Source organism: Peptostreptococcus stomatis DSM 17678 (assembly GCF_000147675.1).
In the GTDB taxonomy this organism is placed as follows: domain Bacteria; phylum Bacillota; class Clostridia; order Peptostreptococcales; family Peptostreptococcaceae; genus Peptostreptococcus; species Peptostreptococcus stomatis.
Map to the genome: position 1 here is coordinate 115344 of NZ_ADGQ01000060.1, position 57671 is coordinate 173014.

Genomic DNA, 57671 nt, shown 5'->3' on the forward strand with positions numbered 1-57671 from the left:
TTAAAAGTAGGTGCTTCACTTCAACACTATAACCCAGTGATTGATGAAAGGGTAAAGGAACTTTTCGATATACCTAGCCAATATAAGCTAGTTGCCCAGATGCCTTTTGGAGGAATAGTTAGTGAGCCAGATCCAAAAGATAAAGAAGACATTGAGCAAAGGGTAAGTATAGTTAGGTAGCCTAAATAAGAATTATACAGAATAATAAGTATAAAAACTAAAAGAAAAAGGTCATCTAATTTTAGTAGAAAATCAAAAATATATAACTTAGCAGATCTTTTAAAAAATCATAGACTTTAAATGTGTAAATATTTAGAGTATCTGATATAATAAATAATAATTAAGGAGGAATATAATTATGGATAAAAGAGTTGATAATATAATTATCGGATTTGGTAAAGCAGGAAAAACATTGGCTAATTACTTAACTAGTAAGGGAGAAAAGACTATATTAATAGAAAAATCTCCTAAAATGTATGGAGGTACTTGCATTAATGTTGGTTGTATTCCATCTAAGTTCCTAGCAACAAGGGCTGATAGGAGACCTTTTAGTAACATAAATAATCGAGACTATTATAAAAAGTCTGTAGAAGATAAGAAGGGCCTAATAGCCAAGTTAAATAAGGTTAACTATGATAAGGTCGCAAACAATGAAAATGTTGAGGTTATTGATGGACTTGGATCTTTCGTAGATGACCATACCATTAGTATAAAGACTGATAAGGGAGACTACCAGGTTTATGGAGAAAGAATTTTTATTAATACTGGAGCAAGGCCTTTTGTACCTAAGGTAGAAGGTTTAGAAATAAAGAAGAGGATCCACTCTAGTGAGACCCTAATGGACTTAGAAGAATTCCCTGAAACTCTAGCAATATTGGGAAGTGGATTTATAGGACTTGAATTTGCTGCCACATATGCGAAATTTGGGACTAAGGTAACTATCATAGATATGGGGGTCAAAATCTTACCAAGAGAAGACGAAGATGTGGCTCAGGAAGTATTTGAATCATACAAGTCATTGGGAGTAGACTTTATCTTTAATGCAGCATTAGAAAAAGTTGACCAGGATGAAGAAACTGTTAAAATTAAATATTCAGTTAATGGTCAAAAGCAGGAACTTACAACAGAGGCACTTTTAGTTGCAACTGGTAGAAGGGCAAATACTGAAGAACTTAATTTAGAAAAGGCAGGAGTAAAGGTCTCAGAAAGAGGCTTTATCGAAGTAAACAAACACCTACAGACTAATAAGGACCACATATTTGCTATGGGAGATATCAATGGTGGACCTCAGTTCACATATGTATCTTTAGATGACTACCGTATTGTGAAAAGCTACCTAGATGGCAAGGGTGAATATACAAGGGATGACAGACAGCCAATAGCTTTTTCAGCATTCCTTCATCCTACATTCTCAAAAGTAGGTCTAAGTGAAAATGATGCGATAAAGGCAGGATATAAGGTTAAGATAGCAAAGCTGCCAGTAACTGCAATTCCAAAGGCAAAGATACTTGGAAACCAGACAGGTATTTACAAGGCCGTTGTAGATGCTGATACAGACCAGATTTTAGGTGTTGTCTTATTCGGAGAGGAATCTCATGAAGTGATAAATATTGTGGTATTGGCTATGATTATGAAACAGCCATATACAGTGTTGGCAAATCAGATTTTTACTCATCCTACTATGGCAGAGGCATTGAATGACTTGTTTGGGATGATTAAGTAGTGAGTTCGGATAAGCAAATTATGAATAGGTAATTAAGTAGAATTAAGTTAGGAGGTGTGACTTTGTAGGGGTTAGATTGATGAGGGACTTAATTCTACTAAATTCATATGCTGTTTATTAAGTTCAAAATATTTAATAAAAAGAAGGAGATTAAAAATATATGTCAAATCAAGTATAGTATGCACATCAACGCAGCGTTAAATGGTTAAAACATCTGCCAAGGACACAGTTCTCACAAGGGGCTTTATATGAGATTGGTTCACTATTGACATTCTTTATGGTAAAAAACTACGCTGATGAATATATTGATATACTTAGAACTGGCACTAAACAAAAAATTGGTATTAGTGATAGTGAAGATAATGATAGTTTAGGAGTAATTGCTGAACAGATTTCTGATACGACAAAAGATTATATTTTAAAAGAACTTAGCAAAAATTTGAAAGGGTATGCATTAGAAGATTTTGTAGAAGATTTATTAAAAGCTATGGGATATCATACCAGATTATCAAAACAAGGCGGTGATAGCGGTATTGACATAATAGCTTATAAAGATGAGCTACCTCCTAGAATTCTCGTCCAAGTTAAGAGTCAAGATAGTGATATAAAAGAATCTGTTATACAGTCATTGAAAGGTGCAATGCGTGAAGGTGATTATGGCCTTTTTGTAACATTATCAAACTATACAAAAAATGCACAGAAATATTTGGATAATACGCCAATAATTAGGGGCATTAATGGAACAGAACTAGTTGAATTAATATTAAAATATTATCATGACTTAAGTGATAAATATAAAAAGATGATTCCACTGAAGATGGTATATATTCCAGTTCCAAAAGAAGACTAATTTAATTGCTGGTTAAATTTTGTTAAGACTGGAAATCCAAATGACAATGGTCTTCCTAAGTGGGAACCATACACAAGTAGTAAGGTGATCGAATTTGTCGACAGGGTGGAGATGATTTTAGATCCTAACGAAAGTCTCTATAAGATTTTTGAAAAGGATTAGCCTTTATAAAATTCTTATCTGGGTAAGAAAGTTCAAAAAGTAAATAGAATTAGTAGTTTTAAAAAATAATCTTAGATAAATAATTATACTACAAATATATATTTAAAATATAAACTAGTGAATATAAAACATTTACTGCTTTTTTCTTGCTTATAACTAATAATATATAATTTAATGTAATTTTATTTATAAAAATTAAATTTAACATGTATTTACACATATATAGACATATAGACAGATTTTTAAAAAAATAAATAAATACATTATTGAAATAGAATATAAACCATGCTATAATTGATATCAGTTGAGGACTTTAATATTGCGAAAATGGTAGTAATATTAAATTAAAAACATCTGTATAAGGTAGGAATGCAGATAGGATATAGTCATATTTGACTATATCTAGTGAGGGTGTATATAGAGGAAAAACTGCGGTTTTATCTTTGTATATAAATAATTCAAGGGGGTACTTTATGAAAAAAGTAGTAAATGTACTGCTTGCGACAACATTGGCGACAAGCAGTATAGCAGTATTACCAAATGCTGCACTTGCAGATTCAGCTGGATCGACAGTTGAAAGGATTGGTGGGATCAATAGGTATGAGACTTGTGTCAATATCTCTAAAAAATCATTTGATAATTCAGATGTAGCAATATTGGCGTCAGGTCAAAAAGTTCATGATGCTTTGACAAGTGGAGGTATAGCTGCAAAGTTAAAGGCACCATTATTACTTACAAAAAAGGATACTTTACCGAACGTAGTAATGGATGAATTAAAGAGACTTAAGGTTAAAAGAGTCATTTTTGTTGGTGGCGAACAAAGTATATCTAAGTCATTAGAAAACCAGCTAGCTAAAACTTTCAAGGTTCAAAGAGTGAGTGGAAAAGATAGATATGAGACTTCCATCAAGTTAGCAGAAGAATTAAACAAGGGTTCTAAGCAGGAAAATATTATCGTAAATGCTAATACTGTAGATGCCTTGTCAGCAGGACCAGTAGCAGCTAAATTAAATAGGTCAATAATATTGACTGATGGAAAAAATTTACCAGAAGGATCTAAATCTGTTGTAGATATTAATTCATCTAGTAATATCATGATAGGTGGAACAGATTCTATGAATATCAAAGGCTTAAAGGGAGATAGGATATCTGGTATAAACAGATATGAAACATCTACAAAAATAGCTGAAAAGTATTACCAGGGTAACAATGACAAGGTTGTGTTAGCTAACGGAACAAATTATATAGATGCCCTATCTGCAATTAACCTAGTACTTAGCAAAAAGGCACCAGTACTATTGGCTAAAACAGATGCCTTAGATGCCAGTGTATCTAAGTACCTAGAAAAGAATGCAAAGGGTGCATACCTTCTAGGTGGGGAAGATTCTATTTCAGCTAGTCTTTCTAAAAACATTGAGAAAACTATAAAAGATGCTCAGTCTAAGGGTTCAAAGAGAACAGACGATAGGAAAAATGAAAATAAGAAGCCGGATAACAATAAACCAGACAATAAAAAACCTGACAGCCCTGTAGAATATGATGAAGTTAAGGTTTTAAAAGATGGTAAGTATGAAGTAGAAGCAGAAGGTTTCTCTAAACTATATGCTAAGTCTAAAAATAATAAATTAGTTGCAACTGTTGAAAATGGCAAGATAAAAGATATTGACTTTGAATACAATGATACCGATTCAGAAGTATACAAAAAACCTTTTGGACAGAATAAAGATAAATTATTTAAAAAACTAAAGGATAATAATTATTTCTTAGACAAGGACAAGGCAGAAAGTTTAAAAGAACTGAATACTATTGCTGATAAACTATATAAACTTGTTAAAGAAGATCCTAATGTTTTAAGAACAAACACTGAAGGTATCAAAAAGATAAACGATGAACACAAGGTTGATATAGTAACATCTGCAACATATACAACAGCAAGTTTATATAAGGGTAGTCATGACCTTATAAAGAAGATCAACGATGCTGCTGAAATCAAGAAGGTTCCTAGACCTAAAAAAACTGATAAGCTTAATCTTTTAGCAAAAGAAGATTTTACTAAGCTAGATTTAAATAAAAACTATCCGGATGGAGTTTATTATGGAGACGGATTCGGTTATATAGACAGTAAGCCAATACCACTAAAAGTTACTGTAGAGGCTGGTAAGATAAAGAGTGTAGAATTCGTAAAGGATGAAGTTTTAAAAGTAAAGCCTAATGATGAATATCCAGATCTACCAGATGATGGTAAAACTTTTATCAAGGGATATGAAGGAGCTATTGCTCTAGCTAAATCAGGCGAGACTAATAGACTTAACTATTTTTTGAAATCTGCAAGAGATACAGAAAGAAAGGTAATTAGTGAGGTTAAAAAATCAACTAGTGATGCTACTGTAGAAGCATATAACAAGGTATTAGATGAATTGTTCTCAAAGCATGAATTTGGTACACAAAAATTAAGACTTGATAAGAGTCACTTCGATAAGAACGTGCCACATGTATTAGAGTCAAGATTAAATTATTTAACAAGAACATACATGAATGAAGATCTTGATTACAGATACAAGGTGGATACTATAAGTGGAGCTACTTATACTGCCACAGGAACTATTGAAGCTATAGCAAATGCACTTAAAAAATCGGATTCTGATGTTAATTTCACTAACCTAACAATTCCAGAAAATAAAGGTTTGAAAGCTAGTTACAACGGAGGAAGTGAAATCGACTTTAATCAGATAGGATTCAAGGCAGAAATGCTTAAAAAGGGTGAAAATAAGCCAGTAGAAATAGCATTTAAGGACTTTGAAAAACATGGTATAAAGTTATGCTATGTAGATCATGCAACTGGAGAACTTAAAGAAATAAAGGGCAAGTTAAAATTAACTAAAGAAAACCTAGGATATGACACAAAGAAGGGTCTAGCTCTTAGATTAGTTCATGAAAAGACTAACACTGTTAAACTAATAAAGTCTATACAGATTTTTGATAATACAAAAATTCAGTGCACAGTTAAAAAAGTGCAGGTAAGTGAAGTTGGTAAAGAGGATTGGAAGGATGTAGAAGGATTTAACAGTACTCTTGATCCAAAGACTAAGCAGTTAGATTTCAATCAGAAACTTACTATATCTGAAGAAGTATCAAAAGCTTTGAAGGGTAAGAAGATAAAGTTTAGACTTGTTACAACAAGAGAAGACAACAATGGAGAAAAGATCTTTAATCTAAAGGGCGGAGACATAGTATGGCCAATATTTGATGATAGTGGCTATTACTCATTCACTATTGCTAATGAAGACTTTACTTCAGGTAGTGAACAGTACAAGTTAGATCAGGCAGGTATAAATAACTTCAGATTTGCTTTCAATGGAATAAAGTCAGGAGACTTTAGAGATGCCGTTGATGAACTTGCTCGTAAAAAGTATGAGATTAGAACTCAGACTATCAATTTAAATAAAGAAGATACTAATAAGAGCATAGAAGATTTAAAAGCCTTAGCCAAAGAAAAAGTTGATACTAAGTTAATTAAAGATGCATTCCAAAGAGGATTAATGAGTCAGAAGGGACAAGCATTATTAGATTCAGCAAAAGCAGTAGTAGATTACGATGAGATAGCTAATGCTATAAAGACCGCTGCAACAAAGGCACAAACAAAGTTTGATGTTAAATTTGAATTTGATGATGGTTCTATATATAAATTTAGACTTCCTGTATATTTTGAAATAAAGAAAGAGAAAAAGCACCTTCAACTTAAATTTGAGGAAGCTATAAAAGAAAAAAATGTACAGCTTTTACAAGCAGTACCAGATAGCTTTAAAGCCAATGACGAGGCAGCAAAGAAGAATCTAGAAGCTTTATCAAATACATATGGTAAGTTAGATAGAGATAAAATTGCTGAAAATGTTAAAACAACATATGGTAGCGCATCTAATAATATGTTTGTTGAGAAGGTAGAAATAGCTGATAGTGAATTAGAGAAAATAAACACAAGTAAGACTGGTGTATATAGTGTGAAAGCTACAGTGAAACTAATTGATTCTAACCAGGAAGAAACTAGAGGTGTGTTTGATATTCCGTTCGAAGTAGTACCATATCAGTCTGTAGGTTTCCATCCAAGTTTAAATAAATATAGTAAAACTACTAAATTGGAATACGGACCTGAAGAAAATATTGATATTACTCGTGATAAGGGCAATCAATCATTCTTAGGTTATTGGTTAAACTACTCTAAGAGATTAAATGCTGATGGAAATTGGGATACTACAGATTTTGAAAAAATAAGAGTAAATACATTAGAAGATCTTAAATTATTCACAATAGATGTTGTAAAGGGTGAGAAGGATACATATACTAAAGATGATATTGTAGACTTGACAAAGCCTGCAAAAGAGATTTTGGATCCTAATGGTCCAACTAAATTATACCTATATAACTTTGCAAAATCTGTAAATGGTGAACAACCACAAAAGGTATTAATAGGAGAATTTACTTTAAAGAAGTAATAAAGCAACAATAAATATTTGTTGAAATACTAAAGCAAATCAATACATATTCAGCAACATCATAAAAATTAACTTATGATGTTGCTGTTTTTAATAATGCACTTAGTTTATGATTTATAATTTAGATAAAATTATAATGCTGAACTGTGTTTTAATTATGAAAACTATCGGGTCAATGTTAACACTATAGTTGACCGACATTAACTTGGGGATATAAAGTTCTAAACAACCTAAAATTTGGGGAAGGAAGTGATAAGATTGGTTATTGAAATATGCATCTTTTTTATCGTAGCTTTAGCCTATTATTTCGCTGACTATATAAAAAAGTTTTGCAAAGAAATATACATTGTAACTTCAGTTATTTCTTTGATGTCTATTATCCATACAATCTATCTCTTGAATGGATATAGCATTAGTTATTTGGTAGGACTAAAACAATTTATGAGGGCTATAGATTCTGGTGCAATGGGAGGAGCATTCTTTATCCTAGTCATGTATATGGGTGTTTTTGATATGAAGTATAAAGTATCAAAAAGATTGAGGATGAACAGGGGAGAATTATCAATTATTGCATGTATTTTTACTATACCTCATAACACACATTACTTTTTTGCATTTTTATTAAATAGCAAAAATATTGTTAAAATGAGTGGGATTCCACTGTGGACAAATCTAATGATGTTCAGTGCTGGCGTATTTGCAATAGGGATAATGTTGCCACTATTTGTAACATCATTTAGATTAATAAGGAAAAAAATGACAGGCAAGAAATGGAAAAGCTTGCAAGAATTTGCATATATTTTTTATGCCATGGTTTTTGTACAGGTTATAATGGTTTATATATCTAAACCATCATCATTGGTAAGAAATATAAATTTAGCTTTCTATTGTCTTGTTTTCATTTCATACACTTTCTTCAAGGTTAAGATAATTATGGAAAAGAAGTTTGCGGCCAAAAAGGCAAGTTTGGCTGTAAAGTAGAATATATGAATATATATCTAACCAGATTATATTCCTAATATAATTGTGGTAAAGAGGGAGTCAAATTAATTTATACTTGGAGGTGTGTAATGGAAAAGAAAAATATGATAATAACTGCTGCAATATCTTTCTTGTTAGTCGTTGCAATAGTAATGGGGACAAGTATAAGTAAAAATAAGGTGGCAAGAAACGATAGTTCACCATCAAATAGAGTGCAAAGTGAGGATAATAAAGGTGATACATCTAATTCACCTTCAAATGATGATAGCAGTAACAGTGATATAAATTCAGAAAAGAAACCTAGTTCAAATAATGATTCAAGTTCTAATTCTAATTCATCTAGTTCAAAATACAAGGATGGAGAATATACAGGAAGTGCTCCTGGCTATCATGGGGATGTTAAGGTAAGTGTCAGGGTAGAAGGAGGACAAATTAAAGATATCCGTATTGTTGAGAATTCTGATGATGCAGAATACTTTGAAAAGGCTAGATCGTTGATATCCGACATAGTAAGTAAACAAAGTACAGATGTATCAGTTGTTAGTGGTGCGACTTATAGTTCCAATGGGATTATAGGTGCAGTTAATAACGCATTGGCTAGTGGAGGAAATTAATGAGTAAAAATATCAATAAGTTTATACTTATAAGTATAATAATGTCAGTATTTATTGGTGTTACCGGCTATAGCCTAGGGATGAGTTTAGGCAAAAATTCCATAGTAAAACAGCCATTGCCAATTGATAATAACGTGGCAGATAATAAAGAATCGAATGATAATGATGAAGATAAAAATACCAGTGGTGAAAGTTCTAGTTCAGATACTGGTAAAACTTCGAAAAATGATAATAAAAACAGTAAAAACAAAAATTCAAGTAGTGGCTCAAGCAGTGGTAGGAGTTCAAGGGGTGGAAGTAGTAGTTCTGCCAGTTCTGCCAACACAAGCATACCTAGTAAGTTAAAAGATGGAGTCTACTATGGTTCAGCAAAAGGCTATGGTGGTGACATAAAGGTCAAGGTTACAGTTTCTAATGGTAAGATATCTGATATAAAGGTAGAAAACCATTCAGAAACACCTGAATACTATGATAGGTGTTCAGGCATAATACCAAATATTATTTCTTCACAATCAACCAATGTAGATGGGGTAAGTGGTGCTACATTTACAAGTAATGGTATAAAATCAGCTGTTGCAAATGCACTAAAAAATGCTGGGGCAAGTACAGGTTCAGCTTCTGGTGGAGGAAGTGGTGCAGGAAATGAACAATCTGCAGAGAAGCCTAACCAGTCAGCTGATAAGGAAGAAATAAAGAAATTAAAGAAGCAAATCGAAGAATTACAAAATTCTAATGATGTAAGTGGAAAGTTAAAAGATGGAAAATATGAAGGTACAGGTACTGGATTTAAAAGCACTATAAAAGTAGAGGTAGTAGTAAAGGGTGGTAAAATTGAATCAATTAAGGTAGTAGAAAATGGAGATGACCATGATTATTTCGAAAAAGCTAAGGCCTTGATATCATCAATAATTTCTAAACAAACTACTAAGGTAGACTCGGTTTCTGGAGCAACCTTCTCTTCTAATGGTATAAAATCGGCAGTCAGGGCAGCCCTAAAAAAGGCGGGTTCATCCTCTGAAGGTGATAATAATGAAGAACTTAATAAGGAACTTTCAAAGATACGAGAAGAAAATAGGAATTTAAGTGAATTATTAAAGTCTTTGAATAATAAGATAGAAGAACTACAGAATTCTAATGATACAACTGGAAAACTCAAAGATGGAAAATATGAGGGTTCTGGAGTTGGATTTAAGAGTACTATAAAGGTAGAGGTAGAAATAAAGGGTGGTAAAATCGAATCAATTAAGGTAATCGAAAATGGAGATGACCATGATTATTTCGAAAAGGCTAAGGCCTTGATACAATCAATAATTTCTACTCAAAGTACAAAAGTAGATTCAATTTCCGGTGCTACACGTTCTTCTGATGGTATAAAATCGGCAGTTAGAGATGCCTTAAAAAAGGCTACAACTTCTAATGGTAATAGCGGAGAACTTGGCCAAGAACTTTCTAAGTTGCAAGAAGAAAATAAAAAGTTAAATGAATTAATTAAGACTTTGAAAGAAAAGATAGAAAAGCTTGAAAAAGATCCACAAAATCCTGGACATAAGGCATATAATGACGGCAACTACACAGGTGTAAATACTTATATACTAGATGCAGATAAAATAGAAAGAAATATAAGTGTAGACGTTCAAATATTAGAAGGGAAAATTAAAAATGTAAGTGTTATTTCTATAGAACCTGTAACTGAAGCCGATAAACGATTTATAGACGATGCTAAGAAGGGTGTAATTCCAAAGATAATAGAGAAGAATACTACAAGTGTTGATGCTGTATCTGGAGCTACATACACATCCAATGGAATAAAGGATGCAGTTAATGATGCCTTGAAGAAGGCAGCAAATCCATCTGTCAATCCTACTAGTGATGATTTAAAAAATCAATTAAAGCAAGCAATAGAAGAAAAAGAAAAAGTAGAAAAAGAAAAGGAAGCACTTGAGGCTCAAAATACTAATTTGAGAGAAGAAAATACTTCATTAAAGTCTGCTGTTGAAGAGTTAAAAAAGAAGATTAATGAGACGCCTTCTAGTTTACCTTCAGCGACTAAGGCCATGCATGAAAATATTATGTCAACTTTAAATGGAGCAATGGGGGTTGAAAAGGTAAAAACTAATTAAAAAAGATTTTCATTGACTTTTTCTCATATCAGGATTATAATAGCTATGAATATAATAAAAATATTCATAGCTATTTTTTTATTTATAAAAGGGGGGATAAAAATGACAAGAGCATTTACCGAGGAAGAGAAATTAGAAATAAAGAAAAAAATTATGGAAACAGCCCTTGATTTATTCCATGATAAGGGAACAAAATCCCTAAGTATAGCAGAGCTTACAAGGAGGGTAGGGATAGGTCAAGGAACTTTTTATAATTTTTGGCAAGACAAAGAATCCTTAATTATTGACCTGGTTGCCTACAGGTCGATTCAGAAGTTAAGTATAATAGAAAATGATTTTTCACAATCACTGGCAAATCCAGTAGAATTTTTATCTCAAGTAATTTATAAGTACTCCTTAGATCTTATGATTAAGATAAAAACCCAAGCTATATATAATAATGCCTTTAAGATATTGAAAAAGGATAAACTTAGTGAGGTAAGCAGGATAGAAAAGTTATATGGGGGATTTTTGCATAGATTAGTAGACTATTGGAGGGAGAATTCTGCTATAAAAAGTGCGGATGAAGTCGGCTTGGCAAATGCCTTTATTGGTAGCTTTTTACTCTGTTCAGAGTATTACCACTTTGATGAAGTCTATTTTGAAGAAGTGTTGGAAACCTTCATCATATCTGTAGTCACAAGATATATTGACCTATAGATTTATAGTGAAAGGAGTAAAAAATGGTATTAGATTTTATTGAATTAAAAAAAGAAGACATATTAATCGCAGGTGGAAAAGGGGCAAATTTGGGTGAAATGACTGCAGCAAGTATAAATGTTCCGAGGGGATTTGTAATTACTGCCAATACATACAGGGCCTTCCTCAAGTATAATAATATTGAGGACCTCATCAAGGATAAACTACTTGAAGCAGGAAATGATGAAAATAAATTGCTAGATGTAGCTACTTATTTCCGTCAAATTATTAAAAGTGGAAGATTTTCAGAGGATATAGAAAAAGAAATTACAAATAAGTACTCCCAACTGGGGGAAGATGTAAGGGTGGCAGTCCGCTCTTCTGCTACTGCAGAGGACCTGCCTGATGCAAGTTTTGCAGGTCAACAGGAAACATATTTAAATGTCAGAGGTGTTGATGACCTCCTAGACAAGGTCCGTAATTGTTATGCTTCCCTGTGGGGAAATAGGGCTGTAAGTTATAGACTTCATCAGGGCTATGACCAATTGGCTGTTTCCATTGCGGTAGTAATTCAGGAAATGGTAGAAAGTCAAAAGGCAGGAGTTCTCTTTACAGTAAATCCGGTCAGTAAAAAAGATACCGAGATGCAGATAAATGCCAGTTATGGTCTAGGAGAGAGTGTAGTAAGTGGCAGAGTGACTCCTGATACCTATATAGTAGACAAGAGTGGCGAGATTCTGGATATAAGCATAGGCAGTAAGGCGAGACAAATTGTATATGGTGAAAAGGATATCATAGAAGTTCAGGTTGAGGAAGATAAGAGGAATGTAAGAGCCCTAAGTGATGATGAAATAGTTGATCTTGTAAAGACTGGCTTGAGCATCCAAGACCACTATGGTAGACCTATGGATATAGAGTGGGCTATTAGGGATGGTCAAATATATATTTTACAGGCTAGGGCTATAACTACCCTTAAAAATAATGAAATTGATGAGGATAAGGTTAAGGCCTACCTAAAGGATATGAAGCTAAGTAAGGGAATACGTGAAAATCTGGGCTTCCTTTTAGAGAAAATGCCTTTTGCCTATAGGCCCCTAGACTATGATTTCATGATTGCTATAAATGATCAAAAGAGTAAGATCTTTGCTGAGGGTGGCATAGTAATAAATTCCAATCCACAAATGGATCAAGATGGTATTCAGACCCTACCAGATGGTTCTAAGTCTATAAATAAAAATATTTTTAAAGTTTTAAAAATTATAAAGAAGATAAAAGACTTTGATTATTGTTCAAGTAAGTGTGAGGAATTTATGACTCAATATAGGGATGAACTTGATGGGATTAAGAATATTGACTTTAACAAGATGAACTTGGAAGAGAGTAAGAATTTTTTGAAATATAGCTATTTACTTACTAAAAAGCTAGCCTATGACAGGTTTAAGTATGCCATGTTTCCTACTATGATAGTCTTTGATAAGTATAGCAAGATAATAAAGAAGGTTAATCCTAGCTATACAGCCTTTGATTTCTACTGGGGACTAGACAATAAGACAGCCTTAGTTAATAATGAAATTTCACTGATAGGACAAAAAGTACTAGATGATTCCAAGTTAAAGGAGTCAATTTTATCGGGTGCAAGTTTTGAGGACCTTTGTGCTAGATTTGGAAATTTTAAAGAAATGACGGATGAATTTATGAAAAAGAACGGTTTTAAATCCGACTATAACTGTTATTGTTTAGAGGCAAAGACCTTTATTGAAGAACCTGACAGGATAGTCAATATTATCAAACCTATGTTAAATTTGGATAGTAAAGATGACCTAAATAGTGGCGAAAAAGACTTTGATGACTTGATGGAAAAGTTAAAGGATATTTATGGAAATAAGTACAAGCGTCTTGAAAAGGACATTAAACACTTTAGGTACTTCCATATAGTTCGTGAAGAAAGTCAATACTTATGGGAAAGTTTATTCTATTACGTAAGAAAGTGTGTTTCCAGGATAAATATGATATTGCTTGATAGTGAAGACTATAAGACAGGAGTTGCCAACCTATTTTTAAAGGACCTGGTCAAGGCCATGGATAGGGGTTATTTAAGTGAGGAAGACAAGGCAAATATTAGGCGAAGACAAGAAAAATTCCCTCTAGCAACAAGGGTATGGGAGGCATCTAAATTACTGGTTTTTGATGCTAAAGGGGACCTTTTAAAAGGAGTAAGTGGAAGCGCCGGTAGTGTTGTTGGTAGGGTTTGTATTATCCGTAATACAGACGAATTCTACAAGATGCAAAAGGGTGATATCCTGGTTTGCCACCTAACTGACCCTGAGTGGACACCACTATTTAAGTTGGCAAGTGGTGTAGTGGCGGATACGGGAGCAGCCCTAAGTCATGCTGCCATAATTGCAAGGGAATTTAATATTCCGGCAGTTCTCGGAGTAGGATTTGCAACTAGTAGGTTTAAGGACGGAGATATGATACAGGTCGATGGAGATAAGGGTATAGTAAGAGGTTTGTAATATGGTTTCAGGTTATGACAAAAAAGAAGAGAGGAGAAGGGCAATTTTAAATGATCCGATTCTTCCCCTCCTGGTAAAAACTTCCATACCGACTATCATAGGTATGTTGGTAATGGTAATTTACAATTTGACAGATACATTCTTTGTTGGAATTTTGAATAATAAGTCTATGACTGCTGCAATAGGTATAGTATTCAGTTTTATGAGCTTTATCCAGGCTATAGGATTTTGGTTTGGTTATGGTAGTGGTAATATCATGTCAAAAAGAATTGGGCAAGGAAATGAATATGAGGCAGAGAAAATATCGTCTATCGGTATCTTATTTGCCCTTGGTTTTGGCATACTTATAGCCTTTATATCTTGGATATTTATTTCACCCCTAGCAAGATTTATAGGTGGTAGTGCCTCTGAAAGCCTTATGAGATTTACAGTTGATTACATGAGGGTAATAGTTCTAAGCATCCCCTTTGCCCTATATTCTATGACCCTGTATAATCAGTTAAGGCTTTGTGGCAATGTCAAAGATGGTATGAGGGGCCTGCTTTCCGGTATGTTAGTCAATATGGCCCTAGACCCTATACTTATGTTTGGATTAGGATTAGGGTTTATAGGGGCTGGATATGCAACTTTGATAGGTCAAATTGTAGGAACTATATTGCTCACAAGACTATCCCGGAAAAATGGGAATATAGGTGTAGATTTAAAAAAGGTCAGGATAAATAAGGAGAGGGTATATCATATTTTGGCTGGTGGAATGCCTAACTTTCTGCGCCAATCTATTACAAGTATAGCCCTGATTCTCCTAAATATTTCAGCCGCAAGATACGGTGATGGCCTATTGGCAGCCCTGACAATCAGTTCAAGGATACTAGCTTTGGCCTATTTGATAATGATAGGTTGGGGTCAGGGATTTCAACCGATTTGCGCCATGAATTATGGGGCTAGCCAATATGATAGGGTGAAAACAGCCTTTAAACTGGCAGTGCTGGGGGCAACAGCCTTTTTAATTTTATCAGCCTTTGGCCTACATATTTTTGCAAAAGAGCTAATTATGACTATGACGAAAGATAGCCAGGTTATAGCATACACTATGAAGTTACTAAACCTCCAGTGCTTAACACTACCACTTTTAGGATATTTTGCCCTGTCTAGTATGCTAATGCAAAATATAGGTCAATATTTTTGGTCATCAATTATTTCAATTTCACGCCAGGGTATTTTTTATATTCCACTTTTATATATCCTGACAGGGGCATTTGGTCAGGTCGGGATTTACTTGTTACAACCGATGGCAGACCTAATGTCCTTTATCTTAGCCATTTTCGTAGTTTGGAAAATAGGGCTGGGGACTAGAAGGAATCGTAAGTAATGTGATAAAATTAAATATAGCCAGTATCATAGCTGGTGAATATTTGAAGGGAATCAGACTTGGATATGAAAGGTAGAATTAAATTCCATAGTATTTATTATAGATATCCACTATTTATAATCTTACTGGTTATAGCAGGAGCGAAATTTATATCTAATGGTAAGGATATAAGTATGACTTATTTTGGCGATGTACTAACTATTGGACAGGACCAGCTAACCTATATTACGATTGGCCTTATCCTAGTCATGGTGGTGATTTTTTCTCTTGTAAGCTATAAAATTAATATAAGCCAGGAGGGGATATATCTAAGGAAAATAGACCTTATGGTAGACTGGAGTGAAGTAGAGGGGATTAGCCATGTCTGGATTAATGAGTTTAGGTCTAGAACAGGTAATGCCAACTTTTACAACAGAAAAACCCTGGTTATATATAGGAAAGACTACAAACCAATTTGTGTATATAATATTTCTCTATTGTCTCTTTTTGTGGCAAAATTATATAGTCCTAAGATTAAAACTAATATTGTGTTTGCCAGCCTAGCTACTATGATTAATGTGGGCCTTAATGGCTGGGTATTTTATCAATTGTTTTTTGCCGGCCTAGAGAGTATGAGTATTGGAATATTCTTTTCTTGGATGGGATTGTTTTTTCTCAAGACATTGATACTACCGGTCATAATGACAAGTCTAGAGAATAGGACCCACGGAGACAATCTATTCCATGATACGGCCTATGAGAAAAATCGTTCAAAGGTAGTTCACCTATAGGTGGTTGAAAATGTACAAGAATATTGCTATTGCTGGTAAGGCTTGTTTATATCCAATAGCTGATATAAATGTATAGAACATAAAGTACAAAGCGTAATATAGAAGTGAAAAATAAAATTTTAGTGAGGAACTTTATGGAAAATTTAGACTTATATCCTTGGGCAATTAGCCTAGATAAGGAAAAAACTATTGAATACTATATAAATAATGATCTTTCAGAAGATAAGAGCCTAAACCTAGCTTTAAAGAAGCAATTAGATTCTGAGACTCTTAACTTTATAGAACGCTTTGGTGTAGATATAAAGAAGGCTAGTGTACGCTTTATTCCAAGTATATTTGATGAAGATGATGTAGGAATATTGTACTGCTATATTTAGTATCGGATAACAATTGCAATAAAAAATTTAATAATTGATCATAAGAAAAACTGTCTGTGAAATCAAATATTCAAGAAAAGAATTTCACTTTTTTATATGGTTTATTTCTAAAAGGCATTTATTATTGCAGCTTATAATATGGCTATTGTATAATTGTGTTATAAAAAATGAACTTGTGGGGGTGGAAGTATGAAAACTATATGGAATGATTGGTTAAAGCAGGCAGTTTTTATTTATTCTGTTTTATACACGATTGCAACTATTTTTAATAGCGTGCTATATCTTTTAAACGGACATTATGAAGATCCTAATGGAAATTGGCATGAATTGGACAGGGCTATTATCGTCTTTATTATTGTTCTAGCCTATATTCTGGTTAAAAATTTAAAAATTAGCAATTATTGGGTCAAGGCTATAGTAGTATACATTCCGACACTCATACTGGTATTTGTTTATATTTGGTTGACAGGATTTAGAGAAGCCTTGGCGAGTTCTGCCTATAGGGATATATTCATAAATTATACTATAGGTTATCTAGCCGTTTCAATAATAGGATGGATTAAAAATCGCATTAAAAATAGGTCTTTAGATAGAAAATAAGTATTGGGGGAGTTAGTAAAATGGAAAATAATCTGACTGATAAATATAAAATATTAAATCGTGATTTGATTAAGTATATAGCTATGTTTTTGATGTTATTGAATCATATTTCAATAATATTTATGGAGCCAGGTACATTCTTATCAGAATTTTTCCTAGACTTGGGTTATTTCACTGCTATTACCATGTGTTATTTTTTGGTTGAAGGATATAGGTACACGCATTCTAAAAAGAAATATGCTAGGAGGCTGTTTATATTTGCCCTAATTTCTGAGATACCGTTTTGTTTGGCCTTTACCGAGGAGGGTGTCCTAGAGTTTCATGGGCTTAATATGATATTCACCTTGCTGATTTGTTTTGGGATTTTAGTTGTGGTTGAAAGAGTAGGAAATAAAATTTTAAGGTTTGTATGTATTTTGGGGCTTATTATACCATCCTTAATATCAGATTGGGCCTTATTAGCACCAATATTTACCCTATTGTTTGTATGGAGTTATGGGTCAAAGGTTAAAACTAAGTATGCCTTTATTATATCGATGATTTTGTTTGGAATATTAGAATTTTTAGCCCGAGTCAATATGCTTCCGGTAAAAGAAAATTTGATATTTTCCCTAGGAAGTATGTTGGGTATTGTTCTTGCTGGAATTACCATTATATATTTGTATAATGGTAAACGAATGGATAGGGGAAGGGAATTTTCTAAGTGGTTCTTTTATATTTTCTATCCAGGACATTTATTGATCTTGGGTTTGATTAGGCTTTTTATCTAATGAAAAAACTAATTATTATAAAAACAGACAGGATGATTTAAACATTTTTATAAAAATTTCAAAAAATATTCGATTTCTTCTTTTTAAATTGCTACTTTTGTAGTATTATATATAGGGTACTTGGTATAAGTAAAAAAACTTTAGGACAGGAGAGTCTCTGGTAAAGGATTATCCATACAGCCTATAAGTAAATTTGAATTAAATTGAAAGAGGAAGATAGTATGACAAGAAATGTTGGTACAGTAGCACGTGGAGTACGTTGCCCTATAATTCGTCAGGGTGACAATTTATCAGATATAGTAGTTGATTCAGTAATTGAAGCAGCTAAAACAGATGGCTTTGAGTTAGGTGATAGGGATGTAATTGGTATTACAGAGTCTATCGTTGCAAGAAGCCAAGGCAACTACGCTTCTATAGATGCAATAGGCAAGGATGTTAAGGCTAAGTTTGGTGGAGAAACAATAGGTATAATCTTCCCAATCCTTTCTCGTAACAGATTTGCCATCTGTCTAAAGGGTATGGCAATGGGAGCTAAAAAGGTTGTATTGATGCTTTCATATCCAAGAGATGAAGTTGGTAACCAGTTATTGACAGAAGACCAGTTAGATGACAAGGGAATAGATCCATATTCAACAGTATTGACACTTGAAAAATATAGAGAATTATTTGGTCAGAATATCCACCCATTTACAGGTGTGGATTATGTTGACTACTATAGTGAAGTAATCAGGTCAGCTGGAGCAGATGTAGAAATAGTATTTGCTAACCATGCTACTGAAATCTTAAACTACACTAAGAATGTAATAAACTGTGATATCCATACTAGAAAGAGAACAAGCAGGATATTAAAGGCTGCAGGAGCTACAGTTTATGGTATGGACGAAATATTGACAGAATCAATAGACGGAAGTGGTTACAACACTTTGTATGGTCTATTGGGATCAAATAAGTCGACAGAGGATAGCGTAAAGTTATTCCCTAATGAGTGTACTGACCTTGTATATGATATCCAGGACAAGCTATTGAAGAAGACTGGTAAGCATATAGAAGTAATGGTATATGGAGATGGAGCTTTCAAGGATCCAGTAGGGCAGATTTGGGAACTTGCTGACCCAGTAGTATCACCAGCCTATACAGCAGGCTTGGAAGGTACACCAAACGAATTGAAGTTAAAGTACCTAGCAGACAATGACTTTAATGATTTATCAGGTGAAGCTCTTAGGGAAGCTATATCTGAAAGAATAAAGTCAAAAGATGCTTCATTGGTAGGTAAGATGGAGTCTGAAGGTACTACACCAAGAAGGCTTACTGACCTAATAGGTTCATTGTGTGACCTTACAAGTGGTTCAGGTGACAAGGGTACACCGATAGTACTTGTACAGGGATACTTTGATAATTATACAAATAATTAATCGATAAGTTAAATATATTGATAGGGGCTGGTATTTTGGGCAGATGTACAGAATACTAGCCCCTATTTTTTGCTAATTTCTTGGGAATCATTCCTAAATATATAGATTATAAAGAAGTAGTGTGCGAAATCAAATATCAAAAATTTAACAAAATGACCTTGTTAATTTATTTGAATTGTGCTAATATTAAGTTAATTACTTTTTTAGGAGGGGATAAAATGGCAAAAATATTAATTAGTCCAAGTAAGTATATTCAGGGGCCAGGCGAGCTAAAAAAGCTAGGTCAGTATGTTGAAAATCTAGGAAAAAAGGCCCTAGTCTTGATAACGGAATCGGGTTATAAGAGGGTTGGTTCAGCCATAGAGGCAGGATTCAATGATTCTCAAGCTGTCATGGATGTTTGCTATTTTAATAGAGAGTGTTCAAAGGTAGAGGTTGACAGAATCATTGACAAGTATGTGAACCAGGGAGATTGTGATATAATTGTCGGTATTGGAGGAGGCAAGTTGGCGGATACTGCCAAGGCAGTTGCCTACTATACGAAGAAACCTGTAGTAGTTTGTCCGACTATAGCGTCAACTGATGCTCCGTGTAGTGCCCTATCAGTTTTGTATACTGAAGATGGTGTATTTGACCAATACCTGTTTTTACCAAAAAATCCTGATATAGTAATGATGGATACAGAGGTTATTTCCAAGTCTCCTGTTAGGCTGACTGTAGCAGGCATAGGCGATGCCCTGGCAACGTACTTTGAAGCGAGAGCATGCAAGGCTAGTGGGGCAATATCGTGTGCAGGTGGAAAGACAACAGAGGCAGCTGTTGCTCTGGCAAAGTTGTGTCTAGATACCCTATTAGAGGAAGGTTTAAAGGCCAAGATAGCCTTGGAAGCCGGTGTATGCACAGAGGCAGTTGAAAAGGTAATTGAAGCCAACACGCTACTAAGTGGTATAGGTTTTGAGTCTGCCGGTTTGGCAGGTGCCCATGCAATCCACAATGGTTTGACTGCCATAGAAGAGTGTCATCATATGTATCACGGTGAGAAGGTAGCCTTTGGTACCCTTACTCAGTTGGTATTGGAAAATGCCCCATCTGAGGAATTAGAAGAGGTATTTAACTTCTGTATTGATATGGGATTGCCAGTTACACTTGAAGAATTGGGTGTTAAGGAAATAGACAAGAATAAACTAATGGAAGTTGCTAGACTTGCTTGTGCAGATGGAGATACTATGCATAATATGCCGTTTGAAGTAAATGAAGATAAGGTATGCAATGCTATAATTGCTGCTGATGCCATGGGTAGGTTCTTCCTAGGTCTATAAGCATAAGTTGTTAAATAAGAGTTTTAAGTGGAATAAGACCTTTAGGTTTTGTTCCACTTTTTAAAATTATGTACTATAATAGAGGTAGGGTCTATAGTCAAGATAGTGTATAAGTTATCATTTAAAAATCGTGCCTATAGGTACCCTTATATGTTTTGATTAAATCTACTAGATATGGAGGTTATTATTATGAACCAAGAAAAGTATTTAAAGAAGTACAAGTGCAGACCATGTGGTTTTGTATATGATCCTGAAAAGGGGGTACCTGATTACGGTATCAAGCCAGGTGTTCCTTTTGAAGACCTTCCAGATGACTGGGTATGTCCAAAGTGTGCGGCTAGCAGGTGGATGTTTGAAGAAGTAAAGGAAGGAAAATAGGACCTAGTTTGCCCTATATAATTGATATTATGGAGGGAATAATGAAGTTAGTAATTGATTTATTTACAGCCTTTGCCAAGATTGGTAGTTTTACCTTTGGTGGTGGTTATGCCATGCTACCCATGATTAAAAAGGAAGTAGTAGAAAGGCACGGTTGGGCAACTGACCAGGAAATATTAGATTATTTTGCTATCAGTCAGGTGACACCAGGTGTAATAGCAGTAAATACGGCAACTTTTGTCGGTTATAAGATAGCTGGTATAGCCGGGGCCATATCAGCAACCCTGGGGGTTATATTTCCATCGATTCTTATAATAACTATAATAGCAGCTTTTTTGACCAATTTTGCCAGTCTGCCGGCAGTTATCCATGCCTTTAATGGTATCAGGGCATGTGTATGTGTCTTGATATTAAATGCAGTCTATAATATGGCAAAAAAGTCAGTTATTGATATACCAACAGCTATTATTTTTATTTTGGTGGCTATAGTTGCTATAATGAGTGTGGTTTCACCTTTTATCCTGGTAATAGTAGCCGGTATTTTAGGTTTACTAATCCAGTATTTCAAGTTAAGAAAGAAGGTGGACTAGGTGCCAGGAATTTTTACTTTAGTCTACTATTTCTTTACAACGGGCCTGCTTGCCGTAGGAGGTGGCCTTGCAACTCTACCATTTTTGTATGATATAGGTAAGAAGACAGGTTGGTATACTGGATTAGATGTTGCTAATATGGTCGCAATTGCCCAAAGTACTCCAGGTCCAACTGGTATAAATATGGCTACATATGTAGGTTTTAAACAATTTGGAGTTCTTGGTGCTATTATAGGTCCTATATCCCTGGTCCTACCTTCACTGATTATTATAGTAATAGTCTATAGAATCTTGGATAAGTTTAAGGAATCAAAGATAGTACAGGGGATTTTTTATGGTTTGAGGCCGGCTTCAAGTGGACTGATTTTGGCAGCTGCCTTTAGTGTTATCCAGATTTCCTTGTTAAATATGTCTAATAAGGGGTCTGTTTTAGGCTATTTTAGGTGGCCAGCCCTAGTTTTGGCTGGACTTATATTTTTAATACAGTACTACAAGAAAAATATCCATCCAATATTTTTAATAGTCTTGGCAGGTATTGTTGGAGTTGTATTCAAGATATGATATTGGAAAAGGGCTTAGGGTCTTTTGGCATAAAAATAGAGAAGGAAGGCTAATTTATAGTCTTCCTTCTCTATTTTGTTTAATAGGTTTATTAAGGTATTCTTATGTGCTAATTAATTTGCAAACATACTACCTGTCTGCATTTAAATCGTAGTCAACCAAAAGGTTGGCTTTTATCAATACTGGTCTCAAGGCTGTGTATAGTAGCATAGCTATGATAACTGTAGTTATAGCGTTGAAGAATGTTGCTCCTGCGCTGAACTTTGCTAGTACACTTGCTACATCAGCTGGCTGACCTAATACATATATTTTGTAGAAGTATCCTACTATAGGGTCTGCAAATACATTGAATGCCATACCTATGATTGAACCTGATAGGGCATACCTGAATACTTTTTTTGAATCATTAGTATGATTAATTCTACCGATTTTATGGGCAAAAAGACCGACGATAAGACCTATGCATAACTTAAGAACAAAAGTCTTAGGTGCAACTAGTATATAAACCGGGTCCATTATATCTGCAATTGTCATGCCGATAGCTCCAGCAAGTCCACCATATACACCGCCGATTAATAGGGCAGCTAGTACTAGGAAGACATTACCAAAGTGGATTGATGTTGCATCGCCTCCTGGAACAGGTATCTTAATCTGTAAGTAAGTAAATGTTACAAAGCAAAGTGCAGCAAGTATTGCAGACTGAGTTAGCTTTGCTAGATTCTTGTTTTTCATAATTCCTCCTAAAAGTATTATTTTATAATTACAAGTACAATTCTATCAATTTAAGGCCGATAAAGTCAACTCTTAGACATCATATGGTGAAAAAATAGACTTTAAACCCATACAATTTTAATTTTCTTTTGATAATATTTACCATGAAAAGACCTTTTGCAAATAATTTTAAAAAAATCTATAATATTTCAGTTTATTTGGTATAATATATATGAAAGATTCAGGTTAGGTAGGTTCAGGACGGATCCTATCTATAGTATATAAAGGAGAAGATAGACATGGATAGAAATGATAAGTGTTGGTGTGGTAGTGGATTAAAGTACAAGAAGTGCCACATGGATTTTGATGACAAGATAAAAGAATACGCTATGAATGGACATATAGTGCCGGATAGATTTAACATAAAAACACCTAGAGAAATTGAGGCTATAAAGGAAAGTGCCAAAGTTAATACGGGGGTTCTTGACCACCTGGAAGGTAAGATTCTTGCAGGTATGTCCACTGAGGACATAAACAAACTGGTACATGACTATACTGTAAGTCATGATGCCATACCAGCCCCCCTTAATTATGAGGGCTTCCCAAAGAGCTGTTGCACATCTATTAATAATGAGGTTTGCCATGGTATACCATCAGAAGATATAATCCTAAAGGATGGGGATATAATTAATGTAGACGTGTCTACTATAAAGAATGGTTACTTCTCAGATGCATCCAGAATGTTTATGGTAGGTCAAGTAAGTGAAGAGGCTAAAAACTTGGTGGAAGTAACTAAGGAATGCCTTAATGTAGGTCTAGAACAGGTTAAGCCTTGGGGCCATATAGGTGATATTGGGGCAGCTATCCAGGAATATGCAGAGTCAAGGGGATATTCCGTAGTTACCATGTTTGGTGGACACGGTATAGGTAACGAATTCCATGAGGAGCCATTTGTATCCCATGTAGGTAGGAGGGATACTGGCATGTTGATGGTGCCAGGCATGGTATTTACTATAGAGCCGATGATAAATGCCGGTAAGCCACAGGTATTTGTTGATAAAAAGAATGGTTGGACTTCATATACTAAGGATGGTAGTCTATCTGCCCAGTGGGAACACCAGGTTTTGGTTACAGAAGATGGATATGAAATAATTTCAGCTTAATTCATAAAAATGATTGACAAGGATGGATTTTTGTATTATACTATTCGAGTAGTGAAAAGAAGTAGAATCCGTTCTCACCTTACAGCGCGGCTAGTAGGGTTGTATAAGTTTAATCAGTGGTTTATTTTGCTGTTTTATTTTAGAACTTATGACGGATTTTTATATCCGTCTTTTTTTTCGTACTAGAGAGATTTCTAATGAGAAATTTTATTTTTAAGAAAGTAGAGGTGTTCTAAGATTAGTAAAGAAATAGCTATCAATGAAGAAATAAGAGTTAAGGAAGTCAGGTTGATTTCTGAGACAGGAGAACAGTTAGGTATAGTAACTTCTAAGGAAGCAAAGGAGCTGGCAAGTTCAAAGAATTTGGATCTTGCTATGATATCACCTAATGCCAAGCCTCCAGTTTGCAAGATTATGGACTACGGCAAGTACAAGTATGAGCAGGCTAGGAAGGAAAAGGAAGCAAAGAAGAAACAAAAAGTAATCAATGTCAAGGAAGTAAGACTTAGACCAGGTATTGGTGATCACGACCTTAATACTAAGGCAAACCAGGCTGCCAAGTTCTTGCAGAAGGGTGACAAGGTCAAGGTTGAACTTAGGTTCAGAGGAAGAGAGCTTGGTCACAAGGACATAGGTAAAGAAGTAATGTTAAAGTTTATTGATTTATTAAGTGAGTTTGGAGAACCAAATAAAGCCCCTAAGTTTGAGGGAAATAATATGGTTGCAATTATAGATCCAAAGAAATAGATAAATATTGAGAGGAGGATTTTGTTATGCCAAAGATGAAAACACATAGAGGTGCAGCAAAGAGATTAAAGAGAACAGGAAGCGGAAAGCTAAAGAGAGCAAAGGCTTATAAGAGTCATATACTTACAAAGAAATCACCTAAGACTAAGATGAACTTGAGACAGTCAACTTTAGTAAGTGATGGTGATGCAAAGAGAATAGCACAATTATTACCATACAAGTAAGATTAGTATTTAGGAGGATTAGAAATGGCAAGAGTAAAGAAGGGTATGAATGCCCATAAGAGACATAAAAAGGTATTGAAGCTTGCAAAGGGATACCAGGGATCAAGAAGTAAGCTTTTCAAGACTTCAAATCAGTTTGTAATGAAGGCATTAAAGAATGCTTACATAGGTAGAAAGCAGAAGAAGAGAGACTTCAGAAAGCTATGGATACAGAGAATAAATGCAGCTTGTAGAATGAACGACATGTCTTATTCTAAGTTCATGAACGGTCTAAAGAAGGCTGGAGTAGAAGTTAACAGAAAGATGCTTTCAGAATTAGCAATAGCTGATCCAGATGGATTCGCAAAGCTAGTTGCAGTTGCTAAAGAAAACCTAGCATAATTTAGGAAATGTGAGACGAACCAATATGGTCGTCTCTTTTTTATTGAGAGTATAGATTTTTTTCTGTAAATTTGCCTTCTATAGTAATTTTGTCAATTTAGACAACTTAAATTTATAGAGAGTATATAAAAGGACCCAGTTTTGGGTCCCGATTATATAGCGTTCGATTTTAGTCCTTTTTGAAATGATCCTTAGCCTTGACTGCTAAACCAGCAGACTTAACGATTCCCTTTTTTAGGGTCTCCTTGGCTGTACTTATATCATCACTGATATCTACTGCCACCTCACTGACCTCTTTAACATTGTCGGTAACCGTGTCTACATTTTCCAGAATAGAAGGCAATTTAGCTATTGCTAGGCCTACATTTGTAGAATTTTGAACTAGTAGAGTATCCACATTACTTATTAAACTTGAAAGTTTCCTAAAAAGGATAATAAGGGCTACAAGGGCTACACATCCAAGTAGGGCCAGTAGAAATAAAATTGTGTCTATACTTATTGTTAAAGTCATATTGCACCACCAATCTAATACTATTTTTATCGTAATACATATTCATTATAATTAATTATATATTATAAGGGGAAGAAATAAAAGTCATAGACGAAAATTTCTGGCTATTTGATTAGGCAATTTTCATTTAATCCTCTTGTAAAATAAAACGAAATTTATACAGTATTTTTTAAAAGTAAGTGAAAGTCCAGTAAAATAAAATATCTATGCAAGATTTACACCTGTTTTTAGTTCAAAATCAGGAAGTGATTCCAAAAGTTTTAGTTAAAGTTACAAAAATAAGTTACAAAATGTAACTTTTATTTTAAGGTTACAAACTAGTATTTGCAATATATACAGTCTTGATGATGAAATTTTATCTAAAAAAATGGTTGCTTTTTTGTAATTTTTGTATTAGAATAAAGAAGTCGGATCGATTAAAGTAACAAAAATGATACAAAAAGTTACAGCGGTGTAATTAATACGATAAGACAAAATGAATATAATTATTCAAAAAAGAAAGGATGAATAAAGTTGAGATTTTTGCTTTTTTTATCCAAACTAAGGAGGATATTGTATGAAGAAAATATTGGGAAAGATAGTCTGTATGGCTTTTATATTAATTTTTGCATTTGGAGGAAGTATGTCAGATGCTAAGTCAATACTAGGAACAAGTGGTTGGTCTAAATCAAATGGTAGACAGGTATATGTGGGTTCTAACGGTAAGAACATTAAAGGTTGGAATAGAATCAGTGGTTTGTGGTTCTACTTTAATTCTTCAGGTCACATGGTAACAGGAACTCAGAATATAAATGGTAAAACATACCAGTTTAACAATGATGGAAGTTACAATAGGGAAGTGCCTGCTACAAAGACAAGCAACTACACTACTTCAACTTCTAATGGTAAGGTTAAGTACTATGACAAGAGTGGTAACTACTTGGGTACAGGTAAGAAGTATATCTCTAATGCCAGTGCTTATACTGGAGATACTACTACTGCATCAGGACAGAGACCAAGGTGGGGTACTATAGCAGTAGATCCTAAGGTTATACCTCTAGGATCTAAGGTGTATGTACCATACTATGACAAGGTATTTATAGCCAACGATACAGGTGGTATCATCAGGGGTACAATGATCGATATATTCATGAATTCTGCTTCAAATATGAGAAAGTTTGGTAGAAGGAATATTGAGATTATAGTACTTGATAGGTAGTAAATATATAACTAGAAAACTTTAACAAATATGAAATTTAGATTTCGAGTCAGTAATTAAGTTTTATCTTGATTTAGAAGAGAGCACAAGGTGGCGAGAAATTTAAAAGATAATAACTCAAGCAAGACCTTAAAAAGTATTACCTAATAAAAGAATAGAAGAAAGACCCTAACCGACCAGTCAAGAGGACTAGAAGGCTAGGGTCTTTCTTATGAGTTCAATTTTAAAATTATAAGTTTATCTTACTTCAAGTTTATTAGTGGCACAAATCATATGTGCCTTGTGTACAGAAATATTCTTGAATTTATACCTAAGGTCAGGTGGTATCCTCATAGTATCACCTTTTTTTAGTTGAATAGACTTACCATCATCAGTTTGAACAATAATACTGCCCTTTTCAATGTGGATTATATCATCAGAAACGGTTTTTCCAAGTGGCTGGTAATTAGTTTCTGAATGAGCATGAAATATTATTCTTACAAGGTTGATGCTCTGAGTAGTAGACCTAGTTGTGAGCAACTGAAATTCAAGGTTGTTCCTACATGGGTAGACAATAGTGGATAGGGTGTCAGACCTTCTAACCAGGTTTTCTAAAACAACAGGTTCTTCTAATAAAGAGGAGAGGCTAGTATTCATGGTATCTGCTATAGAGTTCAATACACTCAGGCTAGGGTTTCCAACACCTCTTTCTAATTGACTAAGCAGAGCAGTACTAATTCCGGACATGTCAGAGAAATCTTTAATAGTTAAGTTGTTACTTTTTCTGTATTCTATAAGTCTGTTGCTAAGTTGAATAATATCCATGATAGCCTCCTATAATATAAAAATTATATAATATCATTGACGATACAATATTGACAAGTGCTTAATACAATGATTAGCAATAATAATTATATTATAACATTTGTATGTAAAAAGGGGTATATATTATAAAAAAATATTTGTATTAAATCAAATTGTTATATTTTTTCATATGTGTTAAAATTAAATGTAATGCACAATAGGCATATAGTGATAAAGGGAAGGTATTATGATAATTTTAGGGATAGATCCAGGCCTGGCTATTATTGGCTATGGTTTGGTTGAATATAAAAATAATAGGTTTAGGACTATAGACTACGGGGCTATAACTACGCCAGCAGGTATGTCTACTGTAGAGAGGTTGGAGAGGATATACAAGGGTATGAACCAACTATTTCACATGTATGATATTGATGAGGTTGGTATAGAGGAGCTATTTTTTAATAAGAATGTTAAAACTGCCATCACAGTAGCCCAGGCTAGGGGGGTAATACTATTATCATGCCAGCACCATGCCAAGCCAACCTACGAATATACACCCCTTCAGGTAAAGCAAGGTGTATGTGGCTATGGTAGGGCTGATAAACCCCAGGTCCAAAAGATGGTGACCTCTTTTTTGAATCTTAAGGAAGTACCAAAGCCAGATGATGTTGCAGATGCCCTGGCTGTGGCCATCTGCCATGCCCATTCTAACCGCTTGGGCAAGGAATTAAGTAAGTTTGAATAATAGGAGTGATATAAATGATAGGATATATTAAGGGCACAGTTGAATATATAGGTATAGACTATGTGCTTATTGAAAATAATGAAATAGGTTACAAGCTGAATGCATCTAGCAATACCCTGTCCCAACTAAATGAAGGTGATAGGGTTAAGGTATACACAAAGATGATAGTGAGAGAGGATGATATCAGCCTATGTGGATTTTATTCTAAGGAAGAATTGGAGATGTTTAATCTTTTAACATCTGTATCCAAGATAGGGACTAAGTTGGGGCTTGCTATTCTTTCTTTTGCTACGCCATCCCAGCTCCACCTATATATTTCGACTTCTGACACCAAGACCCTGTCGAAGGCTCCCGGAGTTGGAAAGAAGACCGCTGAGAGGATGGTCTTGGAATTAAAGGACAGGTTGGGCAAGTTAAGTATAAGTGGTGAGGACTTTGTTGGAAAACCAACTGTGTCTATGCCAACTACTAGCGATGGTGAAGCCATAGATGCCTTGATTGCCCTGGGTTATACAGGTCAGGAATCAAAGGTGGCTGTAGACTTTGTTAAACAGCCAGGTATGGGGGTTGAAGATATAGTAAAGAAGGCCCTAGAGTATATTTTGAAGACTAACTTTAAATTCTAATAGGAGGTAGCTGGTATGGATGAAGAACGTATAATTACTTCCAGTATGAAGGAAGAAGATTTTGATATAGAAAATAGCCTGAGACCCAAGTCTCTAGATGAGTATTTAGGCCAGGAAAAGTCCAAAGAGCAGTTGAGGATATTTATTGATGCTGCCAAGTCGAGGAGCGAGTCTCTAGACCATGTCCTTTTGTATGGACCTCCAGGTCTTGGTAAGACGACTCTTGCAAGTATCATAGCCAATGAGATGGGTGTTAATTTGAGGATTACATCCGGGCCTGCCATAGAGAGGGCGGGAGATTTAGCTGCGATTTTGACAAATTTACAGGAAAATGACGTCTTGTTTATTGACGAGATACACAGGATAAATAGGAGTGTAGAAGAGGTCCTATACCCAGCCATGGAAGACTTTTGTCTGGATATAATAATAGGCAAGGGACCATCTGCCAGGAGTATAAGACTAGACCTACCTAAGTTTACCCTTATTGGGGCTACAACCAGGGCGGGTATGCTGACTAACCCCCTAAGAGATAGGTTTGGGGTTATTTGTAAACTGGACTACTACAAGGAAGATGAATTAGCTGAAATAGTACGCAGGTCATCTGGCATATTAAATGCAGGCATTATGGATGATGGTGCAGTTGAGATAGCAAGAAGGTCTAGGGGGACTCCGAGAATTGCAAATAGGCTACTAAAGAGGGTCAGGGACTTTGCCCAGGTCAAGGCCGATGGTAATATTACCGACCAAGTGACCCAGGCAGCCCTTGAGTTATTGGGCGTGGATTCTCTGGGTTTAGACTTTGTTGATAAGAAGCTTTTGATGACGATTATAGAAAAGTTTAATGGGGGTCCTGTAGGTCTGGATACCCTGGCTGCATCTATAGGTGAGGATAGAAATACTATAGAAGATGTATATGAGCCTTACCTCTTGCAATTAGGCTTTATAAACAGGGCACCTAGGGGTAGGATAGCCATGCCAAGGGCCTATCAACATTTGGGTATCCCATATGAAGAAAAGAAGAAAAAATAGTAATTGAGGTGAGATATGAAGACCAGTGATTTTAAATACGACCTACCAGAAGAGTTGATTGCCCAAGTTCCTATTGAGGACAGGTCTAGTTCAAGGTTGATGGTGGTTGATAAGAATACAGGCCAGATAGAACACAGGGTTTTTAAGGATATAATAGATTATTTAGAAGAAGGAGACTGTCTAGTCCTAAATGATACGAGGGTAATACCAGCCAGGCTTATAGGCGAAAAGGTTGGGTCTGGTGGCAAGATGGAGTTTTTGCTCTTGAAGAGAAATGAAGATGATACTTGGGAGACCCTTGTAAAACCAGGTAAGAGGGCCAAGCTTGGGGCAAGATTTTCTTTTGGTGGAGGTAAACTATTTGCAGATGTAGTCGATATACTTGAAGATGGTTCAAGGTTGGTTAAGTTTGACTATGATGGTATCTTTGAGGAAATTTTAGACGAACTAGGCAATATGCCCCTGCCTCCATATATAACAGAAAAGCTAGAGGATAAGGAAAGGTACCAGACTGTATATTCAAAGCATAATGGATCAGCTGCAGCACCCACAGCAGGCTTGCATTTCACAGACCAACTACTTGACCAGATAAGGGCCAAGGGGGTAAAGACTGCCTTTGTAACCCTGCATGTTGGTTTGGGTACTTTTAGGCCAGTCAAGGTTGATGATGTAGGCCAACACAAGATGCATTCGGAGTTTTATATGGTAACACAAGAGGCTGCAGATATGATTAATGAAGCCAGGGTCAAGTCTAAGAGGGTTATCTGTGTGGGGACTACTAGTTGTAGGACTATAGAGTCTGCATCCAAACCAGACGGTAGGCTGGAAGCTAAAAGTGGCTGGACAGATATCTTTATATACCCAGGCTATAAGTTTAAGGTATGTGATAATTTGATTACTAATTTTCACCTACCAGAATCTACTTTGATTATGTTGGTAAGTGCCCTATCAAGTAAGGAAAACATATTAAATGCCTATAAATCAGCAGTGGAAGAAAGATATAGGTTCTTTAGTTTTGGGGACGCAATGTTCCTGAAATAATTTTTGGGGATTTAGGGCATAGAAATATGTCATTTTTTAAGTGATTTGATAGAGAAGGACTATGAAAGGAAATATATGTACGCAGTTAGATATGAATTGATAAAAACCTGTAAACAAACAGGGGCTAGGTTGGGTAGGCTTCATACACCTCATGGTGTGATTGAAACACCTATCTTTATGCCTGTTGGGACACAGGCAACAGTAAAGGCCATGACCCCAGAAGAATTAAAAGATATAGGTTCACAGATAATACTGAGCAATACCTACCACCTATATATGAGGCCGGGTCATGACCTGATAGAAAGGGCTGGTGGCCTACACAAGTTTATGAACTGGGATAAACCAATATTGACAGACAGTGGTGGCTTTCAGGTATTCAGCCTAGGACCACTTAGGAAGATAAAGGAAGAAGGGGTAGAGTTTAGGTCTCATCTTGATGGGTCAAAACACTTCCTATCACCTGAAAAGGCTACAGAAATCCAAAATGCCCTGGGTTCAGATATTATTATGGCCTTTGATGAGTGTGCCCCTTATCCAGCGGATAGGCAGTATGTTAAAAATTCTCTTGAGAGGACTACAAGGTGGCTGGAAAGATGTAAGGCTGCCCATAAGTATCCGGAGAGACAGGCCTTGTTTGGTATAGTACAGGGAGGTATGTACAAGGAGCTTAGGGAACAGTCTGCCAGGGAAATTACAGCTATAGACCTACCAGGTTATGCCATAGGAGGTTTAAGCGTTGGAGAGCCAAAGGAAATGATGTATGAGGTCCTGGATTATACGGTTCCCCTACTGCCAGAGGACAAGCCAAGGTACTTGATGGGGGTTGGATCACCAGATGACCTACTAGAGGGTGTCCTAAGGGGTATAGATATGTTTGACTGTGTCCTGCCTACCAGGATAGCTAGAAATGGTACTGCCATGACTAGTCAGGGGAAGGTTGTAGTTAGAAATGCCTCTTATGCGGAAGACTTTACCAGCCTAGACCCTGAGTGTGATTGTTATACATGTAGGAATTACACAAAGGCCTACCTGAGACACCTGATAAAGTGTAATGAAATCCTGGGGGCAAGACTTCTTACAATCCATAATTTACACTTCTTGTTAAAGTTGATGGAGAATGTAAGAGAGGCCATAAGAGAAGATAGACTTTTGGACTACAAAAAGGACTTCTTTGAAAAATATTATGGTAAATAATATCTAGATGGTTTATAATATAACATATATGATTTAATATAAAGGAGGGTATAAAATGCCACAGAATCAGATGATCATGGGAATTGGTATTTGGATATTGATATTCGTAATATTCTATTTCATACTAATAAGACCACAAAAACAAAAGGAAAAGAAACTTAATGAGATGAGAAATTCTATTGATAAGGGTGATACTGTTATTACAGTTGGTGGTATAATAGCCAAGGTAACAAGGGTTGAAGAAGATAGAATAATACTTGAATTAGGTCCAAATAGAACTAAGGTTCCATTCGAGAAATGGGCTATAGGTAGGGTTATTGAAAAGGCAGCCAAGGACGAAGAAGCTGTTGAAGTAGAAGAAAAGTTGGAACAGTAATACCAGGTGGTATGTGAAAAATACTACTCAATTTACCATATATATGGTATAATGAGAGGAGAAAAATTATTTTGGAGGGATTATCATGGAGAAAAAACATGTAAAAACTCTTTCAAAGGCTACTTTAAAGGAAAGTGCAGCAAAGGGCGGATGTGGTGAATGCCAGACTTCTTGCCAGTCTGCTTGCAAGACTTCTTGTACAGTTGCTAACCAAGAGTGCGAAAGATAGTATTCGAAAAGTAGAAGACAGCCTTTATGGCTGTCTTTTCGTATCAATAGAAAAAGGGGAGGTAAAAAGATGAAACTTAGGAAAAGAGCGGCATCCCTAGTATTATCACTAACTATGTTGGCTTGTAGTTTGGCATCTGCTAGTGCCTTGTCATATAGTGAAATACAGCAGATAAAGGGAAATGATAGGTATGCCACAGCCAGTGGTATAGCTGGGGAATATGGCCTATATGACTCGGTAATATTGGTAAATGCTGACAAGAACAAGTTGGCAGATGGCTTGAGTGCCAGTGGTTTGGCAGGTGTAATAAAAGCACCTATACTTTTGGTACATAAAGATAGCATACCAAATGAAGCACAGTTAAGAATGGAGATTGCTAAGAAAATATATATTATAGGTTCTAATGATTCTGTGAGTTCTGATATAGAAAATAGACTAAGGAGCCAGGGAGGCTTTACAGTTAAGAGAATTGGTGGTCAGAACAGGTATGAAACTAGTAATAATGTTGCCAACGAGATTTTAAGTATAAAGGGGGCTGTTGGTAAGGTATTTATAGCAAATGGAAGTAGGGGAGAGGCAGATGCCATGAGTATCTCTGCCGTTGCGGCCAGGGATGGTGAACCTATCCTACTTACTAACGGAACTAGTATAAGTAGTACAGCCAGAACTATATCAGAAACTACTAAGAATGTATATGCAATAGGTGGTGTTGACTCTATATCATCTAGACTTGTAAGTTCACTAGGTGCTGTAAGGGTTAGTGGTAACAGTAGGTATCTGACAAATACACAGGTAATAAGAACATTCTACAGGGATACACCATACAAGTACATATTAAGTGATGGTTATAAGCTAGTCGATGCCTTGACAGGTGGACCTCTAGCAGGTAGAAATAATGCCCCAATAGTACTAGTTAGTGCTAACAGTGACAAGTCAGTACTAAGAGGTGCTAAATCCTTAATATCTTTGGGAGGAATCAGTCAAAGCGTATTGACTAAGTGTGCGGCTGAGACAAATAGGTAGAATTATGAGATATAACAAGCAGAAATATGAAGGTAAATTAGATTTAATAGTTTTAATTGTATATTCATTGTTTTTGTTTGGCCTTATAGAGACAATTAATAGGCGAAGTTTTATTAAATTTATAGACTTCGCCTTAGATTTTCCGATCCAGTTTTTTATTAACTACTTTTTGATTTTTATAATACTAGGTGTATCATTATTTTTAAAGAGGAAAGTATTTTACTATTATATAGCCAGTAGCTTACTATTGATACTGGCTATTAGCAGTTCTGTTTTATACACTTTGAGAGGAATGCCCTTGTCACCCTATGACCTTGTATCATACAAGGAGGCCTTAAATATTGCCAATGTATTTTTAGATGCCAGGTTTATGGTTGCCGGACTTGCCTTTTTAGCATTGGTTATAATTTTATCAATCGTTTCTTTTAGGTCATTTAAGACAGCTAATAGGATTAGGAATAAATCTGACCTGGGTGTTCTTTTGGTTGTTGCAACCATATTCTTTATAGTGGTTCCCCAACTAAAGGCTGCCAAGATTGTAACGGAAATAGCCTGGGATCCGGGCTTGTCCTATGAGACTAATGGCTTGGTTTTCTCCTTTGTAGATGAGACTTTTATGTCAATCAGGAAAAAACCACACGGGTACAGTAAGGACAGTGTAGAGGCTATTAGGTCAGACTTGGATAAAGAGGTTAAAAAAGACAAGAGGCTTATAAGGACAGGTGATGACAGACCAGATATAATCTTTGTTCAATTGGAGGGTTTTATGGACCCTACTAGGTTAAAAGGTTGTAATTATAATATAGACCCAATGCCAAACCTGAGAAAGATGATGGACAAGTACACATCTGGACTCATGAATGTACCAGTTACAGGTGGTGGTACGGCAAGGACAGAGTATGAAGTCATGTCTGGATTTAATTTTGACTACTTAAACCAGGGGGAAATTCCCTACCAGACATTCCTAGCTAAGAGACCATCTATATCCATAGCAAGTCAAATGAGGTCAGAAGGATATAAGTCTAAGGCTATCCACAACTTCAATTCCAGTTTCTATAATAGGCGAGAGGGCTATGAAAATATAGGCTACCAGAAGTTTATCAGTCTTGAGACTATGACGAATGTTGAGCACACTCCAATGTGGTGGCCAAAGGACAAGATATTGACTAGGTATATAATGGGTGAGTTGAATCAAGACAAGGGCAAGTCCATGATATTTACCATATCTACCCAGGGCCATAGCAAGTATCCTATTAGCAATATGGATATGGATTACAAGGTTAAGCTAGTGGATTCAAAGCTGGCAAAACAAGACCAAAACCAGATTAACTATTATGCAAACCAAGTCTATGAGATGGACCTATTTGTGAGGGACTTGAAGGCCAGCCTGGATGCCAGGAAGAAAAATTATGTCCTGGTTGTCTATGGGGACCACCTTCCTGCCCTAAATATAATCACACGAAATATGTCAGGTGTAGATAAATTTTCATCTCTATTTGCATTGATAGATAATATGGGTATCAAGAAAAGGTCTGTTCCAAAGGACCTTCAGGGCTACCAGTTGTCTACTATGGTCATGGACCTTGCCGGGCTTAAGTATGGACCAATGAATATGGTCCACACCTACCTTAAAGATAGGTCTGACTACCAGGATAAGATGAAACTAGTCCAGTATGATATCTTGTTTGGTAAGAGGTACTTCTTGAAGGAGTCAGAAAAGCCGATAAAAAATAATAAGATGCAGTTAGGTACTAGGGATATGAAGCTTGAGTCCGTAGAGAAAAAGGATGGCAAGGTCTATATTAAGGGGCAGGGAATAAATAGAAACACAAGGTTATACATCGGAGGGGAAGAAGCCCAGGTATACTTTGTAGATGATAAGACCCTGCTATTGAAGGCCCCAAATTATAGGGGGAAAAAGATAGTATACCTTGAAATATTGGATAGCGATGAAAAGCCAATTTATAGGTCAAATACCTTAGTATATAAATTTTAGGGACCCATATGGGTTCTTAAAATTTGTGGATTTTTACTTAATCTGAGAGTTTTATGGAGGAAGAAATGAGGAAAAATAGCAAGATACATCCATCACCCTTGTATATTCTATCACCTGGGCAGATGATGGTTGCAGGCTTTGGTTTTTTGATTTTATTGGGCACTGTACTTTTGGCCAGCCCCATATCATCAGCCAATGGAACTAGTACAAGTTTTATTGATGCCATGTTTACAGCGACATCCGCAGTATGCGTAACAGGTTTGGTAGTTGTGGATACGAGCATCCATTGGTCTATATTTGGTAAGGTGGTAATTATATTATTAATCCAGGTTGGAGGCCTGGGTTTTATGACCTTGGGTACACTAGTGGCCCTAATTTTCGGGAAAAAAATCAATTTGAGACAAAGAATATTGATAAAAGAAGCCTTGAATCAGGACGAATTATCAAGTAGTGTCAAATTGATTAAAAAAGTTTTGAAATATACCCTACTTATAGAGGGGCTAGGAGCTTTATTATTGTCTTTTGCCTTTATACCACAATTCGGTCTTTTAAAGGGGGTAGGTTATTCGATATTTACATCAATATCTTCCTTTTGTAACGCGGGTTTTGACCTGATGGGAAGAGTGTCAGGAGAATACTCATCTATAGTGAGTTACTACAACAGGCCACTGATAGTATTTACTATTTCTGCCCTGATAATTCTCGGTGGTATTGGTTTTCCTGTCATAATTAATGTTGTAAACAAGAGAAATTTTAAAAAGCTGAACCTAAATTCAAAACTGGTTTTAGTGACTACTGCCATATTAATAGCAGGTGGTTTTTTGATGATATTTTTAGGAGAAATGGGCCATGCCTTGCATGGTATGAGTTTATGGGAAAAGTTCCAGGTGGCATTTTTCCAATCGGTTACTACTAGAACAGCTGGTTATGCTACAATAGACTTGACCCAGTTTAGAGAATCGACTTTATTTGTAATGATGATACTGATGTTTATAGGAGCGTCGCCAGCATCTACTGGTGGTGGTATAAAGACAACTACAGCAGCAATCTTATTTATAGCAGTAAAGTCATTTATAAAAAATGAAAATGAAATAACAGTCCAACACAAGAGAATAAATGTGTTTACCTTTAGGAAGGCCTTGGGAATATTTATTATTGCTATTACAATAGCTGTCTTGGGTGTCTATCTTTTGAGTATAACCCAAGACCCTAAGCATTTTGACATATTATCTTATTCCTTTGAAGTTTCTTCAGCCCTGGCTACAGTAGGTTTGTCCCTGGCAGGTAGCTACCATTTAAACGGTGTTGGTAAGGTGATAATAATGGTCCTGATGTTTACCGGTAGGGTAGGGTCATTGACTATATTTACAGCCTTTATAAGCGAAAACAAGAGAAAGAGGGTAAGGTACCCTGAAGCTAAGGTATTAGTTGGCTAGGAGGATATGAGATGAAGCAGTTTATAGTAATAGGTGGGGGGAGGTTTGGAGAAGCAACAGCCAAGACCCTAACAGAATCAGGCCAAGAAGTAATGGTAGTAGATATGGATGAAGATGTAATTCAACAAATATCTGATAAGGTAGAAAATACCGCCATACTTAATGTTACAGATGAGCAGGCTATGAAAAGCATCGGTTTAAACAACTTTGATGTGGCTATAGTTGCAATTGGTGGAGACCTGAGGGCTTCAATTATGGCTACCCTAATAGCCAAGGAAGCTGGTGTACCCCTGGTTATCAGTAGGGCCAAGGATAGTCTACAGGCAGATGTATTAAAAAGGATAGGTGCTGATAGGGTTGTCTTTCCGGAGTCTGATATGGGGGTAAAGATAGCCAAGGCCTTGACCTTTGACAATGTTGTGGATTTCATGCAGTTGGATGATACACATTCAGTATTTGAGGTTACAGTTCCAAAGTCATGGGTAGGAAGCAACCTGATTGACTTGATGGTAAGAGACAAGTACAATATCAATGTTGTTGGTATCAAGAGGGGAGATACTTTCCAGGTTCCCCCTAGTCCTAGTCAGAACTTTGAGGACGGAGATATCATAGTAATAGCCGGTCAGACTAAGGTAATAGAAGAGATTGCCCTTTTGATCAGCGGTGATTCGTATATAAAGAGATAGGAAGTTTGGTATGGCTTATATAAAGAGTAAGGATAATGAAAAATTTAAAACCATTAAATCTTTGCTAGCCTCTAAAAAGAGGTATAAGGAGAAAAAGTATTTAGCCGAGGGACTTAGGACGGTTGAGTTGGCCCTTGAACATGGGGCAGATATCGACATGGTAATTTTAAGGGAGGGGTCTGAATTTGACCTGGACCTAAAAGACCTTAGGGTTCATACCCTATCAAAAGACCTTTACGACCAGGTTAGCGATACAGAAAATTCCCAGGGGATAATGGTAGTTGTCAAGATGAGGGACCTGTCCAAGGAAGACTTTGACCCAAGCAGGCACAGGAAGGTCCTAGTCCTAGATAGGCTTCAAGATCCAGGTAATGTTGGGACTATCATCAGGACTGCTGATGCCATGGGTTTTGACCTAATCTGTATGGCCAAGGGTTGTGTTGATGTCTACAATCCCAAGGTTGTCAGGTCGGCCATGGGGTCCGGTTTTTATATGGACATACTCCTGGAAAGTCAGGAGGTTATACTATCCATCTTAAAAGGGGCAGGTCTACAAATAGTGTCAAGCTCCCTGGATACAGACAATTACTATGATGAGGTTACTTATGCAGACGGATGTGCCCTTGTCCTTGGTAATGAGGCTAATGGGATAAATGACTTTTGGATAGAAAATTCCGACCTCCTAGTCAAGATCCCTATGTATGGTAAGGCAGAATCATTTAATGTAGCCATATCGGCAGCCCTATTGATGAGTAAAGTGATAAAGAGGAAGAATAAATAGTGTATATTATATATTATTATAGCTGTTTTTTGGTTGATACCAGGAGACAGCTAATTTTTTTGTATTTTTAATATGGGGGTCACCAGTATTTTTATAGGTATATAGACCCTATATACAGACATAATGGATTTTTAAATAAAACGATAAAATAAGAGGAGGATAAATATTGAAAAATAAGTCTTGCCTAATTAATCATGAAGCATTATAATATACTATATAGAAATGGTATATCATATTAATCAATAATATGACGCAATATTTAAGGGTAAGTATGTTATGAGGTAGGTGATTATTATCCAACTGAATGAGAGGCAATTGAAGATTATTGCTATAGTAAAGGAAAATGAACCTATTACAGGAGAAAAAATTGCAGAAAAGCTAAGGGTAACTAGGGCAACACTTAGGTCTGACCTGGTTGTCTTGACTATGACAGGTATCCTGGATGCCCGTCCTAAGGTCGGTTATTTTTATGTGGGTGAGGGAAACTTCTCTAATGAAAACTCATCTATGAAAAATACAAAGGTATCATCAGTTATGGGAGTGCCACTGACTGCTAGACAAAGTGATTCTGTATATGATGTAATAGTGAATATTTTTTTGGAAGACTCTGGAGGAGTTTTCATACTGGATGAGGACGACTACTTATGTGGAGTGGTATCCAGGAAGGACTTGTTGAAGGCCACTGTTGGGGGTTCAGATGTCAATAAATTACCTGTTGGTATGATAATGACCAGGATGCCTAATATAGCAACTGTTGAGGAAGATGAGTCAATCAATTTGGCAGCTGCCAAGTTGATGAAGAGAGAGGTTGACAGCTTACCTGTTGTCAGGTATGAAGACAATGACAAACAAAAAATAAAAGTTGTGGGTAAAATATCAAAGACTATAATAAATAGACTATTTGTCGAGTTAACTGAATAGGTTGATAGGTAGTTTATGGGAGGTAATATGGAAAATAATTTGACGATATTTATTGTATCGGATTCACTGGGAGAGACTGCCAGATCTATAGCCAAGGCATGTATATACCAGTTTCCAAACTATGAAAATTGGGATACTAAGAGATTTTCTTATATAAATAACAAGGACTTGTTAAATGAAGTTTTTGAAGAAGCGAAGGGCAAGAGGGTCCTGGTTATGTACAGTTTGGTTAACCCTGAACTTGCTGACTATGCGAAGGCTTATTGTGAAAGAGAAAATATAGAGTATATGGACCTTTTAAGTCATATATTGAGGAAGATGAAGAGGATTTCAGGTGTAGAGCCATTGGGAGAACCGGGTATCATCAGAAAGATGGACAAGTCCTACTTCAATAGGGTAGAGGCCATAGAATTTGCTGTTAAATACGATGATGGTAAGGATCCGAGAGGTCTACTAAAGGCAGATGTAGTCTTGGTTGGTATATCCAGAACATCAAAGACTCCACTAAGTATGTATCTAGCCAACAAGCACCTAAAGGTGGCAAACGTTCCTTTAGTTCCGGAAGTACCTATTCCCAAGGAATTAGCTGAAGTGGAAACTAAGAGGATAATTGGTCTGACTAATTCACCTGAAAAGCTGAACAGCATAAGGGTTGAAAGGTTGAAGTCTATGGGCTTGTCTGGTACTGCCAACTATGCCAAGCTTGAGAGGATACTTGAAGAGTTAGACTACTCAGAGAAGGTTATGAAAAATTTAAAGTGTCCAGTAATAAATGTGGCAAATAAGGCCATAGAGGAGACAGCCGGCATAATTTTAGATTTGTTAAAAGAAAATGGTGTAGCCGTTTTAAAGGATTACGAAATATAAATATTAGGAGGAAAAGATGAGTAAGAAGTTTGTTTACAGTTTTGATGAAGGTAATAAGGAAATGAGAGGCTTGCTAGGTGGTAAGGGTGCCAATCTAGCAGAAATGACTAATATAGGTCTTCCTGTTCCACAGGGATTCACTATAACTACAGAAGCATGTAATGACTACTATGACAATGACCACAAGATTGTTCAGGAAGTTCTAGATCAGATCGATGAAAAGTTAAAGCAACTAGAAAAAGAACAGGGCAAGACTCTAGGATGTGAAACAAATCCACTACTTGTATCTGTTAGATCAGGTGCTGTTTTCTCAATGCCAGGTATGATGGACACTATCCTAAACCTAGGTCTAAATGACACAAGTGTAAAGGGGCTAGTAGCTGCTACAAATAACGAAAGATTCTCATATGACTCATATAGAAGATTTATACAGATGTTCTCAGACGTTGCTATGGAGGTTCCTAAGTACAAGTTTGAAAACGTTCTTGACAAGGTAAAGGAAGAAAGAGGATACGGCTCTGACCTTGACCTTACAACTGAAGACCTAAAGTTAATAGTTGAAGAATTCAAGAAGATCTACAAGGCTGAAATCGGTGAAGACTTCCCTCAGGATCCAAAGAAGCAGTTGATGCTGGCTATAGAGGCAGTATTCAGATCTTGGAACAACCCAAGAGCTATAGTATACAGAAAGTTAAATGATATCCCAGGTAACCTTGGTACAGCCGTAAACATCCAGTCAATGGTATTCGGTAACATGGGTATGACATCTGGTACAGGTGTTGCCTTTACAAGAAACCCTTCTACTGGTGAAAACAAGCTATTCGGTGAATACCTGATAAATGCCCAGGGTGAAGACGTTGTTGCTGGTATCAGAACTCCTCAGAATATAGATACACTAAAGGAAGATATGCCAGAAATGTACAATCAGTTTGTAGAAATAACTCATACTCTTGAAGCCCACTATAAGGACATGCAGGATATAGAGTTCACTATAGAAAATGGTAAGTTATACATACTACAGACTAGAAATGGTAAGAGAACAGCTAAGGCTGCTATAAATGTAGTAGTTGACCTAGTAAATGACGGTGTAATCGACAAGGAAGAAGCTGTTATGAGAATAGAACCTAACCAGTTAGACCAGTTATTGCACCCAACATTCGACACAAAGGCTCTAAAGGATGCTAAGCAGTTGGCTAAGGGTCTTCCAGCATCTCCAGGTGCTGCTGTTGGTAAAGTATACTTCTACGCAGAAGATGCTGTAAAGCAGGTTAAGGCAGGAGAAAAAGTCCTTCTAGTTAGACAGGAAACATCTCCAGAGGATATAGAAGGTATGGTAAGTGCAGAGGGTATCCTTACTGCTAGAGGTGGTATGACTTCACATGCTGCGGTTGTTGCTAGAGGTATGGGTAAGTGCTGTGTAGCTGGTTGTGGTGAATTAAGAGTCGATGAAGCAGCTAGAGAAATCAGGGTAGGCGACCTTGTAATCAAGGAAGGCGAATATATGTCAATAGATGGTTCTTCAGGTTGTGTATATCTAGGCCAGATACCTATGACAAGTGTTGAAGTTGGTGGAAACTTCGGTGTATTAATGACTTGGGTTGATGAAATCAGAGACATGATGGTTAGAACAAATGCAGATAATCCAAGAGATGCTAAGAAGGCAATAGAATTTGGTGCTGAAGGTATCGGTCTTTGTAGAACTGAGCACATGTTCTTTGAAGAAGACAGGATACCAGCAGTTAGAAAGATGATACTTGCTGATAATGTAGAAGACAGGGTAAAGGCCCTAGATAGTCTACTACCATTCCAGAGAGAAGACTTCCACGGTATATTCAAGGCTATGGAAGGAAGACCTTGTAATGTTAGACTTCTTGACCCACCACTACATGAATTCCTACCTCATGAAGATGGAGCTATAGCTGAATTGGCTGGTCAGATGGGAATCCAAGCTAGTGAACTAAAGAAGAGGGTTATGGACCTTGACGAATTTAACCCAATGCTAGGACACAGAGGTTGTAGACTGGCTGTTACATATCCAGAAATATGTGAAATGCAGGCTAGGGCTATAGCACAGGGTGCTATACTAGCTATGAAGGAAGGTATAGATGTTAAGCCAGAAATAATGGTTCCACTAATAGGTACTGTAAACGAATTAAAGATGTTAAGACCAATTATAGAAGAAACTGTTGACGCTGAATTGGAAAAGGCTGGTATGAAGCTTGACTACACAGTAGGTACAATGATAGAAATACCAAGAGCTTGTGTGACTGCTGATGAAATAGCAGAAGTAGCTGACTTCTTCTCATTCGGTACAAACGACCTTACTCAGATGGGATTCGGTTACTCAAGAGACGATGCTGGTAAGTTCCTAGGTGAATACGTTGAAAAGGGCGTACTAGAAAAGGATCCATTCCAGGTACTAGACCAGAGAGGTATTGGTAAGCTTGTAGAAATGGCAGTTAAGCTTGGTAGACAGACTAAGCCAGAACTTAAGTTAGGTATCTGTGGAGAGCACGGTGGTGAACCATCATCTGTTGAATTCTGCTACAACCAGGGTCTAAACTACGTATCTTGCTCACCATTTAGAGTACCAATTGCTAGACTTGCAGCAGCTCAGGCAACTGTAAAGAAGAGAAAAGGTGACGGACACAGGGATAAATAAGTAAATAGGTAAGAGTAGATAGATAAGATACAATTATTGATAATAACTACTTTCTAAAATTTTTAGAAAACCCACTCGAAATCGAGTGGGTTTTTGCCTTTAAATATTAATATTGATTCTAGAATTAAAACTAAGGATACATACTGATATCCTATAATTTACTTAGGGCAGCCTCATCAGCTATTATAACCACATCCTTGTGTAGCTGCAAGATAGAGGCAGGAACCTCAGGTGTAATAGGTCCATTGATTGTCTTTGCCATGGCATCTGCCTTGTCCTCACCACAAGCAATTAAAAGTATTTTCTTGGCCTTCATAATGCTTCCAATACCCATGCTATAGGCCTGGTGGGGCACATCTTCTTCAGAGGCAAAAAATCTTTTGTTGGCATCTATTGTACTCTGCGTAAGGTCTGTACAGTGGGTATCTTTTATAAAGGCAGGACCCGGTTCGTTAAAACCTATATGTCCGTTGCGTCCTATACCCAACAGTTGAAGGTCTATACCTCCATATGATTCAATAATTTTTTCATAGTCGCCACAAGCCTTGTCAGAATCCATCTCTAGCCCATCAGGTACAAAGGTAGCCTTCTTGTCGATATTTACGTGATCAAATAGGTTGTTGTTCATAAAGTAACGGTAACTTTGATTGTTTGTTGGTTCAAGACCCTTGTATTCGTCAAGGTTTATACTAGTAATCCTTGAAAAATCGATATAACCCTTCTTGTAAAGTTCAATTAAATTTTGATAAGTTCCCACAGGAGAAGATCCTGTAGCCAATCCTAGGACTGAGTCAGGCTTGATTATAATCTGTGAAGCTATAATACTGGCAGCCTTTTTACTCATTTCTTCATAGCTTTTAACCTTGTAAATCATCATAGTAAAAATCCTCCTAAAGAATAATATTTTTCCTTCTTCTCTTGAAAAAAATTGCTATTTCATAACTAAAAAGATGTTTTATATATATTTTATTTCAAGAGAACCACATATTTATAACTATCTTTAATTTTATCAAGAAAATCCATCAAATATAAGGGGGAAAATTAATTTTTTTAAAAAAATTTTCATGTGTATTTTCTTGAAAAAAAGGTTATAATAGAGTTAACTTATATAGGAGAAAGGAGATTCTTATGGATTACAAAAAATTATATAACGAATGGACGACATCTTCTTATTTCGATGAGGATACTAAAAGGGAATTATTGGCAATAAAGGGCGATGAAAAGGAAATTGAAGACAGGTTTTATTGTGACCTTGAGTTTGGTACAGCAGGACTTAGGGGAGTTGTAGAGGCTGGTAGGAACAGGATGAATATATATACTGTTAGAAGGACTTCATACGGCTTGGCCAACTATTTCTTGAAAAATGAAGAAGGGGCTGCTGAAAGAGGTATAGTTATAGCCCACGACAACAGGAATATGTCTAGAGAATTCTGTATAGAGGCTGCCAGGACTATAGCTGCTGCAGGCATGAAGGTATACTACTTTGATGACCTTAGGACTACTCCTATGTTGTCATATTCAGTAAGAAAGTTAAACTGTATTGGTGGTATAGTTATTACGGCCAGCCACAATCCACCAAAGTATAACGGCTACAAGGTCTACGGAGATAATGGAGCCCAGATAATGCCTCATGTGGCTGACAAGGTCTTGGCAGAAATAGAAGCTATCAAGGACTTTTCTACAATACCAGCCTTCAGCAAGGAAGATGAGGCTAGGATGACCTTATTGGACCCATCAATGGACGACAACTTTATTGATGCAGTGGAGGTCAATGTAATTAGGAAAGACATTATAGAAAAATACGCAGGAGAATTCAAGGTGGTATACTCACCACTTTGTGGTACTGGTAGGGTACCAGTTCTTAGGGTCTTAAAGGATAGTGGCTTTAAGAATGTCCTAGTTGTGCCGGAAGAAGAAATGCCAGATCCAAACTTTGCCGGTATAAAGACTCCTAACCCAGAAGAAAGTGTTGCCCTTACAAGGGGAATAGAACTTTTGAAGAAGGAAGATGCTGATATCTTGATAGCAAACGATCCAGACTGTGACAGGGTTGGTGTTGCTGTGAAGAATTCTGCTGGTGAAGTTGTCCTATTGACAGGTAACCAGATAGGTGGACTACTTGCAGAATACACAATATCAGGATTGAAGGAAAAGGGCAGGTTGGCAGACAATGCCTGCATAATCAAGACTGTGGTAACATCAGAGTTTGGTGCAGACATAGCCAAGTCAATGGGAGTTGACGTTGTAAGTATTTTGACAGGCTTCAAGTTCCTGGGCGACAAGATGACTCAGTACGAAAAAGACCATTCTCAGACATTTGTAATGGGTTACGAAGAAAGTTACGGCTACCTTATAGGTGACCAGTGTAGGGACAAGGACGGGGTAGTAGCTACCCTAATGATATCTGAGATGGCCCTATACTACAGGAGCAAGGGTAAGACCCTATATGAAGGTCTAATGGACCTATATGCAAAGTACGGATACTACAGGGAAAAGACTACTTCTATCTACCTTGAAGGCATAGAGGGTAGTGGCAAGATAAAGAGAATAATGGAACACTTCAGAACTACTAAGATGGATAAGGTAGACGGAGTTAAGGTGGCAGAGGTTCTTGACTTTGGTGCAGGTGTAGAAGGCTTTCCTAAGTCAGATGTGCTTAAGTATATTCTAGAGGATGGGTCTTGGATAGCCCTAAGGCCATCAGGAACTGAACCAAAGATAAAGGTATACATTGGAACACATGATAATGAAGACCAGGTTGCACTTAAGAAATTAGATGGAATTAATGACTACTTCTTGGCCATTGTTGATTCAGTAAACTAGACAAATAAAGCCATTCCATGATATAATTATTAGGATAAATATATTAATTACAATTATGGAGGATATAAAATGGTAACAGCTAGTGATTTTAGAAAAGGTGTAACGTTTGAAAAAGATGGTCAGCCATGTCTAGTAGTTGACTTCCAGCACGTTAAGCCAGGCAAGGGTGCTGCGTTCGTTAGAACTAAGTATAAAAATTTAATAACAGGAGCAATCAGAGAAGAAGCCTTCAACCCAAGTGATAAGTTCCCTAAGGCCAATATAGAAACTAAGCAGATGCAGTATCTATACAATGATGGTGAGCTATACTACTTCATGGATGAAGAAACTTTTGACCAGATTCCTTTGAATTATGAACAGGTAGAAGACGCTATCAAGTTCTTAAAGGAAAATGAAGTTGCTACTATTAGGTTTTACCAGGGAGCTCCATTCCAGGTTGAAGGTCCTAACTTTGTTGACCTTGAGATTATTGATACAGAACCAGGAATCAAGGGAGACACAGCAAGTAATGTTACAAAGGCTGCTACAGTAGAAACTGGTGCAGTTATTCAGGTACCATTATTTATAAATGTTGGAGACAAGGTAAAGATAGACACAAGAACAAGTGAATATTTGTCAAGAGTAAACTAATTTAGTGCTATAGGATGCCTGTTTGAAAAAACAGGTATTCTATAGCTATATTTTTTATAAGGAGGGGTGAGCATGGCATCAATAAGCGATGTAATCAGAGAAAGTATCAGGGCCTTTGAAGAAAAGATAGGCTATGAATTTAAGAACAAGACCTATATACAGACAGCCTTGACACATTCTTCTTTTGCCAACGAGCACAAGGAATTTAACTACAATGAAAGACTGGAATTTCTTGGAGACTCAGTTTTGGGCCTGGTGGTGAGTGACTACCTGTTTAGGGCTAGAAATGACCTGCCAGAAGGTAAGTTAACAAGGTTAAGGGCGAATGTAGTTTGTGAAGAATCTCTTAGTGCAGTGGCTAGGAAAATAAACCTGGGAGACCACCTGTTTTTAGGTAAGGGAGAAAAAACTTCAGGAGGTAGTGACAGGGACTCAATCCTAGCAGATGCTACAGAGGCAGTGATAGCTGCTATATACCTGGATGGTGGATTTGACCAGGCAAAGGACTTTATACTATCAAACCTAAGAGATACAATAGCCAAAAATATTGATGGAAATATCTTCAGAGACTATAAGACGATTCTACAGGAAATAATACAGGGCAATAACGGTAAGATTTCATACAAGCTAGTAGGAGAAAGTGGACCAGACCACAACAAGGAATTTGAAATGCAGGTCAAGTGTGGTCAGGATACAATCGGTATAGGCAAGGGCAAGAACAAGAAGGAAGCAGAAAAGGAAGCTGCTAGAGATGCCCTGGTCAAGATGGGGGAACTATAGAATGAGGGGGAAAAAGATAATACCCATATTTGTACCCCACCAGGGATGTCCCCATGACTGCATATTCTGCAATCAAAAAAAGATAACAGGTATATCAACAGATATGACGGGTGACAAGGCCAGGGGCATTATAGAGGACTGCCTGGCTACAATAAGGCCGGATGTAGATCTAGAAATAGCCTTTTTTGGAGGGAGTTTTACAGCTATAGACAAGGACAAGCAGGTGGAACTCTTGAGTGTGGCCAAGGAATACAAGGACAGGGGCCTAGTTAAGGATATAAGGATGTCCACCAGACCAGACTGTATAGACAGGGAGGGCCTGGACCTGGTAAAGTCCTATGGGGCCACAATTATAGAACTAGGTGTTCAGTCTATGGATGAAGAGGTCCTGGTAGAAAGCCTAAGAGGTCATAATAGCAAGATAGTATATGAAAGTGGGTCCCTAATCAAGGAGGCTGGACTTAGGCTAGGACTTCAACAGATGATAGGTCTTCCAGGTGATACGGAGGAAAAATGTATTAGGACAGCCAGGGAATTTGCCAAGATAGGATCAGACTTTGTCAGGATATATCCAACCCTTATTATAAAGGAGACAGGCCTAGAACAAAGCTACAAGGATGGCTACTATAGGCCCTTTAGCCTTGATGAGTGCGTAGATATAGTGAAAAAATTGATGGTCATTTATAATGTCAATGATATAGGAGTGATAAGGGTAGGCCTACAGGCAACTGATGATATCCAGTTGGGAATTGATGTAGTAGATGGACCCTACCACCCTGCCTTTAGGGAATTGGTAAAGTCTAGGATGATAAGAGACTATTTAGATAGTATAATTGACGGAGATTTTAAGGACCTTGTAGTCTATTCGGATAATAAGAACATATCCACAATAGTAGGCGATAATAGGTCTAACAGGATATATATAAATGAAAAATACAAGGCTAGGTTTAAGACGGGACTCAAGGAGGGCCTACTTGATGGAATTATTGTAGAGATAGATTCCGAGATAGTCTCAGAAATCAGCTTTGGAGAGATGTATAAGTTTTTAGGTAAAAGGTATGGTTTATACTAGTCGGAGGTAAGAGTGTATTTAAAAAAGTTAGAATTAAAGGGATTTAAATCTTTCCCAACAAAAACAGACATATACTTTGACAAGGGTGTAACTGCAGTGGTAGGACCAAATGGTAGTGGTAAGAGTAATATTTCTGATGCCATCAGGTGGGTTCTAGGAGAACAAAGTGTCAAGAGTTTGAGGGGAGAGAAGATGGAAGATGTTATCTTCCTGGGAACTGACTCTAAAAACCAAATGAACTATTGTGAGGTAGCCATTACCCTGGATAATTCCCAGGCTGAAATTGACATAGATTCTGATGAACTAGTCATAAAGAGAAGGGTCTACAGGAATGGTGAGTCAGAATTTTATATAAACAACAAGACATGTAGGTTAAAGGATGTAAGAGAAACCTTGCTGGATACAGGTATAGGTAAAGACGGCTACTCCATAATTGAGCAGGGTAAGGTTGAAGAAATACTTAGTAATAATCCGGCCAACAGAAGAAAGATCTTTGACGAGGCCTGTGGTATATCCAAGTTTAGGTACAAAAAAAATGAGGCCGAAAGAAATCTAAAGAAGTCCAGTGATAATTTGGCAAGGATAGAAGATATATTTTACGAGATAGAAAACCAGGTCAAGCCACTAGAGCGTCAGGCTAAGAAGGCTGAAAAATACTTGGAAGTAAGTCAGGAACTAAAGAAGCTAGAGTTAAATGACTTTATCAAGCAGACTAGTCAGATGGACGACCTGATAAGGGATATGTCAGACAAGTTGGCTGGACTTGAAAAGGAATTAGACTTGACTGAGTCAGAAAGGACCAGTATAGAGGGACAAATAGAAGACCTGGATGCCAGCCTGAATGAGTGTGATGCCCTACTAGAAGAGTTAAATTCCAACCTGGTTGATATAAACTCTGACCTGGCAGGCAAGAAGTATGAGATAGAAATTTCCCAGGAAAAGATAAACAGCCAGTTGAGGGAAATCTCAAGAAAAGAAAATGAAATATCAGGCCTTCAAGCCTCTATCAAGGTTGACAAGCTAGAGCTGGACAAGGCCAGTAAGAAGGTTGACCAGACTTCTTATGATATAGAAGAGGCCCAAAAAGAAATAGACAAGGCCTACCATGACAAGAGGAAGGCAGAACTTGAACTTGAAGCTATAAGTGAGGATATGGAGTCCAACAAGGCCCTATCTTTGGATATACTGGAAAAGAAACAAGAACTTTCTGCAAGTTTTGCTACTAGCCAGGCAAACCTGGATAACCTAAGGTCAAGCAAGATAAGTCTAGAAGAAAAAATCATCTCTCAGAAAGAGGAAATAAAAGAACTTGAAGACTACCTAAGAAATAAAAATTCAGGTGCAGGTGACCTCCTGACTAAGATGCAAGCCCTGGACAAGGACCTTGACCAGGCTAGGACTAAGTTAGAAAACCTGGAAAAGAATATAGACCAGTTAACCAAAAATGATAGGAATCTTAATATGGACCTAGGTCGTATCAAGGCTAGGAGAAATACCTATATAGATATGGAAAACCACCATGAAGGCTTTAACAAGGGTGTAAGAGAAATCTTAAAGAACAAGTCTCTTGATGGTATATGTGGAGCCTTGGGTGAATTGATTAGGGTACCTGCCAAGTATGAAAAGGCCATAGAAGCCAGTCTAGGTGCTGCCATACAAAATGTGGTAGTTGAAGACGAAGGGGTAGCAAAGAAGTCGATTGACTACCTAAAGAGGTCTAACCTAGGTAGGGTTACCTTCCTGCCTAAGACTACCATGAGGTCAAACAAGCTTGCCCTTGCAACCAATACTGGTATAAGGCCACTGGGCTTGTGTAGTGACCTAGTAGACTTTGATGAGGCCTACAGGAAGGTAGTAGAAAGCCTATTGGGCAGGGTTATCCTTATAGACAATATGACTGATGCCATAGCCTATGCAAAAGAAACAGGCCATAGGTTTAAGCTGGTAACATTAGATGGAGATATACTTAACCCTGGAGGTTCTATGACTGGTGGTAGTCTTAAGACCAGTGGTAATATCCTGTCTAGAAAGAGACTTATAAGCGAGCTAGGTCAGGAAATAGAGTCTATAGAAGGCCATATAAGCCAGTGTAAGTCAGAATTTGACCTATTAGGCTTAGAAAAAGCCAAGTTAGGTGGCCAGGTTGCAAAAATTAGAGAAGAAAAGGAAGCCCTATCTAAGGAAATAATATCTGCTAATACAGAAATTAAGCTGGCAGAGGCCAAGCTAAGAGATAGGAAGGCAGACCTTGATACTAGCAAGGAAGAAATTGCCAGGATAGACGTGCAGGTAGAAAAGAACCAGGCTGACTTTGACCAGTGTAAGGACCAGCTAGAAGATTTAGACAGGGAAGGCCAGGGCAATATGGACCATATTCAGGCCCTAAACGACAGTCTAAATGAGGCTAAGGAAAAGCATGATATCTGCCTTAAGCTATTCAATGACAAGAACCTAGACCTGGTTAGGGCTAAGCAGGTATTTGAAAACAACATAGCAGAGGTTGAGAGAATAGAAAATGGCATGAAAAAGTCCCAGGAAAATCTGGCAAGCCTACTTGAGTCGATAAAGGAAAATAATAATGAGATTAACGACTACGACCTATTGATAGAAACCTATACAGGTCAGATAGATAGTCTTAACAAGACTAAGGAAGACTTTTCAGGGAGGATTCTGGATAAGAAGGCTGATAGGGATGATATAAGATTGTCTTTAGATGAGGCCAAGGCTGAACTAAGGTCAAGAGAGAGGGACTTTAATGAACTAAGGGAAGACAAGTACAAGCTAGAATCTAAGTTGGATAGGTCAGTAACAAGTAGGGACAACCTCCAGGCAAATATATTTGAAAGATATAGTCTGGACTACCAGGAAGCCCTAGAATATAGGGATGAAAATCTTGTAATTGACTATAAAGTCATGGAGGCTCTGAGAAAGAAGATTAAGTCCATAGGCAATGTCAACCTGGATGCCATAGAAGAGTATGCAGAAGTCAAGGAAAGGTACGAATACTATTCAGAGCAAAAGCAGGACCTAGAAGAATCGATAGTTTCTCTAAATGCCCTAATAGCAGACCTAGTGGCAAGTATGGAAAGTGAATTCCTTGCTAACTTTGATATTATAAACAGGAACTTTGTAGAGGTATACAAAAAGTTATTTGGTGGTGGAAGTGCCAACCTAAGGATTACAGATATGGATGATGTCCTATCATGTGATATAGAGATAACAGCCCAGCCTCCAGGCAAGAAGATGAAAAATCTTTCCTTGCTATCTGGTGGTGAAAAGGCCCTTACAGCTATATCCATCCTATTTGCTATCCTGATATCGAAGCCAACACCTTTCTGTATACTAGACGAGATTGAGGCCCCACTAGACGATGTAAATGTCTATAGGTTTGGTGATTTCCTGAAAGAACTAAGTCAGGATACCCAGTTTATAGCAGTCACTCACAGGAGGGGAACTATGGAAGTTGCAGACTTTATATACGGTGTAACTATGCAGGAAAAGGGAATTTCATCAATAATAGGTATCAAGCTAAAAGAGGCCCAGGAAATGGTGGAAAATTCCTAGATAGATATATAGGAGGATTTTATGTTTAAATTTTGGAAGAAAAATGCAAACAAAAATGAAAACCCTGACCAGGAAGTAAACTTGGAAGAAGGGCTTAGTGGAGAAGAAATCCAGGAAGAAATCAGTGATGATGCTTTCCAGGACCAAAGAATAGAAGAAGTAGTCTTACAGAAAGATGTTAAGGAAGAAGGGTCCCAGGATCAAGATCTTAGCGAAGACACTCTTGAGGAAGACATAGAGGAAGAAAAAGCCCAAGTAGAAGAAGAGGAAGAAATTGAAAATATTGAAGATGCTGACATCCAGGCTGAAGAAGAAATTACAGAAGAAGAAACAATAGAGAAAGAAATAATAGAAGAAGTAGATGGTGATGGTAGTCAGGATTCTGACCAGGAAGAGGGCCAGGAGAAGATGGGTATCTTTGCCAGACTACTGGCAGGTCTATCAAAGACCAAGGACAATATAACAGGTAGGATAGACAGCCTTCTTAAGTCTTACACAAAGATAGACGAAGACCTTCTAGAAGAGTTAGAAGAAATACTTATAACTGCCGATGTTGGTGTCACAACTACCATGGAAATAATAGACCGTTTAAGGGACATGATTAAGGAAAGAGGGGTAAAGGACCCTATAGAGGTAAGAGACCTATTGAAGGAAATAGTTGCCTCTATCCTAAATGAAGGAAACTCAGGACTTGACCTTGATCCAGGACCAGCAGTGATAGTAATGGTTGGTGTAAATGGTGTAGGTAAGACCACTACTATAGGTAAGCTGGCCCAAAGGTATAAAAAAGATGGCAAAAAGGTCATGTTGGCAGCAGCAGATACCTTCAGGGCAGCAGCAAGCGAGCAGTTGGATATATGGGCCAAGAGGGTAGATGTAGATATCATCAAGCACCATGAAGGGGCAGACCCAGGTGCAGTAGTATTTGATGCAATCAAGGCTTCCCAGGCCAGGAAGGTAGACCTACTGATATGCGATACAGCAGGTAGGCTCCACAACAAGGCCAACCTAATGAATGAGCTAGGCAAGATATTTAAGATAATAGACAGGGAATACCCAGAGGCCAAGAAGGAGGTCCTATTGGTAGTAGATGCTACAACAGGCCAGAATGCAGTTAGCCAGGCCAAGACCTTTAAGGAAGTAGCCAATATAACAGGTATTGTATTGACTAAGCTGGATGGTACTGCCAAGGGTGGTGTAGTCCTAGCGGTTAAGTCGGAGGTAGATGTGCCAGTCAAGCTGATAGGCGTTGGTGAAAGGGCTGAAGACTTGCAGAGTTTTGATGCAGACTCATTTACTGATGCTATATTTGGTTAGTCGATATAATTAATAAATAAAAATAAGCTTTAAAGATAGCTGATATAATAATAAAAAATATAATAGGGGAAAAAGTAATGAATAAACAACAGCTTGCAAATAAAATTTGGGAGTCAGCAAATAAAATGCGTTCCAAAATTGAAGCAAATGAATATAAGGACTACATTCTTGGATTTATATTTTACAAGTATTTGTCGGACCAGGAAATAAAATTCTTAAAGGAAAATGACTTTGATGATGCAGATATTAAAGATCTAAGAGAAGATGATATTGATATATTAGAATACGTACAGAGAAATATTGGATACTTTATTTCCTATGAAAATTTGTTTTCAACTTGGATTTCTAAGGGAAGAGATTTTGATGTGTCAGATGTAAGAGATGCCTTATCTGCCTTTAATAGGTTGATTTATCCAACTCATAAAAAGTTTTTGATAAGGTATTTGACACTCTACAAACAGGACTTAGTAAGCTAGGGGATAGCTCAAATTCACAGACTAAGGCTATAAGTGGATTATTACAGTTGATTAAAGATATACCAATGGATGGAAAGCAAGATTATGATGTCCTAGGCTTTATATACGAATATTTAATAAGTCAGTTTGCTGCAAATGCAGGCAAAAAGGCAGGTGAATTCTATACTCCTCATGAGGTTTCTGTTTTGATGTCAGAAATTGTAGCAGAACACTTAAAAGGTAAAAAAGAAATAAAAATATACGAAATGTAAACACCTTTATTGATATAATTTAATACCATAGAAAATGGGCATTTCAAGCCTTTTAGGTGTAGTCTGATTTTTACGGTTGTATAATATTTAGCGTTGGTGAGAGAAAAAATTCTCTCCAACGCTAAATATTATACAACCGTTTTTCCCTATATCCCTTTTTCATACACAAACTCAAAACTTCCATCCTCATGCACCACCATCTTATTGAGCATTAAGTTCCATAGTATTGGTTCAAATTCTATAATAGGTTCAAGCGTATTTAGCTTATTTATAAAGAAGTCATACTTTAGCTTTCTTGATTCCTTGTCTTGAATTTGACTACTTAAATCTTCATAGGCTTCTTTTTCTTTATTGAAAATATCGACAAGCTTTGAATAGTATTTAGCATATTCCACTTGGTCTTGACTACTCTTAGAGTTTTCATTGATAAGCTTTTCAATCTTATTTTTAGCAAGGTTCATCTTATGAATAGCTGTCTCAAGTTTTTTCTCAAGGGCTGAGGTGTCAAAAGTATCTTCTATTAATTTTAAATCCTCTAGGATATGTCCCTTGTTCGCTATTAACTCATTTACAGATTTAATAAAGGCTTCTTTAATTTCATTTTCATAAAGATGAGGAGTTTTACATGGGTTTTCTTTGCTCTTATATTTATTATTGCATTGCCAGACAGTCCTTTTATATTTCGTGTTGGAATGCCAAGTCTTAGAGCCATAAAAGCTGCCACACTCCCCACAGACAATCTTAGAGGAGAAGAGGTGGCTTTTGTATTTTACATTTTTAGCTAAGAGGTCTTGAACAAAATCCCATACCTTTGGTTCAATAATAGCTTCATGGTTTTTCTCTACATAGTATTGAGGGACTTCTCCTTCATTGATTTTTTTCTCTTTGGTTAGAAAGTTTACCGTGAAAGACTTTTGAAGGAGAGCGTCACCTTTGTATTTTTCATTGGTTAGAATGGATTTTACACTGGTTAGACTCCACTTCTTCTTTCCTTGTACCGTTGGGATTCCTTCTTCCGTAAGCATTTTAGCAATGCGAAAAGGCGTATTGCCTTCAAGAAAGTAGCGGTAGATTTTCTTTACCAGCTTTGCTTCTTCTTTGTTAACCATAAGGTTACCGTTAGGCCCTTTATCATAACCTAGGAAGTTTCCATATGGAATACTGACCTTACCATCAGCAAATCTCTTCCTTTGTCCCCAGGTGACATTTTCTGAATTAGATCTGGATTCTTCTTGGGCGAGTGATGACATAATGGTAATTAAGAGTTCTCCTTTGGAATCAAAAGTCCAGATGTTTTCTTTTTCAAAATAGACCTCGACTCCTTTATCCTTTAACTCTCTAACCGTTGTTAAGCTATCCACCGTATTTCTTGCAAACCTTGATACCGATTTGGTAATAATTAAGTCGATTTTACCATTTAAGGCATCATCTACCATTCTGTTAAAGCCTTCACGGTATTTGGTATTGGTTCCGGATATTCCTTCATCGGTATAAATACCAGCAAATTCCCAGTCGGCTCGTTTTTTAATGTAGTCCGTATAATAGTCTACTTGGGCTTCATAAGATGTAAACTGTTCATCGGAATCCGTAGAAACTCTGGCATAACCTGCCACTCGTCTTTTGGTTGTCTGCACCTTTTCCTTGGAAGAATAATGCGTCTTAGTCGCAGGTATGGTTATTACTTTCTTCTTCACGTCTTAACCTCCATCTTTCTTTTTGATTTTCACTCATTTTCTTCTTGGTTTCTTCACTATGTTTTGGCCTTGGCCTTATAGGATTTTCATAGGAAATGGTATGCTTATGACCATCTTTATAATAAAAGGTCAGCTTGTTATCCTCGATACTGATATGGCTTAAGTGTTTGTACATATCTTCCTTATCAAAGCTTGGAAGGTTCAGTTCTTCTGTGACCAAGTCCTCTAAAAGACTCTGATTGATGGTAGAGTTTGAACACTCATCAGCAGGGGCTGGACAGGTAAAGAATTTTAATTTATCTCCGTTGGTATAATATCTTGTTTGTCTTCGGTAGCTTAGGCCACACTTTCCGCATTTAATGAAGCTAGAAAAGGCATTAAATCGTTCAATCTTACGGCTAAACTCCGATTGGCTTCGCATGTTTGAATAAGCAAGTTTTACTTCATCTGTCCACCAGTCTTTTCTAGCTTTTGACTGCCATGGAACTTTTTTCTTACTTCCATCATAAAAGACAAACTCTAAAAGACCAGGCTTTAACACATTGATATCGGATACCCTGTCACTAAAGACATTTTTATCAAATTCCTCAAGGTTTAAAGCCTCAGCACAGACTCTTTTAAGTAAAGTCTCCTCAATACCTGGATTGATACAGCCTTTACGATTTCCTTCTTTTTGACTGGCACACATCCATCTAATGTATTTACCACCAGATTTTGCACGGCTGTTTCTTTGATTACGTTGGTAGTTCCTTCCACAGGAGCGGTGAATCTTGGAGGTAAAGCAGGAGGTGTTAATAGACCAGTTGGCAAGAGCGCCAAGCTTTCGTCTTCTTTTAATTTCCTCTTGTACATTTTCAAAGACCTCAAGGTCAATAATCTTAGGGTGGGTATTCTCGGCCCAGTACATAGGTAGTTCCCCTTGGTTTTTTATTTCTTTTTTAGTAATAAAGTCCGTATAGGTCTTTTGAAGAAGAGAATTTCCCGTGTATTTCTCCTGTCTTAAGATAGCCCTTATACTTGCTGGACTTATAGGACCTCCATTAAGACCTCTTACATCCCATTCGGCTAATTCCTTAGCAGCAGTCTCTGCAGATTTGCCGTCTAAAAAATTCTTAAAGCAGTATTTAACAACCTCAGCCTCTTCATCAACTAGGTTAAATTTCTCACCGTCCCATCGATAACAATAGAGAACGAAGTTATTTCCCTTGCCTTCTTCAAATTTCTTTTTGATTCTCCATTTTACGTTATTAGAAATAGACATTGCTTCCTCTTGGGCAAAGGAGGCAAGGATAGAAAGCATAAGTTCGCCATCACCTGAAAAGGTCTTGATGTTTTCTTTTTCAAAATGAACTTCCACACCGATATCCTTTAGGTGTCTTACTATTTCTAATAGGTCAACGGTATTTCTTGCAAACCTTGAAATGGATTTTGTTAGGATAAGGTCAATCTTTCCT

Annotated in this window: 53 protein-coding genes (2 of these 53 cut by a window edge); 47 read left to right on the forward strand and 6 right to left on the reverse strand. The window is 36.7% G+C overall.

The annotated features are described in order from the left end of the window. The 19 genes from HMPREF0634_RS06435 to HMPREF0634_RS06525 all read left to right on the forward strand — a co-directional run. Positions 1 to 180, forward strand: partial view of a nitroreductase family protein gene (locus tag HMPREF0634_RS06435; RefSeq protein ID WP_007790037.1) — the 3' end only. The gene continues 393 nt to the left of window position 1, outside the view; only the last 180 of its 573 coding nucleotides appear in the window; the start codon falls outside the window, past its left edge; it ends in the stop codon at positions 178 to 180. 178 nt (positions 181 to 358) lie between these two features. Further along, positions 359 to 1723 carry an FAD-dependent oxidoreductase gene (locus HMPREF0634_RS06440; protein WP_007790150.1) on the forward strand — a complete coding sequence of 455 codons (1365 nt, stop codon included), beginning with the start codon at positions 359 to 361 and terminating at the stop codon, positions 1721 to 1723. Positions 1724 to 2000: 277 nt separating this feature from the next. Next, the gene (locus tag HMPREF0634_RS06445) at positions 2001 to 2573 is read left to right on the forward strand and encodes a restriction endonuclease (protein WP_243440518.1); all 573 of its coding nucleotides are present in this window, start codon (positions 2001 to 2003) and stop codon (positions 2571 to 2573) included. Positions 2574 to 3208: 635 nt separating this feature from the next. Continuing rightward, positions 3209 to 7225 carry a cell wall-binding repeat-containing protein gene (locus HMPREF0634_RS06450; protein ID WP_007790098.1) on the forward strand — a complete coding sequence of 1339 codons (4017 nt, stop codon included), beginning with the start codon at positions 3209 to 3211 and terminating at the stop codon, positions 7223 to 7225. 249 nt (positions 7226 to 7474) lie between these two features. Beyond that, on the forward strand, positions 7475 to 8206 hold the full coding sequence (locus HMPREF0634_RS06455; RefSeq protein WP_243440519.1) for a ferric reductase-like transmembrane domain-containing protein: 732 nt from the start codon (positions 7475 to 7477) through the stop codon (positions 8204 to 8206). Between the two features lie 89 nt (positions 8207 to 8295). Continuing rightward, complete coding sequence (locus tag HMPREF0634_RS06460; protein ID WP_007790061.1) at positions 8296 to 8820, forward strand: FMN-binding protein; 525 nt, start codon at positions 8296 to 8298, stop codon at positions 8818 to 8820. Continuing rightward, positions 8820 to 10940 carry an FMN-binding protein gene (locus tag HMPREF0634_RS06465; RefSeq protein WP_007789953.1) on the forward strand — a complete coding sequence of 707 codons (2121 nt, stop codon included), beginning with the start codon at positions 8820 to 8822 and terminating at the stop codon, positions 10938 to 10940. Before HMPREF0634_RS06460 ends, HMPREF0634_RS06465 begins: the two co-directional genes overlap by 1 nt. Positions 10941 to 11042: 102 nt before the next feature. After that, on the forward strand, positions 11043 to 11639 hold the full coding sequence (locus HMPREF0634_RS06470; protein ID WP_007790090.1) for a TetR/AcrR family transcriptional regulator: 597 nt from the start codon (positions 11043 to 11045) through the stop codon (positions 11637 to 11639). A gap of 23 nt (positions 11640 to 11662) precedes the next feature. After that, a complete protein-coding gene (locus HMPREF0634_RS06475; RefSeq protein WP_007790078.1) occupies positions 11663 to 14134 on the forward strand; it encodes a PEP/pyruvate-binding domain-containing protein in 2472 nt (823 codons plus the stop codon). A gap of 1 nt (position 14135) precedes the next feature. Continuing rightward, positions 14136 to 15503 (forward strand): MATE family efflux transporter, encoded by a 1368-nt coding sequence (locus tag HMPREF0634_RS06480; RefSeq protein WP_007789977.1) that lies wholly within the window; start codon positions 14136 to 14138, stop codon positions 15501 to 15503. A 65-nt stretch (positions 15504 to 15568) separates the two neighbouring features. Then, entirely contained in the window at positions 15569 to 16273 is a 705-nt protein-coding gene (locus HMPREF0634_RS06485) for a hypothetical protein (protein ID WP_040565861.1), read from the forward strand. A gap of 134 nt (positions 16274 to 16407) precedes the next feature. Continuing rightward, positions 16408 to 16650 (forward strand): hypothetical protein, encoded by a 243-nt coding sequence (locus HMPREF0634_RS06490; protein WP_040565844.1) that lies wholly within the window; start codon positions 16408 to 16410, stop codon positions 16648 to 16650. A gap of 189 nt (positions 16651 to 16839) precedes the next feature. Further along, positions 16840 to 17250, forward strand: a complete 411-nt coding sequence (locus tag HMPREF0634_RS06495) for a DUF6608 family protein (protein ID WP_040565845.1) — start codon at positions 16840 to 16842, stop codon at positions 17248 to 17250. A gap of 20 nt (positions 17251 to 17270) precedes the next feature. After that, the gene (locus HMPREF0634_RS06500; protein WP_007790051.1) at positions 17271 to 18020 is read left to right on the forward strand and encodes a TraX family protein; all 750 of its coding nucleotides are present in this window, start codon (positions 17271 to 17273) and stop codon (positions 18018 to 18020) included. Between the two features lie 221 nt (positions 18021 to 18241). After that, positions 18242 to 19432, forward strand: a complete 1191-nt coding sequence (locus HMPREF0634_RS06505; RefSeq protein ID WP_007790100.1) for a coenzyme F420-0:L-glutamate ligase — start codon at positions 18242 to 18244, stop codon at positions 19430 to 19432. Between the two features lie 218 nt (positions 19433 to 19650). Further along, positions 19651 to 20751, forward strand: a complete 1101-nt coding sequence (locus tag HMPREF0634_RS06510; protein ID WP_007789923.1) for a glycerol dehydrogenase — start codon at positions 19651 to 19653, stop codon at positions 20749 to 20751. Between the two features lie 189 nt (positions 20752 to 20940). Next, a complete protein-coding gene (locus HMPREF0634_RS06515) occupies positions 20941 to 21129 on the forward strand; it encodes a rubredoxin (protein WP_007790168.1) in 189 nt (62 codons plus the stop codon). A 41-nt stretch (positions 21130 to 21170) separates the two neighbouring features. Next, complete coding sequence (locus HMPREF0634_RS06520) at positions 21171 to 21719, forward strand: chromate transporter (protein ID WP_007790013.1); 549 nt, start codon at positions 21171 to 21173, stop codon at positions 21717 to 21719. Then, on the forward strand, positions 21720 to 22280 hold the full coding sequence (locus tag HMPREF0634_RS06525) for a chromate transporter (protein WP_007790063.1): 561 nt from the start codon (positions 21720 to 21722) through the stop codon (positions 22278 to 22280). A 129-nt stretch (positions 22281 to 22409) separates the two neighbouring features. Here HMPREF0634_RS06525 and HMPREF0634_RS06530 read toward each other — a convergent pair whose 3' ends face one another. Further along, positions 22410 to 23012 carry an ECF transporter S component gene (locus HMPREF0634_RS06530; protein ID WP_007790083.1) on the reverse strand — a complete coding sequence of 201 codons (603 nt, stop codon included), beginning with the start codon at positions 23010 to 23012 and terminating at the stop codon, positions 22410 to 22412. Between the two features lie 278 nt (positions 23013 to 23290). Here HMPREF0634_RS06530 and HMPREF0634_RS06535 point away from each other — a divergent pair, with 278 nt between their 5' ends. The 4 genes from HMPREF0634_RS06535 (at position 23291) to rplT (ending at position 25506) form a co-directional block, all read left to right on the forward strand. Next, positions 23291 to 24154, forward strand: coding sequence for a methionyl aminopeptidase (locus tag HMPREF0634_RS06535; RefSeq protein WP_007789974.1), 864 nt, complete (start codon positions 23291 to 23293; stop codon positions 24152 to 24154). Between the two features lie 288 nt (positions 24155 to 24442). Then, complete coding sequence (gene infC, locus HMPREF0634_RS06540) at positions 24443 to 24901, forward strand: translation initiation factor IF-3 (protein WP_007790088.1); 459 nt, start codon at positions 24443 to 24445, stop codon at positions 24899 to 24901. Positions 24902 to 24927: 26 nt separating this feature from the next. Beyond that, positions 24928 to 25125 (forward strand): 50S ribosomal protein L35, encoded by a 198-nt coding sequence (gene rpmI, locus HMPREF0634_RS06545; protein WP_007790110.1) that lies wholly within the window; start codon positions 24928 to 24930, stop codon positions 25123 to 25125. Between the two features lie 24 nt (positions 25126 to 25149). Continuing rightward, complete coding sequence (gene rplT / locus HMPREF0634_RS06550) at positions 25150 to 25506, forward strand: 50S ribosomal protein L20 (RefSeq protein WP_007789936.1); 357 nt, start codon at positions 25150 to 25152, stop codon at positions 25504 to 25506. A 169-nt stretch (positions 25507 to 25675) separates the two neighbouring features. Here rplT and HMPREF0634_RS06555 read toward each other — a convergent pair whose 3' ends face one another. Next, the gene (locus HMPREF0634_RS06555) at positions 25676 to 26017 is read right to left on the reverse strand and encodes a hypothetical protein (protein ID WP_007790052.1); all 342 of its coding nucleotides are present in this window, start codon (positions 26015 to 26017) and stop codon (positions 25676 to 25678) included. 556 nt (positions 26018 to 26573) lie between these two features. Here HMPREF0634_RS06555 and HMPREF0634_RS06560 point away from each other — a divergent pair. Further along, entirely contained in the window at positions 26574 to 27215 is a 642-nt protein-coding gene (locus HMPREF0634_RS06560; RefSeq protein ID WP_007789927.1) for a 3D domain-containing protein, read from the forward strand. A gap of 237 nt (positions 27216 to 27452) precedes the next feature. On the opposite strand, the gene HMPREF0634_RS06565 is transcribed toward HMPREF0634_RS06560, so the two are convergent. Continuing rightward, on the reverse strand, positions 27453 to 28019 hold the full coding sequence (locus HMPREF0634_RS06565; protein WP_007789935.1) for a helix-turn-helix domain-containing protein: 567 nt from the start codon (positions 28017 to 28019) through the stop codon (positions 27453 to 27455). Positions 28020 to 28245: 226 nt separating this feature from the next. Here HMPREF0634_RS06565 and ruvC point away from each other — a divergent pair, with 226 nt between their 5' ends. The 15 genes from ruvC (at position 28246) to ppdK (ending at position 43610) form a co-directional block, all read left to right on the forward strand. Beyond that, positions 28246 to 28743, forward strand: a complete 498-nt coding sequence (gene ruvC, locus HMPREF0634_RS06570; protein WP_007790174.1) for a crossover junction endodeoxyribonuclease RuvC — start codon at positions 28246 to 28248, stop codon at positions 28741 to 28743. A gap of 14 nt (positions 28744 to 28757) precedes the next feature. Further along, entirely contained in the window at positions 28758 to 29369 is a 612-nt protein-coding gene (gene ruvA, locus HMPREF0634_RS06575; protein ID WP_007790019.1) for a Holliday junction branch migration protein RuvA, read from the forward strand. Between the two features lie 15 nt (positions 29370 to 29384). Continuing rightward, positions 29385 to 30398 (forward strand): Holliday junction branch migration DNA helicase RuvB, encoded by a 1014-nt coding sequence (ruvB, locus tag HMPREF0634_RS06580; RefSeq protein WP_007790131.1) that lies wholly within the window; start codon positions 29385 to 29387, stop codon positions 30396 to 30398. Positions 30399 to 30413: 15 nt separating this feature from the next. Beyond that, complete coding sequence (queA, locus tag HMPREF0634_RS06585; RefSeq protein WP_007790009.1) at positions 30414 to 31439, forward strand: tRNA preQ1(34) S-adenosylmethionine ribosyltransferase-isomerase QueA; 1026 nt, start codon at positions 30414 to 30416, stop codon at positions 31437 to 31439. Positions 31440 to 31514: 75 nt separating this feature from the next. Beyond that, a complete protein-coding gene (gene tgt / locus HMPREF0634_RS06590) occupies positions 31515 to 32633 on the forward strand; it encodes a tRNA guanosine(34) transglycosylase Tgt (protein WP_040565847.1) in 1119 nt (372 codons plus the stop codon). Between the two features lie 55 nt (positions 32634 to 32688). Then, on the forward strand, positions 32689 to 33009 hold the full coding sequence (gene yajC, locus HMPREF0634_RS06595; RefSeq protein WP_007790117.1) for a preprotein translocase subunit YajC: 321 nt from the start codon (positions 32689 to 32691) through the stop codon (positions 33007 to 33009). 85 nt (positions 33010 to 33094) lie between these two features. Further along, on the forward strand, positions 33095 to 33238 hold the full coding sequence (gene scfA, locus HMPREF0634_RS09555; protein ID WP_007789995.1) for a six-cysteine ranthipeptide SCIFF: 144 nt from the start codon (positions 33095 to 33097) through the stop codon (positions 33236 to 33238). 69 nt (positions 33239 to 33307) lie between these two features. Beyond that, positions 33308 to 34261 (forward strand): cell wall-binding repeat-containing protein, encoded by a 954-nt coding sequence (locus HMPREF0634_RS06600; RefSeq protein ID WP_007789989.1) that lies wholly within the window; start codon positions 33308 to 33310, stop codon positions 34259 to 34261. 4 nt (positions 34262 to 34265) lie between these two features. Continuing rightward, positions 34266 to 36257 carry an LTA synthase family protein gene (locus tag HMPREF0634_RS06605; protein WP_007790115.1) on the forward strand — a complete coding sequence of 664 codons (1992 nt, stop codon included), beginning with the start codon at positions 34266 to 34268 and terminating at the stop codon, positions 36255 to 36257. Positions 36258 to 36322: 65 nt separating this feature from the next. Continuing rightward, the gene (locus HMPREF0634_RS06610) at positions 36323 to 37693 is read left to right on the forward strand and encodes a TrkH family potassium uptake protein (RefSeq protein ID WP_007789972.1); all 1371 of its coding nucleotides are present in this window, start codon (positions 36323 to 36325) and stop codon (positions 37691 to 37693) included. Between the two features lie 11 nt (positions 37694 to 37704). Beyond that, positions 37705 to 38379 carry a potassium channel family protein gene (locus HMPREF0634_RS06615; protein ID WP_007790164.1) on the forward strand — a complete coding sequence of 225 codons (675 nt, stop codon included), beginning with the start codon at positions 37705 to 37707 and terminating at the stop codon, positions 38377 to 38379. 10 nt (positions 38380 to 38389) lie between these two features. After that, positions 38390 to 39160, forward strand: coding sequence for a TrmH family RNA methyltransferase (locus HMPREF0634_RS06620; RefSeq protein WP_007790179.1), 771 nt, complete (start codon positions 38390 to 38392; stop codon positions 39158 to 39160). A gap of 285 nt (positions 39161 to 39445) precedes the next feature. Continuing rightward, positions 39446 to 40081 (forward strand): helix-turn-helix transcriptional regulator, encoded by a 636-nt coding sequence (locus HMPREF0634_RS06625; protein ID WP_007790001.1) that lies wholly within the window; start codon positions 39446 to 39448, stop codon positions 40079 to 40081. A 27-nt stretch (positions 40082 to 40108) separates the two neighbouring features. Then, positions 40109 to 40948, forward strand: a complete 840-nt coding sequence (locus HMPREF0634_RS06630; RefSeq protein WP_007790181.1) for a pyruvate, water dikinase regulatory protein — start codon at positions 40109 to 40111, stop codon at positions 40946 to 40948. A gap of 16 nt (positions 40949 to 40964) precedes the next feature. After that, entirely contained in the window at positions 40965 to 43610 is a 2646-nt protein-coding gene (gene ppdK / locus HMPREF0634_RS06635) for a pyruvate, phosphate dikinase (protein WP_007790076.1), read from the forward strand. Between the two features lie 151 nt (positions 43611 to 43761). Here ppdK and nagB read toward each other — a convergent pair whose 3' ends face one another. Next, entirely contained in the window at positions 43762 to 44487 is a 726-nt protein-coding gene (nagB, locus tag HMPREF0634_RS06640; protein ID WP_007790178.1) for a glucosamine-6-phosphate deaminase, read from the reverse strand. A gap of 251 nt (positions 44488 to 44738) precedes the next feature. On the opposite strand from nagB, the gene HMPREF0634_RS06645 reads away from it, so the two are divergent. From HMPREF0634_RS06645 to HMPREF0634_RS10120, 8 genes are all read left to right on the forward strand, one after another. Beyond that, positions 44739 to 46433 carry a phospho-sugar mutase gene (locus HMPREF0634_RS06645; protein WP_007790025.1) on the forward strand — a complete coding sequence of 565 codons (1695 nt, stop codon included), beginning with the start codon at positions 44739 to 44741 and terminating at the stop codon, positions 46431 to 46433. Between the two features lie 69 nt (positions 46434 to 46502). Further along, complete coding sequence (gene efp, locus HMPREF0634_RS06650) at positions 46503 to 47063, forward strand: elongation factor P (RefSeq protein ID WP_007789987.1); 561 nt, start codon at positions 46503 to 46505, stop codon at positions 47061 to 47063. A 72-nt stretch (positions 47064 to 47135) separates the two neighbouring features. Then, positions 47136 to 47843 (forward strand): ribonuclease III, encoded by a 708-nt coding sequence (rnc, locus tag HMPREF0634_RS06655; RefSeq protein ID WP_007790157.1) that lies wholly within the window; start codon positions 47136 to 47138, stop codon positions 47841 to 47843. Position 47844: 1 nt separating this feature from the next. Beyond that, positions 47845 to 48915 (forward strand): elongator complex protein 3, encoded by a 1071-nt coding sequence (locus HMPREF0634_RS06660; protein WP_007790111.1) that lies wholly within the window; start codon positions 47845 to 47847, stop codon positions 48913 to 48915. 12 nt (positions 48916 to 48927) lie between these two features. Further along, positions 48928 to 52479, forward strand: a complete 3552-nt coding sequence (gene smc / locus HMPREF0634_RS06665; RefSeq protein WP_007790011.1) for a chromosome segregation protein SMC — start codon at positions 48928 to 48930, stop codon at positions 52477 to 52479. 21 nt (positions 52480 to 52500) lie between these two features. Continuing rightward, a complete protein-coding gene (ftsY, locus tag HMPREF0634_RS06670; RefSeq protein ID WP_007790166.1) occupies positions 52501 to 53796 on the forward strand; it encodes a signal recognition particle-docking protein FtsY in 1296 nt (431 codons plus the stop codon). A 77-nt stretch (positions 53797 to 53873) separates the two neighbouring features. Then, a complete protein-coding gene (locus HMPREF0634_RS10115) occupies positions 53874 to 54272 on the forward strand; it encodes a type I restriction-modification system subunit M N-terminal domain-containing protein (protein ID WP_040565848.1) in 399 nt (132 codons plus the stop codon). A 47-nt stretch (positions 54273 to 54319) separates the two neighbouring features. Next, positions 54320 to 54523 carry an N-6 DNA methylase gene (locus HMPREF0634_RS10120; RefSeq protein ID WP_007790032.1) on the forward strand — a complete coding sequence of 68 codons (204 nt, stop codon included), beginning with the start codon at positions 54320 to 54322 and terminating at the stop codon, positions 54521 to 54523. 146 nt (positions 54524 to 54669) lie between these two features. On the opposite strand, the gene HMPREF0634_RS06685 is transcribed toward HMPREF0634_RS10120, so the two are convergent. Continuing rightward, complete coding sequence (locus HMPREF0634_RS06685; RefSeq protein ID WP_007790105.1) at positions 54670 to 56217, reverse strand: recombinase family protein; 1548 nt, start codon at positions 56215 to 56217, stop codon at positions 54670 to 54672. Next, positions 56183 to 57671, reverse strand: partial view of a recombinase family protein gene (locus HMPREF0634_RS06690; RefSeq protein ID WP_007789917.1) — the 3' portion only. Its footprint extends 251 nt past the window's final position; 1489 of the gene's 1740 nt are visible here — the last part of the coding sequence; its start codon lies beyond the right edge, outside the window; the stop codon is at positions 56183 to 56185. Before HMPREF0634_RS06690 ends, HMPREF0634_RS06685 begins: the two co-directional genes overlap by 35 nt.

What these genes read in the sequence shown, in the direction of transcription:
- HMPREF0634_RS06480 (WP_007789977.1), top strand. Translation starts at nt 14,136, where the DNA reads ATGGTTTCAGGTTATGACAAAAAAGAAGAGAGGAGAAGGGCAATTTTA.
- HMPREF0634_RS06660 (WP_007790111.1), top strand. Translation starts at nt 47,845, where the DNA reads ATGAGGGGGAAAAAGATAATACCCATATTTGTACCCCACCAGGGATGT.
- HMPREF0634_RS06450 (WP_007790098.1), top strand. Translation starts at nt 3,209, where the DNA reads ATGAAAAAAGTAGTAAATGTACTGCTTGCGACAACATTGGCGACAAGC.
- HMPREF0634_RS06565 (WP_007789935.1), bottom strand. Translation starts at nt 28,019, where the DNA reads ATGGATATTATTCAACTTAGCAACAGACTTATAGAATACAGAAAAAGT.
- HMPREF0634_RS06615 (WP_007790164.1), top strand. Translation starts at nt 37,705, where the DNA reads ATGAAGCAGTTTATAGTAATAGGTGGGGGGAGGTTTGGAGAAGCAACA.
- rpmI (WP_007790110.1), top strand. Translation starts at nt 24,928, where the DNA reads ATGCCAAAGATGAAAACACATAGAGGTGCAGCAAAGAGATTAAAGAGA.
- ruvC (WP_007790174.1), top strand. Translation starts at nt 28,246, where the DNA reads ATGATAATTTTAGGGATAGATCCAGGCCTGGCTATTATTGGCTATGGT.
- scfA (WP_007789995.1), top strand. Translation starts at nt 33,095, where the DNA reads ATGGAGAAAAAACATGTAAAAACTCTTTCAAAGGCTACTTTAAAGGAA.
- HMPREF0634_RS06600 (WP_007789989.1), top strand. Translation starts at nt 33,308, where the DNA reads ATGAAACTTAGGAAAAGAGCGGCATCCCTAGTATTATCACTAACTATG.
- queA (WP_007790009.1), top strand. Translation starts at nt 30,414, where the DNA reads ATGAAGACCAGTGATTTTAAATACGACCTACCAGAAGAGTTGATTGCC.
- HMPREF0634_RS06530 (WP_007790083.1), bottom strand. Translation starts at nt 23,012, where the DNA reads ATGAAAAACAAGAATCTAGCAAAGCTAACTCAGTCTGCAATACTTGCT.
- HMPREF0634_RS06515 (WP_007790168.1), top strand. Translation starts at nt 20,941, where the DNA reads ATGAACCAAGAAAAGTATTTAAAGAAGTACAAGTGCAGACCATGTGGT.
- HMPREF0634_RS06510 (WP_007789923.1), top strand. Translation starts at nt 19,651, where the DNA reads ATGGCAAAAATATTAATTAGTCCAAGTAAGTATATTCAGGGGCCAGGC.
- HMPREF0634_RS06520 (WP_007790013.1), top strand. Translation starts at nt 21,171, where the DNA reads ATGAAGTTAGTAATTGATTTATTTACAGCCTTTGCCAAGATTGGTAGT.
- efp (WP_007789987.1), top strand. Translation starts at nt 46,503, where the DNA reads ATGGTAACAGCTAGTGATTTTAGAAAAGGTGTAACGTTTGAAAAAGAT.
- HMPREF0634_RS06610 (WP_007789972.1), top strand. Translation starts at nt 36,323, where the DNA reads ATGAGGAAAAATAGCAAGATACATCCATCACCCTTGTATATTCTATCA.
- ruvB (WP_007790131.1), top strand. Translation starts at nt 29,385, where the DNA reads ATGGATGAAGAACGTATAATTACTTCCAGTATGAAGGAAGAAGATTTT.
- HMPREF0634_RS06445 (WP_243440518.1), top strand. Translation starts at nt 2,001, where the DNA reads ATGGTAAAAAACTACGCTGATGAATATATTGATATACTTAGAACTGGC.
- HMPREF0634_RS06465 (WP_007789953.1), top strand. Translation starts at nt 8,820, where the DNA reads ATGAGTAAAAATATCAATAAGTTTATACTTATAAGTATAATAATGTCA.
- HMPREF0634_RS06505 (WP_007790100.1), top strand. Translation starts at nt 18,242, where the DNA reads ATGACAAGAAATGTTGGTACAGTAGCACGTGGAGTACGTTGCCCTATA.
- yajC (WP_007790117.1), top strand. Translation starts at nt 32,689, where the DNA reads ATGCCACAGAATCAGATGATCATGGGAATTGGTATTTGGATATTGATA.
- HMPREF0634_RS06460 (WP_007790061.1), top strand. Translation starts at nt 8,296, where the DNA reads ATGGAAAAGAAAAATATGATAATAACTGCTGCAATATCTTTCTTGTTA.
- ruvA (WP_007790019.1), top strand. Translation starts at nt 28,758, where the DNA reads ATGATAGGATATATTAAGGGCACAGTTGAATATATAGGTATAGACTAT.
- HMPREF0634_RS06475 (WP_007790078.1), top strand. Translation starts at nt 11,663, where the DNA reads ATGGTATTAGATTTTATTGAATTAAAAAAAGAAGACATATTAATCGCA.
- nagB (WP_007790178.1), bottom strand. Translation starts at nt 44,487, where the DNA reads ATGATGATTTACAAGGTTAAAAGCTATGAAGAAATGAGTAAAAAGGCT.
- HMPREF0634_RS06470 (WP_007790090.1), top strand. Translation starts at nt 11,043, where the DNA reads ATGACAAGAGCATTTACCGAGGAAGAGAAATTAGAAATAAAGAAAAAA.
- HMPREF0634_RS06485 (WP_040565861.1), top strand. Translation starts at nt 15,569, where the DNA reads ATGAAAGGTAGAATTAAATTCCATAGTATTTATTATAGATATCCACTA.
- HMPREF0634_RS06500 (WP_007790051.1), top strand. Translation starts at nt 17,271, where the DNA reads ATGGAAAATAATCTGACTGATAAATATAAAATATTAAATCGTGATTTG.
- HMPREF0634_RS06495 (WP_040565845.1), top strand. Translation starts at nt 16,840, where the DNA reads ATGAAAACTATATGGAATGATTGGTTAAAGCAGGCAGTTTTTATTTAT.
- HMPREF0634_RS06620 (WP_007790179.1), top strand. Translation starts at nt 38,390, where the DNA reads ATGGCTTATATAAAGAGTAAGGATAATGAAAAATTTAAAACCATTAAA.
- tgt (WP_040565847.1), top strand. Translation starts at nt 31,515, where the DNA reads ATGTACGCAGTTAGATATGAATTGATAAAAACCTGTAAACAAACAGGG.
- HMPREF0634_RS06560 (WP_007789927.1), top strand. Translation starts at nt 26,574, where the DNA reads ATGAAGAAAATATTGGGAAAGATAGTCTGTATGGCTTTTATATTAATT.
- rnc (WP_007790157.1), top strand. Translation starts at nt 47,136, where the DNA reads ATGGCATCAATAAGCGATGTAATCAGAGAAAGTATCAGGGCCTTTGAA.
- HMPREF0634_RS06555 (WP_007790052.1), bottom strand. Translation starts at nt 26,017, where the DNA reads ATGACTTTAACAATAAGTATAGACACAATTTTATTTCTACTGGCCCTA.
- HMPREF0634_RS06605 (WP_007790115.1), top strand. Translation starts at nt 34,266, where the DNA reads ATGAGATATAACAAGCAGAAATATGAAGGTAAATTAGATTTAATAGTT.
- ppdK (WP_007790076.1), top strand. Translation starts at nt 40,965, where the DNA reads ATGAGTAAGAAGTTTGTTTACAGTTTTGATGAAGGTAATAAGGAAATG.
- rplT (WP_007789936.1), top strand. Translation starts at nt 25,150, where the DNA reads ATGGCAAGAGTAAAGAAGGGTATGAATGCCCATAAGAGACATAAAAAG.
- HMPREF0634_RS06440 (WP_007790150.1), top strand. Translation starts at nt 359, where the DNA reads ATGGATAAAAGAGTTGATAATATAATTATCGGATTTGGTAAAGCAGGA.
- HMPREF0634_RS10115 (WP_040565848.1), top strand. Translation starts at nt 53,874, where the DNA reads ATGAATAAACAACAGCTTGCAAATAAAATTTGGGAGTCAGCAAATAAA.
- HMPREF0634_RS06630 (WP_007790181.1), top strand. Translation starts at nt 40,109, where the DNA reads ATGGAAAATAATTTGACGATATTTATTGTATCGGATTCACTGGGAGAG.
- ftsY (WP_007790166.1), top strand. Translation starts at nt 52,501, where the DNA reads ATGTTTAAATTTTGGAAGAAAAATGCAAACAAAAATGAAAACCCTGAC.
- HMPREF0634_RS06645 (WP_007790025.1), top strand. Translation starts at nt 44,739, where the DNA reads ATGGATTACAAAAAATTATATAACGAATGGACGACATCTTCTTATTTC.
- HMPREF0634_RS06535 (WP_007789974.1), top strand. Translation starts at nt 23,291, where the DNA reads ATGGATAGAAATGATAAGTGTTGGTGTGGTAGTGGATTAAAGTACAAG.
- HMPREF0634_RS06490 (WP_040565844.1), top strand. Translation starts at nt 16,408, where the DNA reads ATGGAAAATTTAGACTTATATCCTTGGGCAATTAGCCTAGATAAGGAA.